This is a genomic window from Lacticaseibacillus manihotivorans DSM 13343 = JCM 12514 (assembly GCF_001435035.1).
Lineage (GTDB): Bacteria > Bacillota > Bacilli > Lactobacillales > Lactobacillaceae > Lacticaseibacillus > Lacticaseibacillus manihotivorans.
Genome location: NZ_AZEU01000102.1, coordinates 1 through 41,921 on the forward strand (window position 1 = coordinate 1; position 41,921 = coordinate 41,921).

Here is a 41,921-nt window from a genome sequence, read left to right on the forward strand (position 1 = left end):
TTTTCATTGCCTTTTGGGCAAGGGCGCAGCGCTTGCGTGATTATAACTATGAAAACATGTCCACAATGTGGCAAAGAGATGGCGGATACCGTAAAGTTCTGCATCAACTGTGGCTATCAGTTCCCAGTTACTGAGAGCCAACCGACACAGCCGCAACCGGAACAGGGACCGGTACAGGCTGCATCACAATCGGCTGCAAGCCAACCGCAACCAGAGCCGGCTCCACAGCCGACGCCTGGCCAAGCTAGCCCGACACCGGATCAAGCTGGGCCGACACCGAATTATCAGCAACAGGCCGCACCGGGTGCAGGGGCACCGGCTGCGCCTAACGAAACGCTGGAGAAGGCCAAGCATGCAAGTCGCAATTATTGGGGTTGGTTGATCCGTTCCGTCGCTCATCCGAGTGACGACAGCATTGGGGGAACAAATTCTTCGGGCTCGCGTCGATGGTGCTGATGGCATTATTCGACATGATCGCTTTTGTCAAGCTATTATCTAACGCGACGTCTGCGGCTTCTGGCTTTGTGTCCAACACCGAAAGTGGATTCAACAGCCTGTTTGGCACCGATTCGACGGCAGCCACCCAGGCAGCCAGCCAAGCCAGCTCTTCGATCATCTTCGGTACCGGGATTCGTTTGTTGGTCCTGTTTTTCGTGATCAACATTGCGATCTTCTCCGCTGGGTACTTCGCTCAGCGCGTGATCGCGCCGAAGCAACAAGGCTATCTGCAAGCGATGACGGAATACGGGCGCTACTTAGCGCTGCCGGTATTCTTCAGCGCTGCAATCGCAATTCTCGGCTTGCTCGGCGGGCTCGCTGTCAGCTGGATCTTGATGATCTTGATGATTCTTTCTTACAGCATCCAAAGCATTGCGATGTACCAAATCGCGTTGTCTCACGGCAAAAAGGCCGGCTTCGACAGCTTGTACAGCATTTTGTTGATCAACGTTTTGCTGTCGATCGTCATCGGCTTGATCGTTGCCATCTTCGGTGGCTCCGTCTTCACGATGTTGGAAAACCTGTTCTAAATTAAAAAAACTGTCATATTTGTCGTAAGTTTTTGGGGTTTTGCGTCAACTGGGGCTGAAACATAAATTTATCGTTTAGGAAGATCTCCATGATAGGAGATCTTTTTGTTCGTTTAGAAAGCAGTTGGTCGGGTGAGCTGAAAGATTAAAGGTACACTACTAGAGGATGAGTGACGGTGAAATTTAGTGGCGACAAACATTTGCCGGGGCTTTTTCGTGACAACGTGTCATTTTATAAAGTTTGCCGACCGTCGACTTCTATTTTTGGCGATTTCATGCCATAATAGACTTAGACAATTGCCACTAAAAGTAAGGATGAGTTATGACACCTAATAAAGAAGATTATCTTAAAATGATTTTTGAACTGGGCGGGGACACCCAGCTGATCTCAAACAAGCAAATCGTGATCGGCTTGGATGTTTCGGCGGCTTCGGTCAGCGAGATGATCACCAAATTAGTTGAACAACACTATGTGACCCATACCCCGTATCAAGGGATCAAACTGACAGCCACCGGCCAAAAGCGGGCGGCTTTATTAGTGCGTAATCACCGGTTGTGGGAAGTCTTTTTGGTGGAATCACTGCATTATCCAGTGGATTCGATTCACCAAGAAGCAGAACGTTTGGAACACGCGACGACACAAGACATGGCTGATCGCTTGGCCGAAATGTTAGGCCATCCACAATACTGCCCGCATGGTGGGGTGATCCCAGATGCAGATGGGCATTATTTTGATCAAAGCCGCAAACCTTTGTCCAATGTCAAAGTTGGCGAAAAAGGGCATATTGAGCGGGTCGTCGATGAAGTCGTGGTGTTGGATTACATTCGCGATATTGATTTACAAATTGAAGACCACTTTACGGTGGTTGGGGTGTCAGATTCAACGATCACCTTGCATTTAACGCGCACTGACAAAGACTTAGCCGTTGATCGTGTGCGTGCGGCACATATTTTCATCGATCCGGCGATCGTGGACTAACACGTTGTTAACGCAATAGGAGTAATAGGAGCTTATGGCAAAAGAACAAGCAGCAGTGATCATTCTTTTTGGTGGGTCAGGTGATTTGGCTCGCCGCAAACTTTATCCAGCCATGTTTGGATTGTTTCAACGCGGCTATTTGCAAAAACGTTTTGCCGTGATCGGGACCGCCCGGCGGCCTTGGTCTGACGAACATTTACGCGAAATCGTGGTGGATGCCGTTAAAACCATGCCTGGTGCGACGTTAGAACAGGCGCAAAGTTTCGCCAGTCATTTTTACTATCAATCACATGATGTCACCGATGCCGATCACTACATCACGTTGAAAACATTGGCAGCTAAGCTCGACGATCAGTATCAAGTCGGCGGCAACCGGATCTATTACATGGCCATGGCACCGAACTTCTTTGCGACCATCGCTGAACATTTGAAGTCCGAAGCGTTGTTGACGGATAACGGCTTCAACCGGTTGGTGATCGAAAAGCCATTTGGTCATGATTACGCGTCTGCTAAAGCCTTGAATGATTCGATCACGGCGACCTTTGATGAATCGCAGATCTATCGCATCGATCATTACTTAGGCAAGGAAATGGCCCAAGCCATCATGGCCTTGCGCTTCGCTAATCCGATGATCGAAAATGTTTGGCATAAAGACTTTATCCAAAATATTCAAATCACTTTGGCAGAAGCAGTCGGTGTCGAAGAACGGGCCGGTTATTATGAACAATCCGGTGCGATCCGTGACATGATCCAAAACCACGTGATGCAACTAGTTGCGGACCTCACCATGGCCAAGCCAGACTCATTGACGTCTGAAGCGGTGCACAAAGTTAAAGGCGATGTCTTTGATCACTTGCATGTGTATACCCCTGAAGAGGCTTGTGACAACTTTGTTCGTGGGCAATACACCGCAGCGGTGATCGATGGGGATGCCGTCACTGGCTACCGGGATGAAACTGGCGTCGCTAAGGATTCTTTGACGGATACTTTTGTGGCTGGGAAGATCTTAGTGGATACTCCAGACTTTGAAGGCGTGCCGATTTATGTCCGCACTGGCAAACGCTTGACGCGCAAGTCCACCCAAATCACGGTGGTATTCAAGCCGGCTAAAGACAACTTGTTCAACACGTCCGATGAGCCTGATACCTTGACCATTTGTGTGGAACCAAGTGAAGGCTTCGATTTGGTCTTAAACGGCAAAAAGTTAGGGCAAAGCAATGACTTGATCCCAGAAAACTTAGCCTTTCGCCATGACCCCAAACTTGCCAAGCAAGCGCCAGAAGCATATGAACGCTTGATTCAAGATGCCTTGCAAGGCGATCAAACCAACTTCACCCGCTGGACGGAATTGGCCAAGACTTGGCAATATGTCGATTCCATTCTTGATGCTTGGCAAAACAATACCACCATGCCAGAATATCCAGCCGGCACCATGGGGCCAAAGGAAAGCTTTGACTTGTTGGCCCGTGATGGCAATGAGTGGCACTGGCAACCGACTCACGTTAAAATGGCTGACTAGTTTATAATGGTAGTAATGCACACAGGGTCTCGACGTTTTCGTCTTGACCCCGTTTGTGTCTTTGATGCAAACCCGCCTGATGGCCATGAAGCGCGTGACGGCAATACTAATGCAACTATTCAACATACGGAACGATGCCGAAACGTGAGCGTGTTTCATTTGTAAATCAGTCATGTCAACGGAGAAAATTTGTGTGCGGAAGTGACTTGTCCAGTTTTCCGCAGTGTCGCCAAGGCGCTACGCCCAAAAATTTTCGTGGCAGAGGCGTGGTGGAAGACTAAAATACACGATCAACGATCGAAAGGAGGCGCGCAATGGGCGAATGGTTATCAGTACCAGAAATCAACGATACCAGCCGGCGGATCTTGCATATCGACATGGACGCGTTTTATGCGTCGATCGAACAACGCGACGATCCGTCGCTGAAAAAGCGCGCCTTGGTGATCGCGCATGATCCGCGCAAAACCGGGGGCAAAGGCGTGGTCACCACAGCCAATTATGTCGCGCGGCAATATGGGGTGCATTCAGCGATGAGTGCCCAAGAAGCCTTGCGCCTCGTTCCGAAGAAAGTGTTGACCTTCAAAGACCCGGACTTTACCAAATACCATGCAGTGTCCGATCAAATTCACGCGCTGTTTCATCAAGTCACCGATTTGATCGAACCAGTGGCATTAGATGAAGCCTATCTTGATGTGACGGCAAACAAGGATTTCAAAACCACTATCGACTTGGCACTTTGGTTGCAACAAGCCATTAAAAAAGAAACAAACCTGACTTGCAGCTTCGGCTTGTCGTATAACAAGTTTTTGGCCAAAGAAGCCAGTGAGTACAACAAGCCCAATGGCCGCACGGTGATTTTACCGGAACAAGCCCAAGCTTTTTTGGAACGGTTGGCCATCGGTGAGTTTCGAGGGGTTGGTGCAAAAACCAAACCGGTGCTGGAAGATATGGGCATTCAAAATGGCGCGGATCTGCTGGAATACAGTCAAGTAGACTTGGTGCAGCGTTTTGGCAAAATGGGTTTAGGCTTGTATCAACATGCGCGCGGCATCGATAATCGCCCAGTGCTGGTGCGCGATCGCAAGTCGATCGGCAAAGAGCGGACCTATCGTGCCGTGAAAACCACCGATGCACAAGTCGAACAAGAACTCAAGCATTTGGCAGAAATGGTGGCTGAAACCTTGGCCAGTAAACAAAAACATGGCAAAACCGTGGTATTGAAAGTGCGCGATCGCGATTTTAACACCATTACCAAACGCACCAGTTTGCCACAGTTTATCAATCAAGCCACAGATATTTTCAATGTGGCATGGCAGTTGTGGGAACAAATCAAACCCCAAGAAATTGCGATTCGCCTACTTGGCATTACCGTCACTGGCCTTGAAGCCCAACAATTTGAAAATCTTGATCTGCCACTGTGATTGGTACAGCTGTGAAATGTGTTATACTTAGCCTAACTGAGGACACGTGAGGTAAGATGATGGCGACAAAGCATGAACAAATCCTACAATATATTGCCAACTTGGCAGTGGGCACGAAAATTTCGGTGCGCACCATTGCCAAGCAACAACAAGTTTCTGAAGGCACGGCTTACCGTGCCATCAAAGAAGCTGAAAATACCGGATTAGTGTCGACCATCGAACGGGTCGGAACGATTCGCATCGAGCAAAAGCCGATCAACAACATCGACTCGTTGACATTAAAAGCGTTACTGAAGCTGATCGACGGCAAAGTGCTTGGCGGCTCTGCTGGGCTGACCAAAAAACTCGACAAGTTTGTGATCGGGGCGATGACGCCAGATGAAATGATCCGCTACATCACGCCCAATGCCTTGGTGATCATCGGGAACCGTGAAGATGCGCAAAAGCTCGCCTTAGAAAATGGGGCCGCGGTGTTGATCACTGGGGGTTTTATGACCTCTGATGCGGTGATCGCCAAAGCCAATGCGGAAAGTTTGCCGGTGATGCAAACCAGCTATGACACCTTCACCGTGGCGACGATGATCAACCGGGCGTTATCTGATCAAGCGATCAAGCAAGACATTTTGACAGTGGCCGCGGTGTACTCGCCATTGAGCAAGGTCAAAACCGCAACGCCTGATGGCACCGTGGCGGATTTCTTGCGCTTGCGCGGCGATCGCAGTGATTTTGCCTTGCCGATCATCACTGCGGGTGGGCGCTTAGTCGGCATGGTCGCCGATGCCCAAGTTCACAGCAAAAAAACCACGACGCCGTTGGAACGTGTGATGGTCAAAGATCCGCTGACGGTTAAACCATATCTTTCGATCACCAGTGTGGGTCACACCATGCAAGGCAACGGCTTAGATGTGTTGCCAGTGGTCGATGATTCTTGGCAATTGCTCGGCATTGTCACCCGGCATGCGGTTTTTGCCAGCATGGCCGACCTCAATCACAATCGCGATGCGGCCACATATGCTGACCAAGTTGCCCGGCAAATGAGTTTGATCGAATCCACGCGCGTTGACGTGGCCGATTACCGGCTGCACACCACGCCGATGATGACCAATCAACTGGGCACCTTGAGTTTTGGGGTGTTGAATGAAGCGGTCAACACGGCGGCGACTGGCTTTTTGAACCGGGCAGGCCGGCGGAATGTGTTGGTAGCGCAGTTATCCTTGCACACCTTCCGGCCGATCCAGTTGGAAACCACCGTCAACATTCATGTGCGGCCTTTGGAATTGACTCGCCATGAAGCGACGTTAGATATCGAATTGCAAACTGACGGCTTGCCAGTTGCCAAAGCATTGGTCACTTGCCAATTGCTGGAAAGGAATTAAGATGTTGTTAGACGACATTCTCACGCAAATCAAAGCGTATGATACCATCATCATTCACCGCCATGTTAATCCAGATCCCGACGCCTTAGGCTCACAAGGCGGCTTAGCGGCCAGCATTCAAGCGGCTTACCCGGACAAGCGCGTGTTAAAAGCCGGCGGGGAAGTCGGGAACCTAGATTGGTTGTCCACTATGGATGACGTCCAAGATGCCGATTATCAAAATGCGTTAGTGATCGCAGTCGACACGGCTGATACGCCACGGGTTTCTGATCAGCGCTTTAACACTGGGAAGTATTTGATCAAAATCGATCATCACCCCAATGATGATGCATACGGGGATTTGCTGTGGGTCGTGCCAGACGCCAGTTCCACTTCGGAATTGATTTTTGACTTGATCCAACACAGCAACGGTCAGCTGAAACTTAACGCCCAAGTGGCCCGACTGTTATACGCTGGCATCGTCGGTGACACTGGCAGATTCTTGTACAACAATACCTCAGCACATACCTTGCAAGTCGCTGCGGCGTTGATTCAAGAAGATTTCGATCCAACTGCTTTGAATAACCGGATGAATGCGATCAGCTTTGCACAAGCCAAATTGCAAAGCTACGTGTTCAACCACTTGCACATCTCAGAAGCTGGTGCGGGTTCTGTTGAAATCCCGTTAAGCGTCGTCAACGAACTGGGTTTGACCAAAGATCAAGTGCATGCGGCAGTTGGCACGCCTGGACGCTTAGGCGAAGTGGTGGCTTGGGTGATTTTCGTCGAACAAGCAGACGGTGAACCTTATCGCGTCAACTTGCGCTCCAAAGGCCCGATCATCAACGGTTTGGCCAAGCAACACAACGGTGGCGGGCATCCTTTGGCCTCAGGTGCCAGAGCCCAAAACCGCGAAGAAATTGAAGCAATTACAAAACAACTCGAAGCCTTAGTGGCAGAAAGCGAGCATTAATGGCAACTTTTAAGCAATACGCGTTGAGCCAGCCGATCATCGACGGCTTAGCGGACATGCACATCGACACCCCCACGGCGATCCAAGAAAAAGTGATCCCAGCCGTTTTACGCGGGGAGTCTGTGATTGGCCAAAGCCAAACCGGTTCTGGCAAAACTCACGCCTTTTTAGTGCCGATTTTAGAAAAATTAGACGCCAAAGAAGACACGGTGCAAGCTGTGATCACGGCGCCTAGTCGTGAATTGGCCACGCAAATTTACACGGTGGCAACGACTTTAGCCAAGCACTTACCAGATTTGCGTATTCACAACTATGTCGGCGGGACTGACAAATCCAAGCAAATCGAAAAACTGCAAAACAACCAACCGCAATTAGTCATCGGCACCCCTGGTCGGATCTTAGATTTGATCAAGTCTGGGGCTTTGGCGGCGCACACCGCGCAAACCTTTGTCGTCGATGAAGCCGATATGACGTTAGACATGGGCTTTTTGAACCAAGTCGATCAAATTGCGGCGACCTTCCCGAAAGATTTACAAATGTTAGTCTTTTCGGCCACGATCCCACAAAAGCTCGAACCCTTCTTGAAAAAGTACATGGCCAACCCAACGATTTTCACCTTGAAGCCACAATCAGTCATCGCTGACACCGTGGATAACTGGTTGATCGCGGCGAAAGGCCGGGACAAGAACCAACTGATCTATCAATTATTGACGATCGGCCAACCATTCTTAGTGTTGATTTTTGCCAACACAAAGCATGCCGTCGACCACATTCATCAATTCTTGACGGATCAAGGCTTAGAAGTGGCTAAGATTCACGGCGGAATTCCACCACGCGAACGCAAGCGCGTGATGAAAGAAGTCGCCGCGTTGAAGTATCAATACGTGGTGGCTACGGATTTGGCAGCACGTGGGATCGATATTAAAGGCGTTTCTCATGTGATCAACGCTGAAATCCCAAGCGATAACGAATTCTTCATTCACCGCGTCGGCCGGACTGGACGTAACGGGATGCATGGGACGGCCATCACCTTGTACACACCAGGCCAAGAAGACCAAATTGCCGAACTCGAACATCTGGGCATTCACTTTACGCCGAAAGCCATCAAAAATGGCGAAGTGGTCGATTCCTACGACCGCAATCGCCGGGTGACCCGCAAAGCCAAAGTCGATCCGCGCAGTTTGAAGATCCGCGGCCTGGCTGCCAAAGAAGCCAAGAAACATAAGCCTGGCTACAAAAAGAAGATCAAAAAGGCTGAAGCCAAAGAACAATGGTTCAACGCTCGCGTTAAAAAGCGTGAAGCATTGCGGGCCTCGCGTAAAGCCAAGAAATCCAAGTAAACTGACAAGCGGAGACTTGTTCAAGCAAGACTATTCAATAGTCTCCGCTGAACTTGTCGCCGTTTGTTTTTGTAAGGAGTGGGGAAGTATGGCACAAGCAGATTTATTGTTACCGCAATGGGCAAGCATTGACCCTGATCGTCAAAAATTTATTTTGCAACAACTCACGCGGTACTTCTTAAGTCCGTTATTGTCCGTGGACGCCTTAGTGCCGGTGTCCGTGGATTATTTTGGGCAAACATTGAACACCTTTGATACTTTGATCGGGGGGCAGTGGTTACGGTTTGTGCCAGGAGCCTTGCAAGTGCCACTAGGCGTCGATCGCGAGGATTCAGCGACGAAGGCATTGTTGGCTCAACTCCCTGACGCTCAACTTTCGCCAAAACGTTATGTCGATATCCCACCGATGTTAGTCGCGCGCCAAGCAATCCCGGTTTCTGAACAAGTGATCGGGCAAGTGAACTTATTGACGCATGTTTTTCGTGGGAATCATTTTGCCTATGTGCCGTATAAACCAACTGTTTTGGCCTTGTTGAATCGTCATGCTGATAGCTTAGATCCCGATGCTGGGTCATGGCCACCGATCCTTGAAAGTGGCCATGTTCGTTTGATCCAACAAAGTGCGCATCATTATCAAGTGCGCTTGGTGCATGATTGGACGGCGCAGTCCTTGATCAAAGCGCTTGGCGGATTCGGCCAAAGTTTGCCCAATGAAGATCAGTATGAATACTTGCAAGGTGGCGGCATCGCGCAAGTCTTCCCATGGGGTAATCAAAACCTTGATGAGCTTCCAGCCTATCTTCCCAACCGCTTCGGATTAACCGTGAAAACTAGTGACACCGCGCCGGAATTATTACTGGTTGGCCCAGATAAGCGTGGGGAAGGGTTGTTGCAATGGTCGCCAGCTTATCGTGCTGTTGAAGATGTGCCATTTATCCAGCACTCTTATCGTCCTGTAACGTTGATCACCGTGGACTGAGTGAGGTGTCGGTGGGTTCCTGGTCGGGATGGAGCAAGCTGGCTGGCACGTGGTGAGATTCATGTTGGCGGCTTACCGCCTACATGAACCCGCAGGTGGAGATCCACTTGACTCATGAGCGCAGCGAATGAATCAAGTTAGCTCCGCCGAGGACCCTCACCTCGTGCCGGCCTGCCTACGGAACTTCTACCGGTCACATACAACAGCGCCCATTGACACGACCCGGCGGTATCCGTATAATGACGTCGTTAGGATATGCAAGTGATGACTCCGATCCACAGGAAGTCGCGATAAATTGAGAACGCGGCGACGGTAGTGACTTGTGCTCCCTGATCGACAATTAAACATTAATCAATGAAGTGGTAAACGATCAACATCGTTGCAAACAAGGTGGTACCGCGCGCAAGCGTCCTTGAATTGCAGCGGTGTTTTTATGTCTAAAACCACAAATTCTAGGAGGAACTCATGAAGCAACTCAACTCAGCTCAGATCCGGCAAATGTTTCTGGACTTTTTCAAGTCAAAAGGCCATGACATCGAACCATCTGCCAGCTTGATCCCAGTCAATGACCCATCTTTGTTATGGATCAACTCAGGCGTGGCCACGTTAAAGAAGTATTTTGACGGTTCTGTGATCCCTAAGAATCCTCGGATCACCAACGCCCAAAAATCTATTCGGACTAACGATATTGAAAATGTCGGCAAAACCGCTCGCCATTTGACGTTCTTTGAAATGCTGGGGAACTTCTCAGTTGGTGATTACTTTAAACCAGAAGTGATTCCGTGGGCTTGGGAATTTTTGACCTCTGACGAATGGTTAGGCTTAGACAAAGACAAACTCTACGTCACCGTTTACCCAAAGGATACGGAAGCCAAGCGCATTTGGCATGAAGTCGTGGGCTTGTCTGAAGACCGCATTTTTGATGTGGAAGACAACTTCTGGGATATCGGTGTCGGTCCTTGTGGTCCCGACTCTGAAATCTTCTTTGATCGTGGCCAAAGCTTCAATGATATCGCCGAAGACGATCCAGAAAACTACCCTGGTGGCGAAAACGAACGCTACGAAGAAATCTGGAACATCGTGTTCTCAGAATTCAACCACTTGCCAGATGGCCGCTATGTCGACCAACCGCATAAAAACATTGATACCGGCATGGGCTTGGAACGTTTGGTTTCGGTTATTGAAGGTACTCGCACTAACTTTGAAACCGACTTATTCATGCCGATCATTGAAAAAACGGAAAGCTTATCTGCTGGCAAAAAATACAATGCCAACGATAAAGATGACGTTTCCTTCAAAATTATCGCTGACCATGCCCGGACGGTGACCTTTGCCATCGGCGACGGTGCTTTGCCATCTAACGAAGGCCGTGGCTACGTGTTGCGTCGCTTGATCCGTCGCGCCGTTTTAAATGGGAAGAAACTCGGCATCGAAAAGGACTTCTTGTATCAATTAGTCCCAGTGGTCGGCGAAATCATGCAAAGTTACTACCCAGAAGTGTTAAAGAACAAAGACTTCATTGAAAAAGTCATTCGTTCTGAAGAAGCGCGCTTCCGTGAAACCTTGGATGCCGGCGTCACCATGCTCAACCAAACCATTGCGAAAGTTAAAGCGGATGGCAAAACCGTGATCCCTGGCGCTGATGCCTTCAAGTTGTTTGATACGTTCGGCTTCCCAGTGGAAATGACTGCCGAACTCGCCGAAGATGATGGCTTGACCGTCGACATGGACGGTTACAAAGAAAACATGCAAGCCCAACGCGACCGTGCGCGTGCTGCTCGTGGGGATGCGCAATCCATGGGTAACCAAGATAAGTTACTCATGAGCATTGAAACCGCCTCGAAGTTCACTGGCTGGACGGATACCGATGATGATGCCAAGTTAATGAACATTATCGTCGATGACACCTTAGTTGATCACGTTGAAGCAGGCGTGGCGCAAGTGATTTTTGGTCAAACGCCATTTTATGCTGAAATGGGTGGCCAAGTTGCCGACCATGGGGACATCGTGGATGAAAATGGTGCCGTGGTTGCCAAAGTCACTGACGTTCAACATGCGCCAAACGGCCAAAATTTGCACACGGTTGACGTTGAAGGTCACTTGGAAACTGGTGCCACTTACCACTTGCAAGTTGAACTCACTCGCCGTCAAAAGGTTTCCATGAACCATACCGCGACCCACTTGTTGGATACCGCTTTGCGTCAAGTCTTAGGCGATCATACCCATCAAGCTGGTTCCTTAGTTGAACCTGACTACTTACGGTTTGACTTCACCAACTTTGGCCAAGTTACACCAGAACAACTCAAACAAGTTGAAGAAATTGTTAACACCCAGATCTGGCGCGCCTTGCCGATCACTTGGAAAGAAATGCCGATCGAAGACGCCAAAAAAGAAGGCGCCATTGCCATGTTTGGTGACAAGTACGGCGACACCGTCCGTGTTGTGACCATCGGCGACTTCAACAAAGAATTCGATGGTGGCACGCATCCAACCAACACCAGTGCGTTAGGCTTATTCAAGATCACTGGTGAATCTGGGATCGGGGCTGGCACCCGGCGGATCGAAGCGGTCACTTCTAAAGAAGCGTTTGAATACTTGACCCATCAAGAAAACTTGTTGAACCAAGTCGCTCAAGTTGTGAAGTCTGAACAACTCGACGCAGTGCCGGCTAAAGTCGCAAGTTTGCAAAGTGATTTGAAAGCTGCCCACAAAGAAGTGGAAGCCTTACAAGCGAAGTTGGCTTCTCAACAAGCTAGCGGCTTGTTTGATTCCGCAGAGCCTGCAGGCAAGTATTCGTTGATCAAAGCCCAACTCAAAGTCGCAGGCATGAACGAGTTGCGGCAACTGGCTGACCAATGGAAGACCAAGAATGCTTCTGATGTCTTAGTTTTGGCTACTGAAGCTAACGACAAAGCCAACTTGTTAGTCGCAGTATCAGATGCAGCCATCAAGCAAGGCGTCAAGGCCGGCAACATCATCAAAGCCATTGCGCCTAAAGTGCAAGGTGGCGGCGGTGGTCGTCCCGACATGGCCCAAGCTGGTGGGAAGAACCCTGCTGGGATTCCAGATGCACTGGCTGAAGCCGTTAAAGTATTAGCTGAACTGTAAAACTGAATTTTAAATTTTTGATCATCAACGCATCGGTAAAATTCGACATGATTGATGCCGATTAACGTTGGTGATCAGTAGACGCGATTGGGGATTGGGACGGAGGCTGGCCGTCGTTGCATAGTGGAAAAGCAGTTGGCGGTTTACCGCCTACTGCTTTCCGCAGGTGGAGATCCACTTTAGTTAGGAGCGTAGCGAGTAACTGAAGTTAGCTCCACCGAGGACATTCACTATGCAGCGATGAGCCAGCCGGAGTCCCAAGCCCAAATCGCCAACCAATTGTGACAAAACCTTGGTAACGCTTGCGAAAATCCGCGCGGTTCATTGTGCTTTTTGGCATTATCAAGTAGAATAAAGATGAATTGGACAGAATAGAGGTGTTAGGAATGAGCACATTAGATCAAACGGTCCACTTTGACTTTCACGATAACGACCCGAAGAACGTTCACGAAACCCTTGAAACGGTGTACAACTCCTTAGAGGAAAAAGGTTACAACCCGATCAACCAAATTGTCGGTTACTTGATTTCCGGCGACCCAGCTTATATCCCGCGCTACAACGATGCTCGTAACTTGATCCGCAAGCACGAGCGCGACGAGATCATTGAAGAGCTCGTTCGTAACTATCTTGGCAAGGTGAAAGACTGATGCGATTAATGGGCTGTGACGTCGGCTCTAGAACTGTCGGCGTGGCTTTAAGCGATCCGCTCGGTTGGACCGCCCAAGGCCTTGAGATCATTCGCATCAACGAAGACAAAGGGCAGTTTGGCCTCGATCGTGTGGCGGAAATCGTCAAAGAATACGAGGTCACTGGCTTTGTCTGCGGCTTGCCCAAAAACATGAACAACACCCAAGGCCCTCGGGCTGAAAAAGCGCGCGAGTATGGGGCGATGTTGGAAGAACGTTTTGGCTTGCCGGTTGATTTTACCGACGAGCGCTTGACCACGGTTGAAGCGTCTCGCATGTTGATTGAAGAAGCCGACACCAGCCGTAAAAAGCAAAAAAAGGTGATCGACAAGCTCGCTGCGCAAATGATCTTACAAAACTATTTAGACGGACATGGCAAATTGACCAAGCAATAACCAAGGAGGCCCTTATGGCAGAACAAGAAAACGTCAAACCAGGTGCAGACGACCAACAAATCACGTTGATCGATGACAAAGGCAACGAAGAATTATACCAAGTGCTGTTTACCTTCGACTCTGAAGATTATGGCAAGTCTTATGTGCTGTTGTACCCAGAAAGCGCCAGCGACGATGAGGAACTCGAGATCCAAGCGTTCTCCTTTACCCCAGATGCCAATGGCGACGCTAGCCAAGGTGATTTATACCCGATCGAAGACGATGATGAATGGTCGATGGTCGAAGAAGTGTTGAACACTTTCTTAGCTGACGAAGACGAAGACTAAACCAGAAAGCGGCCTTGTGCCGCTTTTTGTGTGGACCTGAATAGGGACGAAAATCGGTGAACGCCAACCAAAAGTACTCTGGCGGGCTGGTCATGGAACGCAATGTCGCTCGTCGAAGCTAACTCGCAAAAACCGCGAGTGGATCTTCTTCTCGCTGGATTCTAAGCGGTAAACCGCTAAGAATCCCACGGCTGATGATCAGCCCGCCGCCGCACTTTTGGTCTCCGTCCCCCGATTTTCTGGGTTCATGTCCCTTCACGACGGATTAAACATGCAACGATCATGATGCCGGTTTTAGGGCGATTATTATTTTCGTATCGTTCAGGCAATTCATTTTCATCATTTAATGGACGAGGTACTGTCAAGGTGGTTTGCACTTGGGACGGAGGCTGGCCACTGCGCCATAGTGAGAGCACTGTTAGCGACTTATCGCTTACAGTGCTCCGCAGGTCGAGATCCACTTTGTCAATGAGCGAAAGCGAATTGTCAAAGTTAGCTCGGCCGAGGACCCTCATTATGGCGCAGTGAGCCAGCCGGAGTCCCAAGGGCAAACCACCCGATTTAGCAGTGCTTTTGTAAAGTTACATTTCATGGTAAAATAGTCTGGTATATTATCGAGGAGGCAAGCCTTTTGACCGAAGAAAAGCGGCGCTTTAAAGCCGAAATTGCAGGTAAGTCGTACACCATCATCGGCCCTGGGTCGACGGCGCATTTTCAAGCGACCACGGAGTTGCTCAACCAACAACTCACCCAGATCCAAAAATTAGCGCCAGACTTATCCTTGCAAGACGCTGCGGTACTATTGGCTTTTAATGCCTTGTCCGATCAAGTCAAAGCCAAAGTAGCGCAACAGTTAGAAGAGGATAATTAATGCTATCGTTGATCGTTGTGGCCATTTTGGCGTATTGTTGTTACTCCGGCGCGCGGCGCGGGATGTGGTTACAAGGCGTCCATGTGGTGGGATATTTATTAAGTCTAGTACTGGCGCGGTTCACCTACCTGCCGTTGGGCGTCTTTATGACGCAATGGGTGCCGTATCCCAGTGCGACTGAACAAAGTAAATTTGTCTTTTTCACGCATCAAGTCGGGCTGACCTTAGACCATGCCTTTTATAATGGCGTGGCGTTTGTGTTCATGTTGATGGTCGGCTGGCTGATCACGCGGTTTGTGGCGATGTGGTTTCATGACCTGACTTATCGCAAAGCGGATGAAACCATGAGCGCAGTGATCGGTGGTGCGATGAATTTTTTGATGGGGTATTTATTTGTTTTCCTGATTTTGTACTTGCTGGCGTTGATTCCAGTGTCAGGGATTCAAGACATGTTGGCGCATTCTGGCATTGCTTCGGCGATCGTGCGCTATACCCCAGGCTTGACGCAACTATTCACGAATTTGTGGATCGTGGCGTAATGTTAATTCGACGGCAATTCACGGTGGTGACACCGGGTGTTGACGTCGATTTTTTTCGCGTTTTGGAGGAATTATGAATTCTAAAATATTAAAAACCTTGGAATACGGCAAGATTCGCTCAGCCTTGCAAGGGTTAGTGAATACTGCGGCTGGGACTGATTTAGTCGCGAAAATGCAACCAAGTAGCGACCCGGATGCGGTACAAACCGCTTTGGATGAAACCGCTGATGGGGCCTCGATTTTACGGTTAGCTGGCGGCATTCCTGTCCCGCAACTGGAAAACATCGACCCGGCTTTGCGGCGCGTGGATATCGGGGCAATGTTGAATGGTCGTGAACTGGCAGCCATTGGCCGGGTATTGAAAACCGTCAGTGCCGTTGATAAGTTTCTCAACGATTTAAACGAACGCCTAGAACTACGGCGCGTGTATGACTTGCAACAACAACTCACTGCCTTGCCTGCTTTGGAGCGACGTTTAGGCACTGCCGTCGATGAAGATGGTAGTTTGACTGATGAAGCCAGTCCAGAACTGCACGGCATTCGCCAAGCAGTGAAAAATCTTGAAGGCGAAATTCGTAGCCGGATGGAAAATTATACGCATGGCAGCTCATCCAAATATTTATCAGATCCGATCATCACCATTCGCGATGATCGGTATGTCATTCCAGTTAAAGCGGAATATCGTGGGCAATTCGGTGGCGTGGTGCATGACCAATCGGCAAGTGGTCAAACCTTGTTCATCGAACCGCAAGCCATTGTGGAAATGAACAACCGCTTGCGCCAAGCGCAACTCGAAGAACAAGCGGAAATTGAGCGCTTGTTGGCGGAGCTCACCAATGAAGTGGCACCTTACACGCGCGAGTTGCGCAATAACAACCAAGTGCTTGGGCATTTTGACTTTATCAATGCCAAAGCCCGCTATGCTAAAAACATTAAAGCGACAGAACCAGAAGTATCTGCGGAAAATCATGTGGATTTAATTGAAGCGCGGCATCCGTTGATCGATCGGCATAAAGTCGTCGCCAACACCATTACACTAGGCGCCGATTACCAAGCCATCGTGGTGACGGGACCAAACACTGGCGGGAAAACCATTACCCTTAAAACCCTCGGCTTGTTGCAATTAATGGGCCAATCCGGGTTATTTATCCCAGCCGAGGCAGGCTCCGTGATCGGGGTTTACTCCAATGTCTTTGCGGATATTGGGGATGAACAATCGATCGAACAAAGCTTGTCGACGTTTAGTGCGCACATGAAAACCATTGTTGAAATTCTCGATGCGATGGATGACCATGCGCTGATTTTATTTGATGAACTCGGCGCTGGGACGGATCCGCAAGAAGGGGCCGCGTTGGCGATTGCCATTTTGGATGCAGTTGGGGCTGCTGGCGCGCAAGTCGTCGCGTCAACCCACTATCCAGAATTGAAACTCTACGGCTACAACACGCCAGGCACTATTAATGCGTCGATGGAATTTGATGCCGCCACGTTGCAGCCGACATATCGCTTGTTGATCGGGGTGCCTGGGCGTTCCAATGCTTTTGACATTTCGCAGCGTTTAGGCTTGGATCCAACGATTGTCACGGCAGCCAAGTCGTTGATCGCCGATGACTCTCATGAACTCAACAACATGATCTCCGACTTGGAAGCTCAGCGTAAAGCCGCAGAAACTGAATACTTGGAAACCCGACACCAGCTCAAAGAAGCGCAAGACTTGCATGATCAATTGCAAAAGGCTTACGAAGAATTTTTCCAAGAACGTGAGCGCCAAATGGATGCAGCCAAAGATCGTGCCAATGAAATTGTCGACAAAGCCCAAACCAAGGCGGGAAAAATCGTCAAGAATCTGCGGCAAATGCAGTTGCAATCCGGCACGAACGTTAAAGAAAATCAGTTGATCGAAGCCACCACAGAACTGAAGAACTTGCATCAAGAAAAGGCCAAGCCGAAAAACCGCATTTTACGCCAAGCCAAAAACAAGCAAGCCTTACATCGCGGCGACACGGTAAAAGTCTTAGCTTATGACCAAACTGGTGAATTGTTGAAGCAAGTTGACGACAAACATTGGGAAGTGCAAGTCGGCATCATGCGCATGACTTTGGCGACTAACGAAATCGAAAAAGTCCAACCAGAGAAATCGCAAACGCCTAAACGCCGCGTGACGGTGGTCAAAGGCGCAACTGGCCCATCGACGAAGTTGGATTTACGCGGTCAACGCTATGAAGAAGCGATGACCAACTTGGATCAATATATCGACGCAGCCTTGTTAGCTGGTTATGCGCAAGTCACCATTGTGCACGGGTTAGGCACTGGTGCGATTCGCAACGGGGTCACCCAATACTTGCAACGCAACCGTCAAGTCAAGAAGTTCGGCTTTGCACCGCAAAATGCCGGTGGGTCAGGCGCGACCATCGTCCAGTTTAAATAATTGTGGCAAGTTGACCGTTTAATAGTAGAAAAAAGCTTCGCCCGCTATTGGGTCCTGCAAGATCAATGATTTGAGGGAATGACAGCACAAATCAATTGTATCCAAGGTAATGGCATTTTCTGGGTCAACGTGGTATGATTAAGTTACGAAAAGTAAGAGGAGGCAAACACAATGGTAGAAGCTGTTACGGATCAAAACTTTGAAACTGTGACTGGCACCGGTGTGACGCTCACTGATTTTTGGGCGACCTGGTGTGGTCCTTGTCGGATGCAAAGCCCAGTGGTAGAATCTTTGGCGAACGATCGCCAAGATGTGAAGTTTGTGAAGATGGATGTCGACGCAAACCCAAACACCCCACAAAGCTTTGGCATCATGGCAATCCCAACCTTGCTGGTGAAAAAAGACGGCAACGTGGTTGAAAAAATCGTTGGTTACCATACCAAAGATCAACTCAACGAGATCCTCAACAAGTACACCGCATAGGCACTTGCTGATTGAAAAGTCGAGATCAAAGTCTCGGCTTTTCGTTTGCCTAATTTTTTTGAAATCGGTAACAAAAAGTACTTGACATTAGTTTTTGGAGACGCTATCATGAGGACGATATCCATGAGGAGTGAGTGGCTTAGCGCAGGTCACCCGTACCACTTCGCGACGGGCGGAAGTGCCCGCTAAACTGTGAAGACAATCCCGTAGCGACTGGGCTTAACTGTCGAGCGCCGCTAGATCTTCAGTTCCAGAGTGCCGGCATAGAAGGGTCCCCGTTGTGGACTCAAACCAAGCAACCGCCGGGAGATTTGCCCTCACGGTAACGTGGGAAGCCAGTCGACGCCTGTGCGCGAAAGGCAGTGCAAAGCCTATTAGCGACCAAAGGGTTAAGGCCTAAGAAGCCAAGGCTCGCAGAAACGTACTTGAATTGTGAGAAAACTGTATAAACGTAATCAAATCGGCGTCAAAGCCGCAAATCCACGAAATGGACACCTGTTTCGTGGATTTGTTGTGCCTTTACGCAAAAAATAACCTAGACTGTGATGTCTAGGCCAAACTTATTTACAGTTCCGCTAAACTGATATGACTTTCAGTTTTAGGTTGGGGCGTTTTTTCATCGATCACAGCGGTTAAAGTGATCGTTTTTTTATGCCGATCAACGGTTTCGTGCGCTTCCACGACGCAGCCGAGTTCTTGTTGCAAGCTTTGGGCCAAAAACCCTGCTTCAATACGAAAGTCTGGCGCTTCAAAGTTGGCGATGCGGGTTTCAACAGTCGTGCCGCTTAAGGTGTACATGCGCTGATGGCGCTTGCTGGTGGCTGGTGTCAAAATGCCAAAGCCAACGCGCGCAAACAATTCGGTTAAATCATCTTCGACGACGGGTAAGCGGCGCGCCAACGAGCGGCCGGCCCAATATGTAATACTTTCAGTTTCTTGGCCCAACAAATCAGGGAGTAATAAGTCGCGCAACATCAACTGACCGAATAATGGTCCAGTCGCAGACAGGTTTAACAAATCTTTATAGCTATTGGCCATGAGGCGCCTCCTAATTTTGCGCTATGCGCTGTCTGTTCTATTATAGCCAAAACGCCGCTATCATGCGACTTGAATTTTTTTAGGGTGTATAATGTAGATTCAAGAAGGGAGCGCACTTATGAATAAGCAACCGATCGGATTTATCGATTCCGGCGTTGGTGGACTGACCGTGGTCATTGAGGCACTGCGGCAGCTTCCCAACGAAAACATTATTTTTTTAGGCGACCAAGCCCGCTTGCCTTATGGGCCCCGGCCGGCTTCGCAAGTTCGCGCCTTCACCTGGCAAATGGTCAACTTTTTACTCGCTAAGCATATTAAAATGTTGGTGATCGCCTGCAACACAGCCACCGCGGCTGCCTTAGATGATTTGCGCGCCAAGTTGTCGATCCCAGTCGTCGGCGTCATTTTACCAGGTAGTCGCGCAGCGTTGCGTTCCACCAAAAATGGGCATATCGGCGTCATTGCAACCGAAGGCACGGTGAAGTCAGATGCCTATGCCAAAGCCATCCGCTCCAAAGATTCACGTGCCAAAGTGACCAGCATGGCGCAACCGAAATTTGTCCCAGTCGTCGAATCTAACGAAGCCCATTCAGCGGTCGCCAAAAAAGTGGTCGCAGAAGGCTTACAGCCGATGAAGCGCTTGGGCATCGACACCTTGGTGATGGGCTGCACCCACTACCCACTGTTGCGCCCATTGATCCAAAATGTCATGGGGCCCAATGTCACCTTGATTGATTCAGGTGCAGAAACTGTCAGTGAAGTGTCGATGTTGTTGGACTATTTTGATTTAGCCAATACCGATAACCCAAACCCCTTGCGTGAGTATCACACCACAGGCTCCGCTTCAATGTTTGAAACTATTGCCAGCGACTGGATGGGCCAAGCCATCCATGCCGATCGCGTGACGATTTCTGATTTGCCAACCGATGTGGTCACCAGCTTGCCAACAACTGTGGTGGTTGCCTCCAAGAACGCCGGCAAAGTGCGAGAAATCGCGGTGATGTTTGATAAACTTGGTGTTGCGGTGAAATCATTGGCTGATTTTCCAGAATTGCCCAGTGTCCAAGAAACTGGGGCGACTTTTGAAGAAAATGCTCGCTTAAAGGCAGACGGCTATGCGCAGGCTTTAGAGTTGCCAGTGCTCGCCGATGACTCTGGGCTACAAGTCGACGCCTTAGACGGCATGCCAGGCGTATTCTCCGCGCGTTATGCAGGTAAGGGGCACAATGATGCGGCCAACAATGCCAAGTTGATTTCAGAATTATCAGAAGTGCCAGCGGATCAGCGGCATGCGCATTTTGTCAGCGTGTTAGCCCTTGCCCGTCCTGGCAAACCTGATGAAGATCTGGTCGTGCGCGGTCAAGTCGATGGCATGATCGTCGGGATCCCACAAGGTGACAACGGTTTTGGTTATGATCCGTATTTCTACTTACCCGCATTTGGCAAAACCATGGCGCAAATGACCCCTGATGAGAAAAATCAAGTGTCACACCGCGGCGACGCCTTGCGCAAGCTGGAAGCACGTTGGGATGGTTGGTTTAAAGGCTAGGAGGAATGATGTATGCGATTAGTTGTGGTCAGTGATACGCACGGCGATAAACAAATTTTGCGGATGATCGCCAAACAGCAACAACCTGATGCCGATGGGTATTTTTACTGCGGGGATTCAGAGTTGCCAGCAGATGATGAAATTTTTGAAACCTATCAGCCAGTGACTGGGAATATGGATTTTGATCCGGCGTTCCCGTTGACGCGTACCGCAGACTTTCCCGGGTTGAAAGTGTTCATGACGCATGGTCATCGCTTCAATGTGAATTGGACGCTGGATGTGTTGATTCAAGCGGGGCGTGAAGCGCATGCGGATCTGGTGTTGTTCGGCCACACCCATCAACTCGGTGTGGAACAACATGACCACATGATCGTGTTAAATCCGGGCTCGATTTCGCAACCGCGCGGTGAATTTGCGCCGCTACATGGCACTTATGCGACAGTCGACTTCGATGACAAAACCATCACGGTGCAATTCCATACGCGTGATGGACAAGTGGTCGACAAGCTCACGCGCACGTTTACGCGGTGATCAAAAAGCGTGTTGCTTACCTTTTTCTGGCAAGCAACACGCTTTTTAGATGCTTATTTTTCGACGTCTTGGAGCTTTTGATTATCGTCGAGTTGAGAGATGCCCATTAAATGTCGTTTTTGCAAGATCTGCATCGCGACCCATAATAATAGGAGACTTAAAATTGCAAAGCCGATCAAGAAGCCAAAGCAGTTGGCCACAGAGCCGGAGTAGATCCCGCCGGTGATCGCTTGGCGGAAGCCTAATACCGAGTAGCTCATCGGCAAGAACGGATGGATCGCATTGTAGAAGCTGTTGGTGATTTCCAATGGGAAGGTCCCACCAGCACCGCCGAGTTGCAGCATCAACATGATCATCGCCACGAACCGCCCAGGGTTATCAAAGGCCATCGACAGCATCATGACAAAATACATCGACGTGAGCGAGAAGACGATCGCTAAGGCATAGAACAACCCGACGTGATCAACAGTCAAGCCGCCGAGCATGATCAAGCTGGCTTCGATGACCGCCATGCCGATCGCCACCAAGCCACCGAGCACGACTTTAGACGCAAACCATTGCGTTGGCGTGCCATCTTTATGGGACACTTTGCGAATTGGATAAGCGAAGTTGAAGACCAACGCCCCAACATATAACGCCAAGGATAAAACGTAAGGCGCTAACGCATGCCCGTAGTTTGAGACATAGCTATAATGCTTTTGCGTGGTGTGGGTCGGTGCGGCAAACATTTTGGCCGTTTCATTGGTCAACTTAATGCCGTTGACTTGCTTGGCACCAGCAGACAAGCTCGTGGCCAAGGTCTTGGAACCGTCTTTGAGCTGGCCAGTGCCATCCGTTAACTGTTTGGACTTGTCATCTAATTGGCTAGTCCCATCCGCTAGCTGGTTAACGCCGCTAGCCAAGGCTGGGGTCTTGATGTTTAAGGTGTTCAGACCTGATGCTAATTGGTTAACGCCGCTAGCTAAAGCCGGGGTCTTCCCGTTCAAGGTGTTAAGCCCAGATGAAAGTTGGTTGACGCCACTAGCTAACGCCGGCGTCTTGCCGTTCAGGGTGTTGAGGCCAGATGACAGTTGGTTAACACCATTGGCCAAGGCTGGCGTTTTACCGTTTAAGGTGGTTAAGCCATTAGCTAATTGGTTAACGCCACCGGCTAAGGCTGGCGTTTTACCATTTAAGGTGTTGAGGCCATCAGCCAATTGGTTGACACCGTTCGTTAAGGCCGGGACTTTACCGTTGAGTTCGGTGAGGCCACCTTGCAGTTGACCGGCACCATCATCTAATTGCGCAACGCCTGCGGTCAAGGTTGGAATTTGTTGATTGATTTGGGCTAAGCCACCGTTGAGCGTCGCCGCCCCGTTGGTCAACGTCTCATTGTTTGCCAACAACTTGTCACCGCCAGCAACGGCACTGTTTAAACCAGCTGTGAAGGTTTGATAGCCTTTGTTTAACGCCGTTGCGCCAGTGGCTAAGGACTTGGCGCCTGCGGTCAATTGATCAGCGCCAGCAGTTAACTTGTTGTAATCGGTATTTTGCGTCGATAAACCAGCAGCCATCGCTTGCAAACCAGCATTCAACGTTGCCGTGCTGTTGGCTTGTTGCGTCGATAAGGTCTTGAGTTGACTCGTCAAGTCAGCGATCGCTTGATTGAGCTGGGTATCTTGGCCATATTTGGTTTTGGCCAAAAGGGTCAGTTGCGTGATATCGGCAGTAATTTTTTTGCTCGTTGCGCTCGCTTGTTCGGAGTTGGTTTTCACACCAGCTTGAATCTGGGAGATGCCGCCACGAATCGTGTTGAAGGATTGGTTGACGCCAGCAACGTAAGCACCAGCGCCTTGGTTCAAGGTATCGCTACCTTGCGCTAACTGAGCAATACTGTCGGTAATCGCCGGGGTTTTCGTTTTGGCATCGCCAGTATTGTTGGCGGTTTGCAATTGTTTCACGCCTGAAACTAAATCACTTGTCCCGCTGGTGTATTGTTGGATGCCAGTGTTGAGGTTGTTGGCGCCATCACTTAATTGGCTCACGCCTGCGGCTAACGGGGAAACGTTTTTGTTGAGTTTGGCGGTACCAGTCTTCAATGAAACGGCGCCGTTAACTAATTGCGAAGCGCCAGCAGCCAAGGGTTCAACGCCGGCTTGTAATTGTTGGCTACCATCAGTGAGCTGTTGCACACCGGAAGTCAAAGGCTTAACGCCAGCTTGCAATTGTTGGCTGCCGTTTGCGAGTTGTTGGACGCCTGAAGTCAATGGGCCAACGCCAGCTTTAAGTTGATTCCCACCGTTTGCGAGTTGTTGGACCCCTGAAGTTAACGGGCCAACGCCAGCTTTCAGTTGGTTACCCCCATTGGCAAGTTGTTGCACGCCAGAAGTTAATGGGCCAATGCCAGCTTTAAGTTGATTGCCGCCGTCTGCAAGTTGTTGCACGCCTGAGGTCAACGGCTTAACGCTGACTTTTAAGGTTTGCACACCCTTGTTGACTTTAGAAACGCCGACTGTGTATTGAGAAACCCCGTCGTCTAAAGTGGCTGTGCCATCAGACAATTGCGTGGCACCACTGGCGGCTTTAGAGAAGCCTTTGCCGACGGTTTTGATTTGGTCAAACACGGCGCTGGCATAAGCATTGGTGACGTTGGCGCGGATCTGTTTGTCGAGTTTGTCCACACCGATGCCAGAAATCACTTGCGACAAATAGTTCAGCGAGTCGTTGGTGGTGTATTTCAGTTGCATTTTCTTCGGATGTGCATCTAAAACCGTTGCGGCATTCTTGGAAAAGTTCTTGGGAATGGTGACGACGGTGTAGTACTTGTCATGCTTCAAACCGTCAGCGGCTTTGGCAGCAGAGACAAATTGCCAGCCGAGTTGGTCGTTATGTTTGAGCTTTTTGACGGTTTGCACGCCGACGTCTAACGTTTTGCCTTGGTAATCGACTGGCACGTCATTGTTGACGACTGCGACTGGCAAAGATTGCGTGTCACCATATGGATCCCATACGGATTTCAAGAAGAAGATTGCGTATAAAAAGGGGATGAACATGATCACGATCACCGACAACATAATGAGCTTGTTGTGGCGGATAAATTTGAATTCGTCTTTAATCATTTTTGAACCTCGTCTAAATAAAGTTGCAGCATTTGATGGTAGTTCACGTCGCGGTCGATGCCAGGCAGATAATTCATGATTTCAAGCACCGTAAAGCCTAAAACACTGGAGATGAACCCTTGGACGTAAGCTTCTTGGGACATGTGATGCAAGTGAACGCCAGCGACTAAGCGTTTGAGCAAATCGATGACGGCTTGCATCGATTGGACGAACGGGCTGACTTCAGCGTAGCGGTGCACGTAATACAGCAATTGCACCCGATTGCCAGTCGAATCAAAATAATCATGACTGATTTCGGCAAAACGTTTCAAGCTATCGACACCAGATAAGCCGACCAAGCCATGCGTCAATTGCGTATCGAGTTGCCCGAGAAAATCAGCGCCAAGTGCTTCGATCACGGCTTCAATATTGGGATAATAGTTGTAAAGGGATTGCGAGCGAATGTCCAAGCGCGCAGCTAAAGCTTTGAAGTTTAAATTGGCAACGCCTGATTCGCTGGCCATCATACCGGCAGTCGCGAGGACTTTTTGTTGATCCAACACGCGATGTTTGACCATGGGGACCTCCTTTTTAAATATTCACGTAAAAACATATTAATATTACAAGATATGAATATACGACGAATCGATGAAGATTACAAGCTACATCTTGAAGTTTATGAAGATTTTTTTTGGCAAGTGATGAAATTTATCGGTATGCTACCCATAGGAGGTGGGCAAAAATGATCACGACATTAACTGAAGTGAGTGCGCAACAGTTGGATGACATCATGGCGATTTGGTTGGCCAGCAATCTGGAGGCGCACAGTTTTGTGCCAGCACGTTATTGGCAGGAAAATTTTGCGATGGTTAAACAACTGATGCCACAAGCGGAACTGACCGTAGCACAAGTTGAAGGGAAAATCGTCGGTTTTGCGGGGATGCAAGACAATTATTTGGCGGGCATCTTTATCGATTCGACTTATCGTGATCGGGGATTAGGTACGCAATTACTGACGCAGTTACAAAGCCGGCATCCGGTGATCACCTTAAATGTGTTCGATCAAAACCGGCGAGCCAAACAGTTTTATCAGCGCCACGGGTTTCACTTAACACAAAAACAATTTGATGAGGAACTCGGCGTGTGGGATTGGACTATGACCAACTCGCCGGTGATTTATCAAACTGAACGCCTGGTGGTCCGGCAACTCAACCAGTCTGATCGGTCAAACTTAGCGCGCACATTGCAAGATGCACAAGCGATGTACGCTTATGCGCATGCCTTCTCAGATGACGAAGTGGATGCTTGGCTGAATAATCAACTCAGGCGTTATCGCGAAGATGGCTTTGGCCTGTGGGCAGTCGAAACCAAGGCGGGTGAGTTTATCGGCCAATGTGGCTTGACGATTCAACGCTGGCAAAATCAAGATGTGGTTGAAATCGGTTATTTGCTTCAACGCGATTACTGGCATCAAGGCTATGCGAGTGAAGCTGCTCAAGGCGCTAAGCGATATGCCTTTAATCACTTGTTGATTCCAGAAGTCTGGTCGATCATTCGCGATAATAACTGCGCGTCGATGAACGTCGCGATCCGCAATGGCATGTTGGTACGCGGCAAAATTGTGAAGCATTATTATGATATTGATATGCCACATTTTGGTTTCAGTATTCGGCGGTAATTGTGGGGTCAAGTGACATTTTTGTTCGTTGTGAACGCATACGTTAGGGCGTAAACTAACAATAGAATAAAAAATCAGTGAGACTTTGGGAGGCAACACCATGGCAAAAAAGGCTAGTGATGCGATCGTTTCACAAACAGGGAACCATTTTTACGGGGCGGGTGGGCTCGTCGCGATTCCGGCGTTTTTCAGCAATTACGTGAACTTTACTGGGCGCAGTACCCGGCGGGAGTTCTGGTGGTGGACGCTGTGGCAAACATTGTTGACGATTATTTTTTGGGCGATCGTGATCGGCTTCGTTGGCTTTGGCACCGTGGGCAAAGATCCCACGATTTTGTTCACGGCATTGCTTGGCCCAATTTTGATTGCCTTATTGTTTGGTTTGGCGATTTTATTGCCGGGTTTGGCCATTGCCGTGCGTCGGTTTCGTGATGCTGGGGTACACTGGGGCGTGTTTGTGGTGTTACAAGTCGCGGCGGCTTTGGTGCCGGTGGTATTAAATGGGCACACCACGCTATCATCTCTGATTACCTTAGCCATCGGTTTGGTGACGCTAGTGATCGAGATCTTGCCGACGAAAAATCCACCAGTCGACGACACGGATTCATGGGCAGAACAATGAAAAGTGCGCTGACGATTTTGGCTGGTGCTACGCTTGCATATGTTTGGCGTTATGTTTGGACTGGACCAAATGGCTTCTTGCGACGGGTATTGGCGATGTTGGTCGTCGTGGTTGGGTTGGGATGTTTTGCCTTAGCTGGTGTCATGGTGTGGTCCTTAATGCGCAGTGCTGCATTGAACGGTGCCATGATTGCTTTTGTGGTGTTGTTTGTGGTCGTTGGCGTGAGCTTGTTCGTGACAGCTAGGCGTGCATTCAAAAAGGAGTCACTATGAAAACTGAGTGGGTGAATCGCTTTGGGGTAGCAATTGGGATCATTGTTGCTATCTTGATCTATGTGTTCATTGTCGATTCGTTGCATTGGTATGGCTGGTTAGTCGAAATCGGTTGGTTGATCCTTTTACAATTATTTTTTGATCAACGAATTCGCCATAAAAAGCGCTTATTGACCAAAATGTGGGCCTTGGCTGAGCAACTTGGCTACGGAGACGCTGAGATCGCGGAATTAACGCCGAAGTATGGGCGCATAGATTGGCAGTTGGCGCACACCGATAATTTTCAATTTCAGCCCAGTGATGTGGTGATCGCGCAAGTGACTGACCAACTTGAAAAGGATTTGGAGGCGCGCGCATGAAATGGACGCCAGCTTTACAACAGGAATATTTGAAGAAAGTGCGCTGGTTTTTGGTGTTTGCCATCGGCTTCTTCGTGTTGCTGTTGATTTCGGTTTGGCTACATCGCTGGCTGGTGATCATTCCAAGTTTCGCAATGTTTAGCTTGTTCGGTTACGAGTGGTGGAAAATTCGTGAAACGATTTTGGGGAGAAAATAAAATATGGAATATCAAACATTAGGCAGTGGCACGTTTCCGTTAGTGACGATCAGTTTAAATCGCGGCGATAGTGTGCAAATCGAATCCGGCGCGATGGTTTATCATAACGGCGGTGTCGAATTATCTGGGCGGATGAATGCCAATGGGTCCAAAGGCCTCGGTGGGATGTTGAAAGCCGCAGCGCGCAGTATGACCAGTGGCGAAAGTTTTTTCATCACGACGGCTAGTGGGACGCAGCAAGGCGGGGAACTCGGGATTGCCCCTGGTAATCCTGGCGCGATTCAAGCGCTGGATTTGCATGATGATTCACAGTGGTGCTTGAACACTGGCGCCTTTTTAGCTGGGGATGCGGGCACCAGTTACCAAATGATTCGCCAACATGTTGGCAAAGCCTTGTTCGGCGGCACTGGTGGGCTATTTGTGATGCAAACCAGCGGCACTGGCACGATGCTTGTCAGTGCATATGGAGATCTTTTGGCGATCGACCTTGATGGCAGCCATGATTATCTGATCGACAATACCCACGTGGTGGCTTGGCAAACGAGTTTGCAATATTCAATTGAAGTGGCGAGCGGTACCTTTGGCTTTACCACTGGCGAAGGCTTGGTCAACCGGTTTACTGGGCGCGGGCGGGTTTACATTCAAACCCGCAATATCGAAGCGTTAGCGAATATGGTTTCCCCGTACATTGCCACGAAACAGAGCTAGCTTATGGAGAAAAAGCGCACGATTCCTTGGAAAAATATCTTCGGTGTCGTTGGAATTTTATTTTTCGTGATGGCGGCGGCTTGTTACTTGTTGTTGAATCAAACCATGTTAGGCGTCGCCGCAGCGTTGGTTGGGGCGATGTTCATTGACTTTGCGATGTTTCCAGACGCCAAACGCACGACTTGGCAAAAACTCCGGTGGCCGGCAATTATCATGGTCGCGTTGATTTGGACTGGCTTTGCTTCGTTTGGTCGACATACTTATGCAGGGGTTGTTACCAAAGTGACACGCGTGGAAGAACGCCATAATGGGTATCACTATGAAGTGACGCTTCAAAGCGGCAAAGACACTTACCAATTTGAAGACTCTGTGAACATGCTGGTCGGTAAATCGCACTACTTACATTTGCACGTCAGCGATAAGCGTGTGAAGGTGACCACCAGTGGCGTCCTGCCCAATAATCCGGTGATTCAACAAAACATATTATCTGTGAAATAACAAATGCCGATCACTCAGTTATCAGAGTGGTCGGCATTTTACGTCGTTAGGCGGCACGATGATGATGTTTTTTGAAGTAGATCAAGACGATGATTACCAAGTAGATGACGCCAATCCCTAGTGAGATTCGAGTTTCAGGATTCAGGATCATGAAGACCAACGTTAACGCTAAGAAAGCCAGCGTTAAGTAGTTGGTGTAAGGCGCGCCTGGCATTTTGAAAGGATGTTGTGCCATTTTATCGGCGTGGACTTTGCGGAACTGGGTTTCAGACACTAAGATCACGACCCAAGGCACCATGCCGGGTAACACGGAACTGGAGTAAACCATCACGAAAACATTGCCAGCCGCTGGTGCAATCAATGGCAACAACGCATTGAGCAAAACGCCCAACCCGATGCCCAAACCGACTAACAACACGGGATACAATGGCACGCCATGACGGTTGAGGAGCTTGAATTTCTTCGGTAACTGCTTTTCTTCAGCTAGGGTGTAAAGCATCCGACTGGCCGAATAAATGCCAGAGTTGGCACCGGATAATGCGGCAGTGATCACCACGAAGTTGATCAAGGCAGCGGCAAAGGTGATGCCAATTTTAGAGAAAGTTTGCACAAACGGTGAGCCGATGGCAGACAATTGATTCCAAGGATAAATCGATACGATCACAAAAATGGCGCCAACGTAGAAAATCAAGATCCGGCCAACGGTGTCTTTGACGGCTTTGACAATAGTCGGGCGCGGATTTTCCGCTTCGCCAGCTGTGATGCCGAGCAATTCGACCCCTTGATAAGAACCTAGCACGATCGCTAAGGCAAAGAAGAAACCTTTAACGCCGCCAGTGAAGAAGCCACCATGCGTCCATAAATTCGAAATCCCGACTGGCTTGCCACCGTGCCCGATCCCGAAAATAATAACGCCGAGTCCGGCAACGATCATTAAAATTATCGTCACCACTTTGATCAAGGCGAACCAAAATTCCATTTCGCCAAACATGCGCACGGAGATCAAGTTCGCGCAGACTAAAGTGGTGATGGCGATCAGTCCAGGCAACCAACCAGGGAGGTTTGGCCACCAGAATTTAAAGTATTCACCGATCGCGATCATTTCGGACATCCCGACCACCACGAATTGGAAAACATTGCTCCAAGCGGTGAGGTAGCCAAAGACTGGATGCATGTATTCGCTGGCAAATTTGGCAAAACTACCAGTGGCGGGATCAACGTATAACATTTCCCCTAAGGCGCGCATGATCAAATATAAGAAAATACCGGCGATACCATATGCCAATAAGACTGATGGACCGGTCCATTTAATTGTAGAGGTCGCGCCCATGAACAGGCCGACACCGATTGTGCCACCTAAAGCAATCATTTGCATGTGGCGGGCAGAGAGTTTTCGCTGCATAAATTCAAGACTCACTTTCGTTAACGAGAGAAAAACAACGTTCACCATTTTACGCTCATAATTCACGTTTGGCAAACACGTGTCACACCACGTAGACAAATTAAAAATGGTGGCGTTTTCGCGTGAACACGGGTATTCTTATCGTAGAATACGCTCACGAAAGGACCCATATATGACTAACGTTTTAGGAACAAAATATCCCTTGATTCAAGGCGCCCTCGCTCAGATTTCAACGCCACAATTGGTGATTGCCGTGGCCAAGGCTGGCGGTCTAGGCGTGTTGACCACAGCCGGGCTCACAACTGAACAACTTGCTGAACAAATCGACGAAATTCGTGCAGGCACCGATCAACCTTTTGCTGTGAATTTGATGTTGCAACAGCCCAACATTGTCGACATGGTGACTTACTTGTTAGCCCATCCTGTGCCAGCTGTGACCACCAGTGCTGGTTCGCCGAAGCGCTTTGCTCAACAGTTGCAAGCCATCGGGACTAAAGTGATCGCCGTGATCCCAAATGTAAAAGTCGCGCAAAAAATGGCTGCATTAGGCGTGGATGCCTTAGTCGCAGAAGGCATGGAGTCAGGCGGGCACATCGGTACGCAAACCACGCTGTCCTTAGTGCAACAAGTGATCAATGCTGTTGACCTACCAGTGTTTGCAGCTGGTGGGATCATCGATGCGAAATCAGTTCTTGCGATGCAAGCCCTTGGTGCCGTTGGCGTGCAAGTCGGCACCGCGTTCTTAACTGCTGAAGAAACACCAATTTCTGATGCGTACAAACAAGCGGTGATTCAAGCAGGCGACACCAGTACTGTGGTCACGGGACATGCGTTAGGCGATGCGGTGCGCTGTTTGCAAAATTCATTGACTGCAAAGTACTTTGAAGCCGAAGCCAGTGGTGCCGATGCGAAAGTATTGCATGGCCTGTTGGATGGTAGCTTAGGCCGGGCGATTGCCGGCGACGTTGAACACGGGACGTTGATGGCTGGACAAATTGCGGGGATGGTTTCGCGCATTGAACCAGTGGCTTCAATTGTTCACCGATTATTCCCAAATTAAGTCCAGGGTCGGATTAAAGTTTTCACAGTGTGCATGCTATAATGTTCTCACTAGGAGGTGGCGTTCATGGCAGGTAACAATAATTATCGCAAGTTAGAGCGCTCGCGGACCAACAGTGTGATCGCCGGCGTTTGTGGCGGCTTAGGAGAATATTTTGGCATTGATCCTGTGATTTTTCGGATCATTTTCGCCGTGGTCTTTTTCGGGTATGGCACCGGATTGGGCATTTACATCGTGTTGTATTTCTTGATGCCATTAGCGCCAAAGTCGACGCCACACTTTGAAGAAGAACCGCATGACGAAGAAGATTATCACGATGATGACGAGTGGTCTGATTTTTAAAGGTGTTTGCGCATGAAAATTGTCAGTTGCGTTCCACCAGAAGAAAAATCACCAGATTGGCCTTTATTTCAACTGCTGGCGACCAATGGCGCGATTCCCAGTGTTGAATTTGAAGCGATCGTGATTCGTGACCGCAACGATATCTTGCGAATTCCCAATGCCCAAGTCAGATTCGAAGCTGTGCATGACGGGCTAGACGGTTTTCCAATCGTATTAGTCGACGGTGTGATCAAAACTCGCGGTCGTTTGTTGACCGGGGCAGAATATGAAGACTTGATCGACGGCTTGTCGATTCAAGGCGCCTAACAAAAAGCGATCAGCTACGGCTGGTCGCTTTTGTGATTTAAAATTGCAAGTCATGATGTTTGCCAGTGAGTTGTTTCATGAGCCAAATCCCGATTAATAAGCAGACAGTGACAACCAATAACAAGCTGGCAACCTCTGGCACATTCCAGCCGACATGAGAAACCGTGACCTCGTTCATGCCAGAGATGGTGTCAAACCCAGAATGCGCGATGATCGTAAACCACAAATTGTGGGTATACATGAATAATCCTGCGAACGTAAAACCAATGACGGCGGCGTATCCGACTTGAATCAAGATTTGAATCCAGTCAGGGTTAGCAACATAATTAGTCAAATGTAACAAGCCAAATCCAATGCCACTGGTGATGGCAGTCCACCAGTAAGGCGAACAACGACTTGGTGTTTTCGACCATAACCAAAATAAAATCGGGCCACGACTGGTGGCTTCTTCAAGTAATCCGACGCATAAACTGTTAACGAGTGCGGTCGCAAACAACCCCCAATGAAGATTGGGGGTAACCAGATTCAAGCTGATGATCATCAACACAATCAGCGCAGCTTTGCTGACATGTTGCGGACGCTTAAACAATGGTAGATGTAACCACCATCGCGATAACGCCAAAAGGGTGAGTGCACAACTTAACTTCATCAGGTTATTTGCGGTGTTGGCACTTAAATTTGCCTGCCACGTGATCGCAAATACGGTCAGGTTGGTTGCCAGATACCCCAATAAATACGTCGCCAGCACTTTTACCCCAAAGTGTGGCACTGGTTGCCAGTTTTTCATCGATGAATCCTCCGCCACCATTATCGCACAATATTCGCGCAGGTAAATAAAAAACTTCCCGTCGATGAGAGACGAGAAGCTGCTTTGAATTAAATTTCTTTCAGCGCGTTTAAAATGGCTTGCGTGGCAGTGTCAGGCGTTAAGTTGAATTCTTTGAGCAACGCGTCACGAGTTTCGTTATGGTTGAAACGACGTTGGGCGCCTAAAGTTAGCACATTGACATCTGTTGGGCCGTAGTAAGCCGCGATTTTTTGCCCGAAGCCCCCGTCTAGCGTGCCTTCTTCCATGGTGACCACTAACTTGTGGAAACCACGAAGCTGATCCAAGGCTTCAGGATCTAAGGTGTTGGTGCTACGTGGATCGATCAAAGTGGCATCGATGCCTTGGGCGGATAATTTGCCTAAGACAGTTTCTGCCAGTGGCCGCATGGAACCCAGGCCCATTAAAGCGATTTGGGTGCCATGATGGAGGATGTGCATTTTTGTTGGGGCAAAATCTGGTGCTAAGGGATCAGAGTGCACGCCGTTGCTTGGCACGCGAATGGCAACTGGGCCATCAGTTTGCGCCAAGGCCCAGTCGAGTTGCGCGATTAAATCTTCTTTCGTGGTTGGCGCCAGATAGGTCAAGTTTGGAATATTGGCTAATTCAGCTTGATCTAAATCACCTTGGTGGGTGGGATCACCGCCAGAGATCCGGCCGCCGTTGATCAACATCACGACTGGCAAGGAATTGATACCTAAATCGTGAGACAGTTGATCATAGGCGCGTTGCAAGAAGGTAGCAGAGTGGAAGACGACCGGGCGTAAACCGCCTTTGGCCATCCCGGCAGCTAAAGTGATGGATTCTTGTTCGGCAATGCCGACATCGATATAGCGCTTCGGATACTTGGCGGCCCAGTCTTTCAAATGAAAACCACCAGGGACGGCCGCGTTCATGGCATAAATCGGGACGCCATGTTGGACATGTTCATCTAAATCAGCCAAAATCAGATCCCAGTAGTTTTCCCCAGTTGAAACATGTTTCGGTGAGCCATCAGGTAAATTGAATGGGACATGCCAGTGCCAGGCTTCTTCATTTTCAAGCGCAGGTTTAAAACCGCGCCCTTTTTGCGTGTTGATGTGTAATACCAAAGGATGGTCGATATCTTTGACGGCTTCAAAGGCGTCGATCAAACTTTGAATGTCATTGCCATCGGCGACATAGCGATAATCTAAACCGAGGGCTTTGAACAAGTTGTTGGATGCTTCGCCGTTAGTTTTGCGCAATTCGGCCAGGTTTTGGTAAATGCCACCGTGGTTTTCAGCGATACTCCATTGGTTATCATTGACCACGATCAACAATTGGCGATTCAACACCGCGGCGTTGTCTAACGCTTCATAAGCTAACCCACCAGACATGGAGCCATCCCCGATCACGGCAGTAATGTGATCATGGGTGTTTTGATCATCGCGAGCCAACGCCAACCCAGACGCTAAGCCGACACTAGTTGAGGTATGCCCAATGGTGAAAAAGTCATGTTCTGATTCACGGGGTTCGGTAAATCCTGAGACATCATGGTAATGATCAGGATCAAGCCAAGCCTGTTTGCGACCAGTTAAAATCTTATGGGTGTAGCTTTGATGCGACACATCGAAAACAATTTTGTCGTGTGGAGAATTAAACACGCGATGCCAGGCAATGGTGAGTTCAACTGAGCCTAAATTTGGGCCGACGTGTCCGCCAGTGGTTGAAACTTTGGTCAACAAGACGTGACGAATTTCTTCGGCGAGTTGTTGGAGTTCGGCCACGCTGTGATCGCGTAAGTCTGCAGGTTGGTTAATGGTTTCTAAAATGGACATAAGCGCTCCTTCACTAATTAAATTATAGTATCTAATTTATACTTAAATTTTTAAGCGTGCAAGAACGCACCTGAAAGTGCCTTATACCCAAATAAATAACCACCGCGTTGAGGCGGTGGTCAGCTGATACCTATTTGTCTTCTTGTTCGCGATGCTTGGCGACAGTGGCTTTAGCTTTCTTGGCTAAAACGCGCTCTGGGGTCAATAACTTGTACACACCAAAGCTCAACAAGCCTGCAATGGCAGTGGCGCCAAAGACGATCGAGTAAACCGTGCCTTCAATAGTGGGCTTTGGGGTGTCGGCTTTGATTTTAGTGGCGGTGTTGCGCAATTTTTTGAATGCCATGAAATGCGCCTCCTCATTGGCCTTATTATACCCCGATTCTAGGCTTTGACCAACACTAAGCGCCCGTCATGCGGTTGGCCTAACAGTTCATGACCTTGTTGCACCCCGGCTAAACTGAAAGGTAATTCATCCGCTAATTGAACTTTTAATTGACCAACCGCCAAAGCTGGGGCTAAAGCGCCTAAGGCAATCGCATCGCTAGGTTCTGCGACTGGATGCACATGCACGATATCGATGGCTTTTTCTGAAGCACGGCCGTCAACATGCGCGACCGTCACTAATTGGCCGCCTAAACGCGTCATCGCCACGTCTTCTGCAAACCCAACGCCATCCATGGCGACATTGATCACAATATCGCCGGCATTGGCCAAAACGGAAACTAAATCGGCATTGTCGTAAGGGACTGCGCGCAAGGCCCCGTCTTTGATCACCGCTTCTTGATGACGCGCCGAGGCGATGCCGATCACATCAGCGCCCATGGCAGTGGCCAGTTGCACCACAAGCGCGCCGACGCCACCATTGGCACCTTTAACGATCACTGTTTGACCAGGTTCGATCGTGGCAAAACGATGGACAATGCGCCAAGCGGTGATGCCAGGCGTCACTAGCGCTGCGGCTTGATCCATTTTCAAACTTTGCGGCATTAACACGGCAGTATCTTGAGTCGCTAATACATAATCAGCATACGCATGATCGGTATGCGCCAAAACCCTCTGGCCGACTTTAAAATCAGTGGTGCCGGCATCAACGACCGTGCCAGCAACGTCATGGCCGGGGATGGTGAAGCGACCATCTGGGGCATTGAAGCGTTCCGCGCGATCGCGATTGTTTAACCCGACGGCTAAAGGCTGAATGACGAGCTGCCCGTGGCGCGGGACTGGGTCAGGAATTTCCACTTGCATAAATTGTCCATTGAGATGGTTGAGGCCAAATGCTTGCATGAGTCTATCCTCCTTGCACAAATCAACGATGACAACATCATTATTTTGCAATGGATCTCTGCATTTGGCAATTTTGAAGCATTTTTATTTCGGCGAGCGTGGATCAAAGCCGCGCATCTGACCTAAGAATTCATCTGGATAACGCAAGACATCAGAATCGCCATCGCCTTGTTCTGCAACCTCACCATGTTCGGCAAGATCCAAACCGAGGGCTTCATCATGTTGCGTGACGCGCATCGGGATAAAATGCTTCAAGACTAAGGTGATCACGATCGCCATGATGCCCACGAGTAGGATCGTCACCAGGGTCCCAGCAAGTTGAATCCCGAATAAATGCCAGCCGCCACCATAAGCTAAACCATTTTCTGGGATCGCAGGGTTGGCGGCTTTCGTCGCAAAGACGCCAGTGAGAATCGATCCGACGATCCCAGACATCCCGTGACAGCCGAAAGCATCCAGCGCATCATCGATTTTTAATCGCGGTTTGAGGTATTCGATGAAGAAATAACTCGTGGCCGTCGCGCAGATGCCGATCACGAAACTCCCAAACAAAGTCACATACCCGCAAGCAGGGGTCACCCCAACGAGTCCGCACAACGCCCCAGTACAAACGCCGATCAACGTCGGCTTGCCATGTTTGTAAACATCCAAGCACATCCAAGTGACCAAGGCACTGGCTGCGGCCAAGCTGGTGGTGAGCGCAGCGTTCACAGCAGTGGTGTTGGCAGCTAAAGCAGAACCGGCGTTAAATCCATACCAGCCGATCCATAAAATCGCGGTGCCTAACAACACCCAAGGCCGGTTGTTCGGGGCCGTTTGCTTGGATCGCCGAGCGCCGAGAAAATATGACAATACTAACGCTGTGATCCCGGCATTGATGTGAATCACTGTCCCGCCGGCAAAATCCAACACACCCCAACCGGCCATCAAACCGTGCGGGCTCCAAATCAAATGTACCAGTGGATAGTAAATCAGCACACTCCACAACACGATAAACCACGTTAAAAATGAAAATCGCATCCGTCCAACCACGGCGCCGATAAATAAAGCTGGCGTGATGATCGCAAACATCATTTGAAATAACGCAAAAGTGCCAACGCTGAGATGATCCGGTCGCAAGCTCGTCAAGTTCACCCCGTTCATAAATAAACCTTGCACTTTGCCGATGATCCCGCCGATGTCAGGCCCAAAGGCGAGTTCATACCCGACCAGCGCCCACAGTAAAATCGCGATGCCAGTGATATAAAACACTGACAGCATGGTATTGACGACATTGCGTTTGGACACCAGCCCACCATAGAAAAAGGCGAGTCCTGGCGTCATGAACCAAACTAAGACGCTGGCTAAAATCACAAAGGCAGTGTTGGCAATACTCATATTGGTATCCTCCTGAATCATGCGTTCCAACAGTTTTTGTCATTGTAAACCCGGTTTTTGGTCTAGTTGCTGTTGAAACCGATTTCTGCTTGTATGAAACGTTCGGAAAGCACAAAAAAACGCCGACCCAGCGGCGTTTAAAAATTAAAATTCAATGTGAGTAATCCTGACAGAATCGATTGACGCTAATTCAACCGAGCGTGTTCTTTGGTCAAGCGCCGATAAGCCCCACTGATCAAGTTCACGTAAACTAAGAAGAAGACACCGATCGCCACAAAAATCATAAAACTAGCAGCGCCGAGGCTGTCATTCAGCATCACGGCAGGGGCAATCGACGCAATACACATCCAAATGCCGAAGATCATGCCGATCGCATGGGCCTTGTGATAAGCGTTGAATTCTTGTTGGGCTAATTGGCGCGCTGACGTTGAAATCAACACCCGGCGATGCTTGTGTTTCGTGCGGCCTAAGTGTGGCGCGATGATCAACATCACGCCAATGCCTGTGCCTAATAAATAGGACACTGCCGCTAAGCCATCCGAATATTCTGACAACATGATCGGCAACGCCAGCGCTGCGATCACCACGGCAATACCCAAAGCCGTTAAGCGCGCGCGATGTTCATTTTGATGCCAAAAGCTGATCGCCGTTTGACTGTCGATGCCTTTGGTCGTGGTTTGTTTTGTCATGCTAAACTCCTCCATAAGAAGACTCGACTTTATCATACCGAGATTGATCCGAGCAAGCGTCGGCCTAGAGACGGAATTTCTAAAATTATTGGATCTGGCTAGCGCCATCCGAATAATTTAATGTCACGCCTGATTGGACGTTAAAAATATAAACATTAAAGCGGATCGTGTTATCGCCGATAGATTGCGCCCGCATCGCCACGCCGCGAGCTAACAGCTCATCACCGCGAAAAACTGGGGTGACTTCATAGCGGACGTAATGACTGGTCGATTGTTTCAAGTAATGGGCAATGTCATCTTCATGCGCTTGCATCAAAGGCGAATTCAGTTCGCGGGTACCCGTCATTAAATTCTTCGGGTTATTGTTTTCCCCGGACAATTGAAAGCCGATCAAGTGCGAGCGGTTGTACAGCCATTGCCCGTTGATTTTCTTGTTGTGCCAACCAGTGGGATCCCAACTCAAAGGTTCGCGCTTTTCAGTCGGCATAATGCTTTGATTCAACATCGCTTCAGCAGGACCCACGCGGTTTTGCGAATCTAAATTGGAAAAAGTGGTCCAACCGCCAGACTTGGTAGATAATTCACTGTCGGCAAAAGCCGGATCGTTGTTGTTGATGGTGATTTCTTGATCGCCGTTATAAGTCAGCGCGGCAAGCTTTGATACCGGTTGGGCGGTGGTGTTGTCCGCAGACTTAGTTGGGGCACCTTGGGTTGTGCCTTGAGTTGACGCGCTACTGCTTGAAACACTAGAAGACGCTGAGTCATTGGGCCCGAAGACTTTTTGTTGCACTTGTTGGCCGCCGCCGATTGCCACCCCTAAGACGATCAAGCTAGTGGCTAATTTGCGCCGGCGGGCCCGAGCCTTTTTTTGGCGAGGCATTTTGCCTAAGCCAACCACCGCACCTGCCACCACTAAGATAATTCCTAAAATTAACATCACGTGATCCTCCGTGCATTCAGTTTACAAGAAAGTTGTGAAAATATCGAGTGCGTGACATTTTTCTACTATAGATTGTGGGAATGTAAGATATCTGATATGATGAATAGCAATGTGAAAAATTACGTCAAAAAAATGATCGCGAGGGAAAAGATTGCTTACTGTTAACAACGTGTCGATGACGTTTTCTGATCGAACTTTGTATAAAGATGTCAATTTGAAATTCACGCCGGGCAACTGCTACGGCATCATCGGGGCTAATGGGGCCGGCAAGTCGACCTTTTTGAAGATCCTGGAAGGCAAGCTCACGCCAACCACTGGGACCGTTTCGATGGATCAAAATGAACGCATGAGCGCACTGCGTCAGGATCACTTTGCGTTTGATGATCAAACGGTCATGAACACCGTGCTCCAAGGCTGGACCCGGCTTTATGAAGTGATGACTGAAAAAGACGCTTTATATGCCAAACCAGACTTTTCAGAAGAAGATGGCTTAAAAGCCGCCGAACTGGAAGGCGAATTTGCCGAAATGGACGGCTGGAACGCTGAATCTGATGCGTCTCAACTGTTGCAATCTGTCGGCATCCCAGAATCTCAACACCAAACCATGATGGCCGAATTGCCAGAAGGTGAAAAGGTCAAAGTCTTGCTCGCCCAAGCTATGTTTGGGAAGCCTGACTTATTGCTGTTAGACGAACCGACCAACGGGCTTGACCCACAAACCATCGCGTGGTTGGAAGACTTCTTGGCTGATTACGACAACACTGTTTTAGTCGTCAGCCATGACCGTCACTTCTTAAACGCCGTCTGCACGATGATGTGTGACGTGGACTTCGGCAAGATCGAAATGTTTGTCGGCAACTATGATTTCTGGATGGAATCTTCCAAATTAGCCCAACAACTGCGCGCCAACGCCAACGCCAAAAAAGAAGAACAGATCAAACAACTCCAAGAATTCGTGGCCCGATTCTCTGCCAACGCGTCAAAGTCCAAACAAGCGACGTCGCGTAAGAAGCAATTGGAAAAAATCACCCTTGATGACATCAAGCCATCTTCTCGCAAGTACCCATTTATCAAGTTCGTCCCAGAACGCGAACTTGGCAATGACTTACTCCGGGTGAAAAATGTGTCGTTGACGGTTGAAGGCGAAAAAGTGTTGGACAACGTGTCCTTCATTTTACGCCCAGGCGACAAAACCGCCTTCATCTCCCGTTCAGATGTGACGACCAGCTACTTGATGCAAGTGATCGCTGGCGCCATTCAACCTGATGCCGGTACTGTGACTTGGGGTGTGACCACTGCGCGCGCCTACATGCCAAAGGACTTGAACCCTGAATTCTCCGACGAACGCTTCGACATTTTGGAATGGTTGCGTCAATTCGCCGCCAAAGAAGAATCCGACAACACGTTCTTGCGCGGCTTCTTAGGCCAAATGTTGTTCCGCGGCGATGAACCGTTGAAGAAAGTCACCGTGTTATCTGGTGGCGAAAAGGTCCGCTCTTATCTGGCCAAAATGATGTTGAGCAAAGCTAACGTCTTGTTGCTGGATGACCCAACCAACCATTTGGACTTGGAATCCATCACCAGCTTAAACGACGCGTTGATTGATTTCCCAGGGGCTGTGATCTTTACGTCACATGATCACCAGTTCATCCAAACCATCGCCGATCATATCATCGAAGTTGGCCCTAAAGGCATTGTGGATCGTGCTGATACCACTTACGATGAATTCATGGCGCATGAAATCGCGCAACAACAAGTGCAAGATATTTACTAGAATGAACAAAAACACTTTGCTCCGTGGAAATTTCACGTTGCAAAGTGTTTTTTTTCTACGGCTTCATTCTCAATCATGGTCTTGAACGATTTTCACTACTTAGACAACAAAAAACTAGGAGAGAAATGAGCAAAGACTTACATGATTTTACAGTTGAACACAGCTACCAGAGTATCGCTGTTTTTGGGTTTAATCGTAAGAGAATGCCGCCTCTACCAAGGTGAAGTCCTCGTTGTTCAGCAATTTCGATATCAGTGACCAATTCGCTTATTTGAAATATCCAGATTATGAGTTCTTCTTGATATACTTTATCCAGCCTTGGTCGCCCATCGTTCGTAACGCCGACAATATCTGACGCTTCGACTTGATGACATCCTGACCACCTCTTGCCTGCTGAAGCATCTTAAATATTTTCACGGCAAGGATAGCCCTTAAGTCATGGTGGGTTCTCGTAACCTTAACCAGTTCACTAAAAAATTCCTGAAACACGGCCTTGTCGTGTCTTTCAAATGTAAGCTGGCTGCCATTTATAAGGAAAGCGAGTAGATCATTAGCGTGGTTTGAGCTGTTGACCGCTAGCCACATACTTTCAACAGATTCATGATATTGAAAGCTGATGTATTTGTCATCAAAGACAAACAGGCAGTTTGTGAACAGTACCAACTCAAATCGCCCCCAACTGTAGACAGAATCAAGATACTCTTTAAGATGATCAACAATCACTGGAGCCTTGGGGTCTGTACGTAGCAAATTGCAATGAAAATCATTCAAGAGATAGTATTGAGCGTATAGACTGTAAAAGTAAAAGTCATTCATCGCCTCAAATTGAACCAGCAGTTCATTTGCCAGTGAGGCGTCAAATGGTGCATTGAACCCGTGCGACACCCGCACTGCCATCGTCGAAAGCGTCGTCGGAGCAAGCTTTCCCCGTTGGTGAAACGGTTCTGGGTTTGGTGTGATATGTGTGATGTTTTACCAAAGAGCAATCTAGGTAAAGCCGTTGCCTACGCAGAGAGCATGCGGCCATACGTTGATCGGCTCATGAAATATGGTGAGATTGACTTCAGCAATAACGCTTCAGAACGCAACATGAAAAGTTATGTCATGGGTCGAAAGAACTTCTTGTTTAGTACCAGCCCGGAGGGTGCGCGTGCTAATGC

Annotated in this window: 43 protein-coding genes and 1 pseudogene; 32 read left to right on the forward strand and 12 right to left on the reverse strand. The window is 49.0% G+C overall.

All coding sequences use genetic code 11. The features are described 5' to 3' along the window. Positions 1-48 precede the first annotated feature (48 nt). From FD01_RS16000 to trxA, 17 genes are all read left to right on the forward strand, one after another. A complete protein-coding gene (locus tag FD01_RS16000) occupies positions 49-456 on the forward strand; it encodes a zinc-ribbon domain-containing protein (protein WP_152164640.1) in 408 nt (135 codons plus the stop codon). After that, positions 456-1,028 (forward strand): DUF6574 domain-containing protein, encoded by a 573-nt coding sequence (locus tag FD01_RS05210; RefSeq protein ID WP_152164641.1) that lies wholly within the window; start codon positions 456-458, stop codon positions 1,026-1,028. Before FD01_RS16000 ends, FD01_RS05210 begins: the two co-directional genes overlap by 1 nt. Before the next feature lie 322 nt (positions 1,029-1,350). Next, positions 1,351-2,007 (forward strand): metal-dependent transcriptional regulator, encoded by a 657-nt coding sequence (locus FD01_RS05215; protein WP_054714259.1) that lies wholly within the window; start codon positions 1,351-1,353, stop codon positions 2,005-2,007. 34 nt (positions 2,008-2,041) lie between these two features. After that, on the forward strand, positions 2,042-3,526 hold the full coding sequence (zwf, locus tag FD01_RS05220; RefSeq protein WP_056963004.1) for a glucose-6-phosphate dehydrogenase: 1,485 nt from the start codon (positions 2,042-2,044) through the stop codon (positions 3,524-3,526). Positions 3,527-3,840: 314 nt separating this feature from the next. After that, positions 3,841-4,947 (forward strand): DNA polymerase IV, encoded by a 1,107-nt coding sequence (dinB, locus tag FD01_RS05225; RefSeq protein ID WP_056963006.1) that lies wholly within the window; start codon positions 3,841-3,843, stop codon positions 4,945-4,947. A gap of 59 nt (positions 4,948-5,006) precedes the next feature. Beyond that, positions 5,007-6,323 (forward strand): DRTGG domain-containing protein, encoded by a 1,317-nt coding sequence (locus tag FD01_RS05230; RefSeq protein ID WP_056963008.1) that lies wholly within the window; start codon positions 5,007-5,009, stop codon positions 6,321-6,323. Between the two features lies 1 nt (position 6,324). Continuing rightward, on the forward strand, positions 6,325-7,275 hold the full coding sequence (locus FD01_RS05235) for a DHH family phosphoesterase (protein WP_056963010.1): 951 nt from the start codon (positions 6,325-6,327) through the stop codon (positions 7,273-7,275). Beyond that, a complete protein-coding gene (locus FD01_RS05240) occupies positions 7,275-8,615 on the forward strand; it encodes a DEAD/DEAH box helicase (protein ID WP_056963012.1) in 1,341 nt (446 codons plus the stop codon). Before FD01_RS05235 ends, FD01_RS05240 begins: the two co-directional genes overlap by 1 nt. An 88-nt stretch (positions 8,616-8,703) precedes the next feature. Then, positions 8,704-9,594: a hypothetical protein gene (locus FD01_RS05245; RefSeq protein ID WP_054714261.1), complete on the forward strand. Its 891-nt coding sequence runs from the start codon at positions 8,704-8,706 to the stop codon at positions 9,592-9,594. Between the two features lie 465 nt (positions 9,595-10,059). Further along, the gene (gene alaS / locus FD01_RS05250; RefSeq protein WP_056963014.1) at positions 10,060-12,702 is read left to right on the forward strand and encodes an alanine--tRNA ligase; all 2,643 of its coding nucleotides are present in this window, start codon (positions 10,060-10,062) and stop codon (positions 12,700-12,702) included. 386 nt (positions 12,703-13,088) lie between these two features. After that, positions 13,089-13,349, forward strand: coding sequence for an IreB family regulatory phosphoprotein (locus FD01_RS05255; protein ID WP_054714263.1), 261 nt, complete (start codon positions 13,089-13,091; stop codon positions 13,347-13,349). Beyond that, positions 13,349-13,783 carry a Holliday junction resolvase RuvX gene (gene ruvX, locus FD01_RS05260; RefSeq protein WP_056963016.1) on the forward strand — a complete coding sequence of 145 codons (435 nt, stop codon included), beginning with the start codon at positions 13,349-13,351 and terminating at the stop codon, positions 13,781-13,783. Before FD01_RS05255 ends, ruvX begins: the two co-directional genes overlap by 1 nt. Before the next feature lie 14 nt (positions 13,784-13,797). Further along, on the forward strand, positions 13,798-14,109 hold the full coding sequence (locus FD01_RS05265) for a DUF1292 domain-containing protein (protein ID WP_056963017.1): 312 nt from the start codon (positions 13,798-13,800) through the stop codon (positions 14,107-14,109). Positions 14,110-14,740: 631 nt separating this feature from the next. Continuing rightward, positions 14,741-14,980 carry a cell division protein ZapA gene (locus tag FD01_RS05270; RefSeq protein ID WP_056963019.1) on the forward strand — a complete coding sequence of 80 codons (240 nt, stop codon included), beginning with the start codon at positions 14,741-14,743 and terminating at the stop codon, positions 14,978-14,980. Further along, on the forward strand, positions 14,980-15,519 hold the full coding sequence (locus FD01_RS05275) for a CvpA family protein (RefSeq protein ID WP_056963022.1): 540 nt from the start codon (positions 14,980-14,982) through the stop codon (positions 15,517-15,519). The genes FD01_RS05270 and FD01_RS05275 overlap by 1 nt, the downstream gene beginning before the upstream one ends. Positions 15,520-15,592: 73 nt before the next feature. Further along, entirely contained in the window at positions 15,593-17,947 is a 2,355-nt protein-coding gene (locus FD01_RS05280; protein ID WP_056963023.1) for an endonuclease MutS2, read from the forward strand. A gap of 171 nt (positions 17,948-18,118) precedes the next feature. Beyond that, a complete protein-coding gene (trxA, locus tag FD01_RS05285; protein WP_056963025.1) occupies positions 18,119-18,430 on the forward strand; it encodes a thioredoxin in 312 nt (103 codons plus the stop codon). A 564-nt stretch (positions 18,431-18,994) separates the two neighbouring features. Here trxA and FD01_RS05290 read toward each other — a convergent pair. Next, positions 18,995-19,468 carry a DUF2507 domain-containing protein gene (locus FD01_RS05290; protein WP_056963027.1) on the reverse strand — a complete coding sequence of 158 codons (474 nt, stop codon included), beginning with the start codon at positions 19,466-19,468 and terminating at the stop codon, positions 18,995-18,997. Between the two features lie 118 nt (positions 19,469-19,586). Between FD01_RS05290 and racE the strand changes: the two genes are divergently transcribed. Continuing rightward, positions 19,587-21,017 (forward strand): glutamate racemase, encoded by a 1,431-nt coding sequence (racE, locus tag FD01_RS05295; protein ID WP_056963029.1) that lies wholly within the window; start codon positions 19,587-19,589, stop codon positions 21,015-21,017. Positions 21,018-21,029: 12 nt separating this feature from the next. Then, positions 21,030-21,548 (forward strand): YfcE family phosphodiesterase, encoded by a 519-nt coding sequence (locus FD01_RS05300; protein ID WP_054714269.1) that lies wholly within the window; start codon positions 21,030-21,032, stop codon positions 21,546-21,548. 53 nt (positions 21,549-21,601) lie between these two features. Here the strand turns inward: FD01_RS05300 and FD01_RS05305 are convergent, their stop codons facing one another. Together FD01_RS05305 and FD01_RS05310 are read right to left on the reverse strand one after the other, a co-directional pair. Beyond that, the gene (locus tag FD01_RS05305) at positions 21,602-24,646 is read right to left on the reverse strand and encodes a YhgE/Pip domain-containing protein (RefSeq protein WP_056963031.1); all 3,045 of its coding nucleotides are present in this window, start codon (positions 24,644-24,646) and stop codon (positions 21,602-21,604) included. Next, the gene (locus FD01_RS05310) at positions 24,643-25,203 is read right to left on the reverse strand and encodes a TetR/AcrR family transcriptional regulator (RefSeq protein ID WP_054714272.1); all 561 of its coding nucleotides are present in this window, start codon (positions 25,201-25,203) and stop codon (positions 24,643-24,645) included. The genes FD01_RS05305 and FD01_RS05310 overlap by 4 nt, the downstream gene beginning before the upstream one ends. A gap of 212 nt (positions 25,204-25,415) precedes the next feature. On the opposite strand from FD01_RS05310, the pseudogene FD01_RS16550 reads away from it, so the two are divergent. The 8 genes and pseudogenes from FD01_RS16550 to FD01_RS05350 all read left to right on the forward strand — a co-directional run. Next, positions 25,416-25,772: pseudogene (locus tag FD01_RS16550) on the forward strand (GNAT family N-acetyltransferase); the annotation flags it as partial. 9 nt (positions 25,773-25,781) lie between these two features. Beyond that, positions 25,782-26,303 carry a GNAT family N-acetyltransferase gene (locus tag FD01_RS16555; RefSeq protein ID WP_054714330.1) on the forward strand — a complete coding sequence of 174 codons (522 nt, stop codon included), beginning with the start codon at positions 25,782-25,784 and terminating at the stop codon, positions 26,301-26,303. Positions 26,304-26,403: 100 nt separating this feature from the next. Beyond that, positions 26,404-26,925 (forward strand): DUF805 domain-containing protein, encoded by a 522-nt coding sequence (locus FD01_RS05325; protein WP_054714274.1) that lies wholly within the window; start codon positions 26,404-26,406, stop codon positions 26,923-26,925. Next, the gene (locus FD01_RS05330; protein ID WP_054714277.1) at positions 26,922-27,197 is read left to right on the forward strand and encodes a hypothetical protein; all 276 of its coding nucleotides are present in this window, start codon (positions 26,922-26,924) and stop codon (positions 27,195-27,197) included. The genes FD01_RS05325 and FD01_RS05330 overlap by 4 nt, the downstream gene beginning before the upstream one ends. Beyond that, positions 27,194-27,556: a hypothetical protein gene (locus FD01_RS05335; protein WP_056963035.1), complete on the forward strand. Its 363-nt coding sequence runs from the start codon at positions 27,194-27,196 to the stop codon at positions 27,554-27,556. The genes FD01_RS05330 and FD01_RS05335 overlap by 4 nt, the downstream gene beginning before the upstream one ends. Then, a complete protein-coding gene (locus FD01_RS05340) occupies positions 27,553-27,753 on the forward strand; it encodes a hypothetical protein (protein ID WP_054714283.1) in 201 nt (66 codons plus the stop codon). The genes FD01_RS05335 and FD01_RS05340 overlap by 4 nt, the downstream gene beginning before the upstream one ends. 3 nt (positions 27,754-27,756) lie before the next feature. Further along, positions 27,757-28,461, forward strand: a complete 705-nt coding sequence (locus tag FD01_RS05345) for a TIGR00266 family protein (protein ID WP_056963036.1) — start codon at positions 27,757-27,759, stop codon at positions 28,459-28,461. A 3-nt stretch (positions 28,462-28,464) separates the two neighbouring features. After that, on the forward strand, positions 28,465-28,959 hold the full coding sequence (locus FD01_RS05350; RefSeq protein WP_054714286.1) for a hypothetical protein: 495 nt from the start codon (positions 28,465-28,467) through the stop codon (positions 28,957-28,959). 46 nt (positions 28,960-29,005) lie between these two features. Here FD01_RS05350 and FD01_RS05355 read toward each other — a convergent pair whose 3' ends face one another. Then, complete coding sequence (locus FD01_RS05355) at positions 29,006-30,361, reverse strand: amino acid permease (RefSeq protein WP_056963068.1); 1,356 nt, start codon at positions 30,359-30,361, stop codon at positions 29,006-29,008. A 172-nt stretch (positions 30,362-30,533) separates the two neighbouring features. Here FD01_RS05355 and FD01_RS05360 point away from each other — a divergent pair, with 172 nt between their 5' ends. The 3 genes from FD01_RS05360 to FD01_RS05370 all read left to right on the forward strand — a co-directional run bounded on the left by FD01_RS05360 (position 30,534) and on the right by FD01_RS05370 (position 32,069). Beyond that, positions 30,534-31,421 carry an NAD(P)H-dependent flavin oxidoreductase gene (locus tag FD01_RS05360; protein ID WP_056963039.1) on the forward strand — a complete coding sequence of 296 codons (888 nt, stop codon included), beginning with the start codon at positions 30,534-30,536 and terminating at the stop codon, positions 31,419-31,421. Between the two features lie 66 nt (positions 31,422-31,487). Then, positions 31,488-31,763: a PspC domain-containing protein gene (locus FD01_RS05365; RefSeq protein ID WP_082611690.1), complete on the forward strand. Its 276-nt coding sequence runs from the start codon at positions 31,488-31,490 to the stop codon at positions 31,761-31,763. A gap of 12 nt (positions 31,764-31,775) precedes the next feature. Continuing rightward, on the forward strand, positions 31,776-32,069 hold the full coding sequence (locus tag FD01_RS05370) for a hypothetical protein (RefSeq protein ID WP_054714289.1): 294 nt from the start codon (positions 31,776-31,778) through the stop codon (positions 32,067-32,069). A gap of 37 nt (positions 32,070-32,106) precedes the next feature. Here the strand turns inward: FD01_RS05370 and FD01_RS05375 are convergent, their stop codons facing one another. The 7 genes from FD01_RS05375 to FD01_RS05405 form a co-directional block, all read right to left on the reverse strand. Then, positions 32,107-32,856 carry a CPBP family intramembrane glutamic endopeptidase gene (locus FD01_RS05375; RefSeq protein WP_054714291.1) on the reverse strand — a complete coding sequence of 250 codons (750 nt, stop codon included), beginning with the start codon at positions 32,854-32,856 and terminating at the stop codon, positions 32,107-32,109. 89 nt (positions 32,857-32,945) lie between these two features. Then, positions 32,946-34,694: a 1-deoxy-D-xylulose-5-phosphate synthase gene (locus FD01_RS05380; RefSeq protein ID WP_056963041.1), complete on the reverse strand. Its 1,749-nt coding sequence runs from the start codon at positions 34,692-34,694 to the stop codon at positions 32,946-32,948. A gap of 130 nt (positions 34,695-34,824) precedes the next feature. Beyond that, the gene (locus FD01_RS05385; RefSeq protein ID WP_056963043.1) at positions 34,825-35,040 is read right to left on the reverse strand and encodes a hypothetical protein; all 216 of its coding nucleotides are present in this window, start codon (positions 35,038-35,040) and stop codon (positions 34,825-34,827) included. A gap of 38 nt (positions 35,041-35,078) precedes the next feature. Beyond that, positions 35,079-35,981, reverse strand: a complete 903-nt coding sequence (locus FD01_RS05390; RefSeq protein WP_054714296.1) for a zinc-binding dehydrogenase — start codon at positions 35,979-35,981, stop codon at positions 35,079-35,081. Between the two features lie 84 nt (positions 35,982-36,065). Then, positions 36,066-37,358, reverse strand: a complete 1,293-nt coding sequence (locus FD01_RS05395; RefSeq protein ID WP_056963045.1) for an ammonium transporter — start codon at positions 37,356-37,358, stop codon at positions 36,066-36,068. A gap of 185 nt (positions 37,359-37,543) precedes the next feature. Continuing rightward, positions 37,544-38,047, reverse strand: a complete 504-nt coding sequence (locus FD01_RS05400; RefSeq protein ID WP_056963047.1) for a hypothetical protein — start codon at positions 38,045-38,047, stop codon at positions 37,544-37,546. Between the two features lie 85 nt (positions 38,048-38,132). After that, a complete protein-coding gene (locus FD01_RS05405; protein WP_056963048.1) occupies positions 38,133-38,984 on the reverse strand; it encodes a DNA/RNA non-specific endonuclease in 852 nt (283 codons plus the stop codon). Between the two features lie 154 nt (positions 38,985-39,138). Here FD01_RS05405 and FD01_RS05410 point away from each other — a divergent pair, with 154 nt between their 5' ends. Beyond that, positions 39,139-40,761, forward strand: a complete 1,623-nt coding sequence (locus FD01_RS05410; protein WP_056963050.1) for an ABC-F family ATP-binding cassette domain-containing protein — start codon at positions 39,139-39,141, stop codon at positions 40,759-40,761. A 285-nt stretch (positions 40,762-41,046) separates the two neighbouring features. Here the strand turns inward: FD01_RS05410 and FD01_RS05415 are convergent, their stop codons facing one another. Continuing rightward, positions 41,047-41,658, reverse strand: a complete 612-nt coding sequence (locus tag FD01_RS05415; RefSeq protein ID WP_056963052.1) for an Rgg family transcriptional regulator — start codon at positions 41,656-41,658, stop codon at positions 41,047-41,049. A 36-nt stretch (positions 41,659-41,694) separates the two neighbouring features. Between FD01_RS05415 and FD01_RS16940 the strand changes: the two genes are divergently transcribed. Further along, the coding region (locus FD01_RS16940) for an IS66 family transposase (protein ID WP_420864839.1) at positions 41,695-41,921 on the forward strand (227 nt) is incomplete at its 3' end.

What these genes read in the sequence shown, in the direction of transcription:
- FD01_RS16000 (WP_152164640.1), top strand. Translation starts at nt 49, where the DNA reads ATGAAAACATGTCCACAATGTGGCAAAGAGATGGCGGATACCGTAAAG.
- FD01_RS05210 (WP_152164641.1), top strand. Translation starts at nt 456, where the DNA reads ATGGCATTATTCGACATGATCGCTTTTGTCAAGCTATTATCTAACGCG.
- FD01_RS05215 (WP_054714259.1), top strand. Translation starts at nt 1,351, where the DNA reads ATGACACCTAATAAAGAAGATTATCTTAAAATGATTTTTGAACTGGGC.
- zwf (WP_056963004.1), top strand. Translation starts at nt 2,042, where the DNA reads ATGGCAAAAGAACAAGCAGCAGTGATCATTCTTTTTGGTGGGTCAGGT.
- dinB (WP_056963006.1), top strand. Translation starts at nt 3,841, where the DNA reads ATGGGCGAATGGTTATCAGTACCAGAAATCAACGATACCAGCCGGCGG.
- FD01_RS05230 (WP_056963008.1), top strand. Translation starts at nt 5,007, where the DNA reads ATGGCGACAAAGCATGAACAAATCCTACAATATATTGCCAACTTGGCA.
- FD01_RS05235 (WP_056963010.1), top strand. Translation starts at nt 6,325, where the DNA reads ATGTTGTTAGACGACATTCTCACGCAAATCAAAGCGTATGATACCATC.
- FD01_RS05240 (WP_056963012.1), top strand. Translation starts at nt 7,275, where the DNA reads ATGGCAACTTTTAAGCAATACGCGTTGAGCCAGCCGATCATCGACGGC.
- FD01_RS05245 (WP_054714261.1), top strand. Translation starts at nt 8,704, where the DNA reads ATGGCACAAGCAGATTTATTGTTACCGCAATGGGCAAGCATTGACCCT.
- alaS (WP_056963014.1), top strand. Translation starts at nt 10,060, where the DNA reads ATGAAGCAACTCAACTCAGCTCAGATCCGGCAAATGTTTCTGGACTTT.
- FD01_RS05255 (WP_054714263.1), top strand. Translation starts at nt 13,089, where the DNA reads ATGAGCACATTAGATCAAACGGTCCACTTTGACTTTCACGATAACGAC.
- ruvX (WP_056963016.1), top strand. Translation starts at nt 13,349, where the DNA reads ATGCGATTAATGGGCTGTGACGTCGGCTCTAGAACTGTCGGCGTGGCT.
- FD01_RS05265 (WP_056963017.1), top strand. Translation starts at nt 13,798, where the DNA reads ATGGCAGAACAAGAAAACGTCAAACCAGGTGCAGACGACCAACAAATC.
- FD01_RS05275 (WP_056963022.1), top strand. Translation starts at nt 14,980, where the DNA reads ATGCTATCGTTGATCGTTGTGGCCATTTTGGCGTATTGTTGTTACTCC.
- FD01_RS05280 (WP_056963023.1), top strand. Translation starts at nt 15,593, where the DNA reads ATGAATTCTAAAATATTAAAAACCTTGGAATACGGCAAGATTCGCTCA.
- trxA (WP_056963025.1), top strand. Translation starts at nt 18,119, where the DNA reads ATGGTAGAAGCTGTTACGGATCAAAACTTTGAAACTGTGACTGGCACC.
- FD01_RS05290 (WP_056963027.1), bottom strand. Translation starts at nt 19,468, where the DNA reads ATGGCCAATAGCTATAAAGATTTGTTAAACCTGTCTGCGACTGGACCA.
- racE (WP_056963029.1), top strand. Translation starts at nt 19,587, where the DNA reads ATGAATAAGCAACCGATCGGATTTATCGATTCCGGCGTTGGTGGACTG.
- FD01_RS05300 (WP_054714269.1), top strand. Translation starts at nt 21,030, where the DNA reads ATGCGATTAGTTGTGGTCAGTGATACGCACGGCGATAAACAAATTTTG.
- FD01_RS05305 (WP_056963031.1), bottom strand. Translation starts at nt 24,646, where the DNA reads ATGATTAAAGACGAATTCAAATTTATCCGCCACAACAAGCTCATTATG.
- FD01_RS05310 (WP_054714272.1), bottom strand. Translation starts at nt 25,203, where the DNA reads ATGGTCAAACATCGCGTGTTGGATCAACAAAAAGTCCTCGCGACTGCC.
- FD01_RS16555 (WP_054714330.1), top strand. Translation starts at nt 25,782, where the DNA reads ATGACCAACTCGCCGGTGATTTATCAAACTGAACGCCTGGTGGTCCGG.
- FD01_RS05325 (WP_054714274.1), top strand. Translation starts at nt 26,404, where the DNA reads ATGGCAAAAAAGGCTAGTGATGCGATCGTTTCACAAACAGGGAACCAT.
- FD01_RS05330 (WP_054714277.1), top strand. Translation starts at nt 26,922, where the DNA reads ATGAAAAGTGCGCTGACGATTTTGGCTGGTGCTACGCTTGCATATGTT.
- FD01_RS05335 (WP_056963035.1), top strand. Translation starts at nt 27,194, where the DNA reads ATGAAAACTGAGTGGGTGAATCGCTTTGGGGTAGCAATTGGGATCATT.
- FD01_RS05340 (WP_054714283.1), top strand. Translation starts at nt 27,553, where the DNA reads ATGAAATGGACGCCAGCTTTACAACAGGAATATTTGAAGAAAGTGCGC.
- FD01_RS05345 (WP_056963036.1), top strand. Translation starts at nt 27,757, where the DNA reads ATGGAATATCAAACATTAGGCAGTGGCACGTTTCCGTTAGTGACGATC.
- FD01_RS05350 (WP_054714286.1), top strand. Translation starts at nt 28,465, where the DNA reads ATGGAGAAAAAGCGCACGATTCCTTGGAAAAATATCTTCGGTGTCGTT.
- FD01_RS05355 (WP_056963068.1), bottom strand. Translation starts at nt 30,361, where the DNA reads ATGCAGCGAAAACTCTCTGCCCGCCACATGCAAATGATTGCTTTAGGT.
- FD01_RS05360 (WP_056963039.1), top strand. Translation starts at nt 30,534, where the DNA reads ATGACTAACGTTTTAGGAACAAAATATCCCTTGATTCAAGGCGCCCTC.
- FD01_RS05365 (WP_082611690.1), top strand. Translation starts at nt 31,488, where the DNA reads ATGGCAGGTAACAATAATTATCGCAAGTTAGAGCGCTCGCGGACCAAC.
- FD01_RS05370 (WP_054714289.1), top strand. Translation starts at nt 31,776, where the DNA reads ATGAAAATTGTCAGTTGCGTTCCACCAGAAGAAAAATCACCAGATTGG.
- FD01_RS05375 (WP_054714291.1), bottom strand. Translation starts at nt 32,856, where the DNA reads ATGAAAAACTGGCAACCAGTGCCACACTTTGGGGTAAAAGTGCTGGCG.
- FD01_RS05380 (WP_056963041.1), bottom strand. Translation starts at nt 34,694, where the DNA reads ATGTCCATTTTAGAAACCATTAACCAACCTGCAGACTTACGCGATCAC.
- FD01_RS05385 (WP_056963043.1), bottom strand. Translation starts at nt 35,040, where the DNA reads ATGGCATTCAAAAAATTGCGCAACACCGCCACTAAAATCAAAGCCGAC.
- FD01_RS05390 (WP_054714296.1), bottom strand. Translation starts at nt 35,981, where the DNA reads ATGCAAGCATTTGGCCTCAACCATCTCAATGGACAATTTATGCAAGTG.
- FD01_RS05395 (WP_056963045.1), bottom strand. Translation starts at nt 37,358, where the DNA reads ATGAGTATTGCCAACACTGCCTTTGTGATTTTAGCCAGCGTCTTAGTT.
- FD01_RS05400 (WP_056963047.1), bottom strand. Translation starts at nt 38,047, where the DNA reads ATGACAAAACAAACCACGACCAAAGGCATCGACAGTCAAACGGCGATC.
- FD01_RS05405 (WP_056963048.1), bottom strand. Translation starts at nt 38,984, where the DNA reads ATGTTAATTTTAGGAATTATCTTAGTGGTGGCAGGTGCGGTGGTTGGC.
- FD01_RS05415 (WP_056963052.1), bottom strand. Translation starts at nt 41,658, where the DNA reads ATGGCAGTGCGGGTGTCGCACGGGTTCAATGCACCATTTGACGCCTCA.